At 63.4% G+C, this 48,181-nt stretch carries 43 protein-coding genes and 1 tRNA gene; 23 read left to right on the top strand and 21 right to left on the bottom strand.

The window, feature by feature from the left end; genetic code table 11:
- Nucleotides 1-105: 105 nt before the first annotated feature.
- The 3 genes from GSQ90_RS00925 to folE form a co-directional block, all read right to left on the bottom strand.
- Complete coding sequence (locus GSQ90_RS00925) at nt 106-1,134, bottom strand: patatin-like phospholipase family protein (RefSeq protein ID WP_158812599.1); 1,029 nt, start codon at nt 1,132-1,134, stop codon at nt 106-108.
- Nucleotides 1,135-1,294: 160 nt separating this feature from the next.
- The gene (hisI, locus tag GSQ90_RS00920) at nt 1,295-1,684 is read right to left on the bottom strand and encodes a phosphoribosyl-AMP cyclohydrolase (protein WP_158812598.1); all 390 of its coding nucleotides are present in this window, start codon (nt 1,682-1,684) and stop codon (nt 1,295-1,297) included.
- Between the two features lie 6 nt (nt 1,685-1,690).
- Nucleotides 1,691-2,311: a GTP cyclohydrolase I FolE gene (folE, locus tag GSQ90_RS00915; RefSeq protein ID WP_246731355.1), complete on the bottom strand. Its 621-nt coding sequence runs from the start codon at nt 2,309-2,311 to the stop codon at nt 1,691-1,693.
- A 131-nt stretch (nt 2,312-2,442) separates the two neighbouring features.
- Here folE and GSQ90_RS00910 point away from each other — a divergent pair, with 131 nt between their 5' ends.
- From GSQ90_RS00910 to GSQ90_RS00875, 8 genes are all read left to right on the top strand, one after another.
- Entirely contained in the window at nt 2,443-2,895 is a 453-nt protein-coding gene (locus GSQ90_RS00910) for an iron-sulfur cluster assembly scaffold protein (RefSeq protein WP_158812596.1), read from the top strand.
- Complete coding sequence (yidD, locus tag GSQ90_RS00905; protein ID WP_158812595.1) at nt 2,892-3,191, top strand: membrane protein insertion efficiency factor YidD; 300 nt, start codon at nt 2,892-2,894, stop codon at nt 3,189-3,191. The genes GSQ90_RS00910 and yidD overlap by 4 nt, the downstream gene beginning before the upstream one ends.
- A 71-nt stretch (nt 3,192-3,262) precedes the next feature.
- Nucleotides 3,263-4,183, top strand: a complete 921-nt coding sequence (locus tag GSQ90_RS00900; RefSeq protein ID WP_158812594.1) for a LysR family transcriptional regulator — start codon at nt 3,263-3,265, stop codon at nt 4,181-4,183.
- A 133-nt stretch (nt 4,184-4,316) separates the two neighbouring features.
- Complete coding sequence (locus tag GSQ90_RS00895; RefSeq protein WP_158812593.1) at nt 4,317-4,991, top strand: glutathione S-transferase family protein; 675 nt, start codon at nt 4,317-4,319, stop codon at nt 4,989-4,991.
- Between the two features lie 244 nt (nt 4,992-5,235).
- Nucleotides 5,236-7,218: a threonine--tRNA ligase gene (thrS, locus tag GSQ90_RS00890; RefSeq protein WP_158812592.1), complete on the top strand. Its 1,983-nt coding sequence runs from the start codon at nt 5,236-5,238 to the stop codon at nt 7,216-7,218.
- 6 nt (nt 7,219-7,224) lie between these two features.
- Nucleotides 7,225-8,019 carry a DUF429 domain-containing protein gene (locus tag GSQ90_RS00885; protein WP_158812591.1) on the top strand — a complete coding sequence of 265 codons (795 nt, stop codon included), beginning with the start codon at nt 7,225-7,227 and terminating at the stop codon, nt 8,017-8,019.
- Nucleotides 8,020-8,084: 65 nt separating this feature from the next.
- Nucleotides 8,085-9,086 carry a bile acid:sodium symporter family protein gene (locus tag GSQ90_RS00880; RefSeq protein WP_246731354.1) on the top strand — a complete coding sequence of 334 codons (1,002 nt, stop codon included), beginning with the start codon at nt 8,085-8,087 and terminating at the stop codon, nt 9,084-9,086.
- Nucleotides 9,087-9,218: 132 nt separating this feature from the next.
- Entirely contained in the window at nt 9,219-9,890 is a 672-nt protein-coding gene (locus tag GSQ90_RS00875; RefSeq protein WP_158812590.1) for a hypothetical protein, read from the top strand.
- Nucleotides 9,891-10,067: 177 nt separating this feature from the next.
- Here the strand turns inward: GSQ90_RS00875 and GSQ90_RS00870 are convergent, their stop codons facing one another.
- From GSQ90_RS00870 to GSQ90_RS00860, 3 genes are all read right to left on the bottom strand, one after another.
- On the bottom strand, nt 10,068-10,316 hold the full coding sequence (locus GSQ90_RS00870; RefSeq protein ID WP_158812589.1) for an exodeoxyribonuclease VII small subunit: 249 nt from the start codon (nt 10,314-10,316) through the stop codon (nt 10,068-10,070).
- Between the two features lie 34 nt (nt 10,317-10,350).
- The gene (locus tag GSQ90_RS00865; RefSeq protein WP_158812588.1) at nt 10,351-13,194 is read right to left on the bottom strand and encodes a DUF2339 domain-containing protein; all 2,844 of its coding nucleotides are present in this window, start codon (nt 13,192-13,194) and stop codon (nt 10,351-10,353) included.
- A gap of 100 nt (nt 13,195-13,294) precedes the next feature.
- Nucleotides 13,295-13,762: an Lrp/AsnC family transcriptional regulator gene (locus GSQ90_RS00860; RefSeq protein WP_158812587.1), complete on the bottom strand. Its 468-nt coding sequence runs from the start codon at nt 13,760-13,762 to the stop codon at nt 13,295-13,297.
- A 124-nt stretch (nt 13,763-13,886) separates the two neighbouring features.
- On the opposite strand from GSQ90_RS00860, the gene ald reads away from it, so the two are divergent.
- Complete coding sequence (gene ald, locus GSQ90_RS00855) at nt 13,887-15,002, top strand: alanine dehydrogenase (RefSeq protein ID WP_158812586.1); 1,116 nt, start codon at nt 13,887-13,889, stop codon at nt 15,000-15,002.
- A 28-nt stretch (nt 15,003-15,030) separates the two neighbouring features.
- Here ald and lipB read toward each other — a convergent pair whose 3' ends face one another.
- Nucleotides 15,031-15,747 (bottom strand): lipoyl(octanoyl) transferase LipB, encoded by a 717-nt coding sequence (lipB, locus tag GSQ90_RS00850; protein ID WP_246731353.1) that lies wholly within the window; start codon nt 15,745-15,747, stop codon nt 15,031-15,033.
- A complete protein-coding gene (locus GSQ90_RS00845) occupies nt 15,748-16,236 on the bottom strand; it encodes a DUF2147 domain-containing protein (RefSeq protein WP_158812585.1) in 489 nt (162 codons plus the stop codon).
- 186 nt (nt 16,237-16,422) lie between these two features.
- Here GSQ90_RS00845 and GSQ90_RS00840 point away from each other — a divergent pair.
- A tRNA-Ser gene (locus GSQ90_RS00840) sits at nt 16,423-16,516 on the top strand.
- A gap of 92 nt (nt 16,517-16,608) precedes the next feature.
- Here the strand turns inward: GSQ90_RS00840 and GSQ90_RS00835 are convergent.
- The 5 genes from GSQ90_RS00835 to GSQ90_RS00815 form a co-directional block, all read right to left on the bottom strand.
- A complete protein-coding gene (locus GSQ90_RS00835; protein WP_158812584.1) occupies nt 16,609-17,766 on the bottom strand; it encodes an acyl-CoA dehydrogenase family protein in 1,158 nt (385 codons plus the stop codon).
- 2 nt (nt 17,767-17,768) lie between these two features.
- Nucleotides 17,769-18,539, bottom strand: a complete 771-nt coding sequence (locus GSQ90_RS00830) for an enoyl-CoA hydratase/isomerase family protein (RefSeq protein WP_158812583.1) — start codon at nt 18,537-18,539, stop codon at nt 17,769-17,771.
- 12 nt (nt 18,540-18,551) lie between these two features.
- Complete coding sequence (locus GSQ90_RS00825; protein ID WP_210254788.1) at nt 18,552-19,682, bottom strand: acyl-CoA dehydrogenase family protein; 1,131 nt, start codon at nt 19,680-19,682, stop codon at nt 18,552-18,554.
- Between the two features lie 67 nt (nt 19,683-19,749).
- On the bottom strand, nt 19,750-21,417 hold the full coding sequence (locus GSQ90_RS00820) for a 3-(methylthio)propionyl-CoA ligase (RefSeq protein WP_158812582.1): 1,668 nt from the start codon (nt 21,415-21,417) through the stop codon (nt 19,750-19,752).
- A 134-nt stretch (nt 21,418-21,551) separates the two neighbouring features.
- Nucleotides 21,552-22,328: an IclR family transcriptional regulator gene (locus tag GSQ90_RS00815; RefSeq protein WP_158812581.1), complete on the bottom strand. Its 777-nt coding sequence runs from the start codon at nt 22,326-22,328 to the stop codon at nt 21,552-21,554.
- Nucleotides 22,329-22,478: 150 nt separating this feature from the next.
- Between GSQ90_RS00815 and GSQ90_RS00810 the strand changes: the two genes are divergently transcribed.
- The 8 genes from GSQ90_RS00810 (at nt 22,479) to GSQ90_RS00775 (ending at nt 32,020) form a co-directional block, all read left to right on the top strand.
- Complete coding sequence (locus tag GSQ90_RS00810) at nt 22,479-23,792, top strand: LLM class flavin-dependent oxidoreductase (RefSeq protein WP_158812580.1); 1,314 nt, start codon at nt 22,479-22,481, stop codon at nt 23,790-23,792.
- A 6-nt stretch (nt 23,793-23,798) separates the two neighbouring features.
- Entirely contained in the window at nt 23,799-24,557 is a 759-nt protein-coding gene (locus GSQ90_RS00805; RefSeq protein WP_158812579.1) for an SDR family NAD(P)-dependent oxidoreductase, read from the top strand.
- Nucleotides 24,558-24,637: 80 nt separating this feature from the next.
- Nucleotides 24,638-25,879 (top strand): ABC transporter substrate-binding protein, encoded by a 1,242-nt coding sequence (locus GSQ90_RS00800; RefSeq protein ID WP_246731352.1) that lies wholly within the window; start codon nt 24,638-24,640, stop codon nt 25,877-25,879.
- 97 nt (nt 25,880-25,976) lie between these two features.
- Nucleotides 25,977-26,867, top strand: coding sequence for an SMP-30/gluconolactonase/LRE family protein (locus GSQ90_RS00795; protein ID WP_210254787.1), 891 nt, complete (start codon nt 25,977-25,979; stop codon nt 26,865-26,867).
- Nucleotides 26,864-29,011, top strand: coding sequence for an acetate--CoA ligase family protein (locus tag GSQ90_RS00790; RefSeq protein ID WP_158812577.1), 2,148 nt, complete (start codon nt 26,864-26,866; stop codon nt 29,009-29,011). Before GSQ90_RS00795 ends, GSQ90_RS00790 begins: the two co-directional genes overlap by 4 nt.
- 30 nt (nt 29,012-29,041) lie before the next feature.
- Nucleotides 29,042-29,575: a nuclear transport factor 2 family protein gene (locus GSQ90_RS00785; RefSeq protein ID WP_158812576.1), complete on the top strand. Its 534-nt coding sequence runs from the start codon at nt 29,042-29,044 to the stop codon at nt 29,573-29,575.
- A gap of 43 nt (nt 29,576-29,618) precedes the next feature.
- Entirely contained in the window at nt 29,619-31,184 is a 1,566-nt protein-coding gene (locus tag GSQ90_RS00780) for a glucose 1-dehydrogenase (RefSeq protein ID WP_158812575.1), read from the top strand.
- Between the two features lie 197 nt (nt 31,185-31,381).
- Nucleotides 31,382-32,020, top strand: coding sequence for an NADPH-dependent FMN reductase (locus GSQ90_RS00775; RefSeq protein ID WP_246731351.1), 639 nt, complete (start codon nt 31,382-31,384; stop codon nt 32,018-32,020).
- Between the two features lie 128 nt (nt 32,021-32,148).
- Here GSQ90_RS00775 and GSQ90_RS00770 read toward each other — a convergent pair whose 3' ends face one another.
- The 3 genes from GSQ90_RS00770 to GSQ90_RS00760 all read right to left on the bottom strand — a co-directional run bounded on the left by GSQ90_RS00770 (nt 32,149) and on the right by GSQ90_RS00760 (nt 34,086).
- Nucleotides 32,149-32,940, bottom strand: coding sequence for a SapC family protein (locus GSQ90_RS00770; RefSeq protein WP_158812574.1), 792 nt, complete (start codon nt 32,938-32,940; stop codon nt 32,149-32,151).
- Between the two features lie 154 nt (nt 32,941-33,094).
- Entirely contained in the window at nt 33,095-33,565 is a 471-nt protein-coding gene (locus GSQ90_RS00765; RefSeq protein ID WP_246731350.1) for a hypothetical protein, read from the bottom strand.
- A gap of 62 nt (nt 33,566-33,627) precedes the next feature.
- Nucleotides 33,628-34,086: a PH domain-containing protein gene (locus GSQ90_RS00760; RefSeq protein WP_158812573.1), complete on the bottom strand. Its 459-nt coding sequence runs from the start codon at nt 34,084-34,086 to the stop codon at nt 33,628-33,630.
- A gap of 298 nt (nt 34,087-34,384) precedes the next feature.
- Here GSQ90_RS00760 and GSQ90_RS00755 point away from each other — a divergent pair, with 298 nt between their 5' ends.
- The 4 genes from GSQ90_RS00755 to GSQ90_RS00740 all read left to right on the top strand — a co-directional run bounded on the left by GSQ90_RS00755 (nt 34,385) and on the right by GSQ90_RS00740 (nt 41,250).
- Nucleotides 34,385-36,469 carry a tetratricopeptide repeat protein gene (locus tag GSQ90_RS00755; protein WP_371418317.1) on the top strand — a complete coding sequence of 695 codons (2,085 nt, stop codon included), beginning with the start codon at nt 34,385-34,387 and terminating at the stop codon, nt 36,467-36,469.
- Nucleotides 36,470-37,039: 570 nt separating this feature from the next.
- Nucleotides 37,040-38,467 carry a porin gene (locus tag GSQ90_RS00750; protein ID WP_158812571.1) on the top strand — a complete coding sequence of 476 codons (1,428 nt, stop codon included), beginning with the start codon at nt 37,040-37,042 and terminating at the stop codon, nt 38,465-38,467.
- A 153-nt stretch (nt 38,468-38,620) separates the two neighbouring features.
- The gene (locus GSQ90_RS00745) at nt 38,621-40,819 is read left to right on the top strand and encodes a bifunctional (p)ppGpp synthetase/guanosine-3',5'-bis(diphosphate) 3'-pyrophosphohydrolase (RefSeq protein WP_158812570.1); all 2,199 of its coding nucleotides are present in this window, start codon (nt 38,621-38,623) and stop codon (nt 40,817-40,819) included.
- Nucleotides 40,820-40,827: 8 nt separating this feature from the next.
- Complete coding sequence (locus tag GSQ90_RS00740) at nt 40,828-41,250, top strand: gamma-glutamylcyclotransferase family protein (protein ID WP_158812569.1); 423 nt, start codon at nt 40,828-40,830, stop codon at nt 41,248-41,250.
- Between the two features lie 11 nt (nt 41,251-41,261).
- Here the strand turns inward: GSQ90_RS00740 and GSQ90_RS00735 are convergent, their stop codons facing one another.
- Complete coding sequence (locus GSQ90_RS00735) at nt 41,262-42,290, bottom strand: hydroxyacid dehydrogenase (RefSeq protein WP_158812568.1); 1,029 nt, start codon at nt 42,288-42,290, stop codon at nt 41,262-41,264.
- An 89-nt stretch (nt 42,291-42,379) separates the two neighbouring features.
- Complete coding sequence (locus GSQ90_RS00730) at nt 42,380-42,706, bottom strand: MmcQ/YjbR family DNA-binding protein (protein WP_158812567.1); 327 nt, start codon at nt 42,704-42,706, stop codon at nt 42,380-42,382.
- A gap of 149 nt (nt 42,707-42,855) precedes the next feature.
- Between GSQ90_RS00730 and GSQ90_RS00725 the strand changes: the two genes are divergently transcribed.
- Nucleotides 42,856-43,785, top strand: coding sequence for a glutaminase (locus GSQ90_RS00725; protein WP_158812566.1), 930 nt, complete (start codon nt 42,856-42,858; stop codon nt 43,783-43,785).
- A 188-nt stretch (nt 43,786-43,973) separates the two neighbouring features.
- On the opposite strand, the gene GSQ90_RS00720 is transcribed toward GSQ90_RS00725, so the two are convergent.
- From GSQ90_RS00720 to GSQ90_RS00710, 3 genes are all read right to left on the bottom strand, one after another.
- Nucleotides 43,974-44,348, bottom strand: a complete 375-nt coding sequence (locus GSQ90_RS00720; RefSeq protein ID WP_158812565.1) for a hypothetical protein — start codon at nt 44,346-44,348, stop codon at nt 43,974-43,976.
- A 713-nt stretch (nt 44,349-45,061) separates the two neighbouring features.
- On the bottom strand, nt 45,062-46,372 hold the full coding sequence (locus GSQ90_RS00715; protein WP_158812564.1) for a hypothetical protein: 1,311 nt from the start codon (nt 46,370-46,372) through the stop codon (nt 45,062-45,064).
- Between the two features lie 151 nt (nt 46,373-46,523).
- Nucleotides 46,524-47,831, bottom strand: a complete 1,308-nt coding sequence (locus GSQ90_RS00710) for a hypothetical protein (protein ID WP_158812563.1) — start codon at nt 47,829-47,831, stop codon at nt 46,524-46,526.
- Between the last annotated feature and the right edge of the window lie 350 nt (nt 47,832-48,181).

The raw sequence follows: 48,181 nt of genomic DNA, 5'->3' as shown, positions 1-48,181 counted from the left end.
GAGGGATGGCGACGATTGGCCGACTTGATCGAAGGATATGCAATCGCTCAACGCAAATCACTCGTGTGAATCCCGTAGCGAGAAGCGGGAGAAGGAAAGACTCTCTCAGCGCGCCGCGACCGCCGATGGCGCGGGGAGCGAAGCGCTCGCCGGCGGGTCCAAATCGATGTGTTCGCGGATCTCGTCGATGGCCTTGCGCGCGGCTTCGCGGCCGAGCGCGATCAACTCATCCGCGCGATGAAACTCGAACAGTCCGATCTTGGTCATACGCGCGGTGATGAGAACGTCGGGCGGATCGCCGGCCAGACGCGAGCGCATGATCCGATCCTGTGTGATGTTGAAGGCGTCGGCCATCACCGAGGCGATGCCGGGCACGCCGTCCTCGCCGCCGGCGAACGGACGATGGAACAGCCGCGCGCCGCGGCTCAGGCTCCCCATGATTCCGCTCTTTTTTCCGGCCTCTACTCCGGTTTCCGCTTTTTCGGCGAAATACAGGGGATCCTGGATCGCGGTGCCTCGCGTCAGGACGTCGGAGGATATATTGATGGCGATGACTTTATCGGCGCCGAGCGCGCGCGCGACATTGATCGGCACAGGATTGACGAGCGCGCCGTCCATCAGCCAGCGTCCGCCCCAGCGCACCGGCGCAAATATGCCGGGGAGCGCATAGGAAGCGCAGATCGCGTCGATCAGCGGGCCGTTCTTCAGCCATATCTCATGGCCCGTGCCCACTTCCGTCGCCACCGAAGCGAAGCGGATGGGCAGGTCCTCGATATTGATGCCGCCGAGCGATTCTTCCAGCCGCGTGCGCAGTTTGGCGCCGCCGATCAAACCGCCGCCGCTAAAGGAAACGTCCATCAATCCGAAGACGCGGCGCTTGGTGAGAGAGCGGGTGAAGGCCTCAAGCTGTTCCAAACGGCCCGCCGCGAAACAACCGCCGACCACCGCGCCGGCGGATGCGCCGACTACGATGTTGGGAACGACGCCCATGGCGACGAGTTCTTGAAGCGCCCCGATATGCGACCAGCCGCGCGCGGCGCCGGCGCCAAGGACGATTCCAATGGAGGGGCGGCGGCGCTTCATATTGCCCCCGACCGGATCTTCGGCCGCCTTGCGTGTGGGATAGCCAAACATTGCAATGCCTGACGCAGTTTACAGGTCGCCCGCACGAGGATGCGAGCGAATTTCTGACAAATTAGACCGCTGATATCGCCAGCCCGTTAACGATAGGACCAAAACTGAAAAAGGGTTAAGCCTGTCTAAAGCGGCCAAAATCGGGCCGCTCACGAAATGTTCAGACCGCCGGGACGAGGCTGGGGCCAGCATCGGCGTCCTCCACCCGGCGATAAAAGCAGGAGCGTCGGCCCGTATGGCAGGCGCCGCCATCGCCCCCGACATGGACCCGGGCCAGCAAAGCGTCCTGATCGCAATCGACGCGCAATTCAACGAGGTTCTGAATCTGGCCGGACGTATCGCCCTTGCGCCACAAGGTTCCGCGCGAGCGCGACCAATAGTGCATGATTCCGCTCGCCAGCGTCTTGTCCAACGCCTCCTGGTTCATGTGGGCGAGCATCAGAACGTCGCCCGAGGAAGCGTCGACCGTGATGCAGGCGATCAGCCCGTCGCTGGAAAAACGCGGCGCAAACAGCGCGCCTTCCTCCAGGGTTTTTTTATCGAGACTCATGATCGATCATTGGGCTGCGCGCAAAAGCGTGAGGAAACGGACCTGTTCATTGGCGTCCTGACGAAACACGCCGGAGAATTGGGTCGTCACCGTCGAAACGCCATGCTTTTTCACGCCGCGCATCGACATGCACATGTGCTCGGCTTCGATCATCACGGCGACGCCGCGCGTATGCAGGGCGGCGTCGACCGCCTCGACGATTTGTGCGGACATCGCCTCCTGCGTCTGCAGCCGGCGCGCGAAAGTGTCGACGATGCGCGCCAGCTTGGAAAGGCCGACGACGCCGTGGCTCGGATAATAGCCGATATGTGCTTTGCCGAAGAAGGGCACCATATGGTGCTCGCAATGCGAAAAGAACGGAATGTCGCGAACGACGACAATGTCGGCATAGCCGTCGACCTGTGAGAAAACCCTCGACAGAGCGATGCCGGGATCCTCGCCATAGCCGCTGAACAATTCCTCGTAGGCCTTGACGACCCGCCGGGGCGTGTCGGCCAGGCCCTCGCGCGTAGGGTTGTCGCCCGCCCAGGCGATGAGCGTGCGCACGGCGGCCTCAGCCTCCTCGCGGCTCGGCTTGGCGCGCAGTTCCGCGCCGTCAAGGGCGGGGGGCTTCACAAAGTCATTCATCAATCGCCTCATAGCAGGCCGGCGATTTCAGGGCCATGCCCCCGACCGCGCCCTCTTCATTGCCGTTTCGCCATCCTATATAGGAGCCAAGCGCCCCCGCGCCACCCGGGGGCCTGAGGCCCCGCGTCCCCATGCTGAACGACATCTACAACAAGCGCATTCTGGAATTAGCCGCCGACATCCCCCGTCTTGGCCGGCTGGCGGCGCCCGACGCCAGCGCGAAGGCCCATTCCCGCCTCTGTGGTTCTACGGTTGTGGTCGATCTTTTGTTACAGGACGGCCGCGTCAGCGATTTCGCTCATGATGTGAAAGCCTGCGCGCTGGGGCAGGCTTCGTCGTCCCTGATGGCCCGCCATGTGATCGGCGCGACGCCGGCCGAACTCGTCGCACTGCGCGAGACGATGCACCGCATGTTGAAGGACAACGGCCCGCCGCCGTCAGGGAAATGGGCGGATTTCGCGGCGCTCGAGCCCGTGCGCGACTACAAGCCGCGCCATGCCTCGACGTTGCTCACTTTCGACGCCGTAGCCGATGCGCTCGCCCAGATCGAAGCCGACAGGGCGGCGTTGGCGCCCGCGCGATGAGGGCGCTCGCCCTCGCTCCGCGGCGCGCGGCGCATGGGCTGATCCGGTTCTACCAATTGACGCTCTCGTCTGTCATCGGGCGCCAGTGCCGCTACCTCCCCACCTGCTCGGATTATGTGGACGAGGCGATCGCCCGCCATGGCCTGTGGGCCGGCGGCTGGATGGGGGCCGCCCGGGTCTGCCGCTGCCATCCCTATGGCGGCTCCGGCTACGATCCGCCGCCGGAGAAGAAGCCGGAAGGCGCGTCCTGGACCCAGCCGTGGCGCTATGGGCGCTGGCGGTTCCGGGCGAAGTGAGGAGACGCGTCTTTTTCCTGTAGATTGCGCGCAACAGACGCTTCAATCGGCGGGATCGACGGAGACTGTAATTGTCCCAAGGCTTTTCGGATTTTGACACCAACCTCCTGCTGACGTTGGCCGCCCTTTTCAGAGACCAGAACGTCACACACGCGGCGGCCCGTCTCAACATCACGCAATCGGCTCTTTCCGCGCGGCTGACCCGGCTTCGCCAGCTCCTGAACGATCCGTTGTTCATTCCCGCGGCATCGGGCCGGGGGATGATTCCCACAGCTCATGCAGCCGCTCTTCAGCCGGAGTTGACGAAGTTGATCGAGCGTCTGAACGATTTCGTGCAGACCGCGCATTTCTTCGACCCGCGGACAAGCAAGCGGGTCTTCCGCATCGCCGCGACCGACAATCCCGCGGCGATACTCGCGCCGGAGCTCATCCCGCTGATCAAGTCGCAGGCGCCGAACGTGCGAATCGCCTTTACGCTGCCTGATAAAGCTCAGATCGCCGCGCATCTGGAACAGGGCGACGTCGATTTGTTTGTAGGCGCGGCCGAGGACGGAGCGGGCGGGCTGATCGCCAAAACCCTGTTCAATGAGGAGTTCGTCACCGCGCAGCGCATCGGCCATCCGCGAGGCCAAGCGGCGTTGACGCTCGACGAATTCTGCTTGCTCGATCATCTCTTGATCTCCACGAGCGGCGGCCATTTCAGCGGCATGATCGACAATGCGCTTGCCGAAGTCGGACGGGAGCGCAACGTGTCGGTGTCGATCCAGAGCTATGCTCTGGCCCCGCTGGTGCTGACGGCCACCGACTGCATCTGCACCCTGCCGAGACGCTTCCTGGAACGCTTCACGAACGTTCTCGATCTCTTTGCGCCGCCGTTGTCCTTGGCGCCGTTCCAGATGAACTTGTTCTGGCATCCGCGAATGCGAAGCGACCCCGCGCATGTGTGGCTGCGCAAGCACGTCATCCAGAGCGCCCGCACGCCCCGTTCGTGAGGAAAAGGCGCTGGCGCCTCGAGAGACAGCAAAGAGAGACATGGGTCGCATCGACGAGTCTTGTTAGTCGGCATGGCAGGGATCGCGCATACGTTTTGCGTCAGGTCAATCTGCCATGCCTAAGGACAAGCCAATGCTAAAACTGTATTTTCACGCCACCCCGAATTCGATGAAAGTCGCCGTACTTCTCGAAGAGCTACAGGAGCCGTTCGACGTCGTCGGCGTCGATATCTTCAAAGGCGAGCAGCATGCCGCCGATTTTCGCAAGATCAATCCGAACGCGAAGGTCCCGGCGATCGTCGACGACGGCGTGGCGGTCTTCGATTCCCACGCCATCCTGCTTTACCTCGCCGAAAAGCACGGCAAATTTCTGCCGACGGGCAGGCCCGCGCGGGCCGCGACGCTCTCGTGGCTGGAATTCGTCGCGACGGGCCTGTCGCCCTTCTCGGGGCAGGCGGTTCACTTCCTGCACTACGCGCCGGAAGACATTCCGTACGCCAAAAATCGCTACGTCAAAGAGGTCGAGAGACATTATCGTATTCTCGATGAGCGCTTCGCTGCGTCGCATTTCCTGGCGGGCGACGAATACACGATCGCCGATATGGCGCTGTTCGGTTGGGCGGCCTCCGCCGGTTATATTCTCGGCGCGAAGGGCCTCGACGACTATCCCAACGTGAAGCGGTTCATGGAGACGATGAACGCGCGGCCCGCCGTTTCGCGCGCACTTCAACTCAAGGAGCGGCACACGTTCAAGTCCGAACTCGATGAGCAAGCCCGCCGCGCCATGTTCCCCCAAAACGCCTCATAGAGAGCGGGATGAAGCAGGGCGGTGCGCGGGACCGCCTTCGGAGATTCCAAAGAAGGGAGAAAACCGGTTCAAGACGGATCCCCCGGGGGTCCGTCCTGGATTGCGAGGAGCTTGAGAAGATCGACCGCAAAGCGCGGCCCTGAGGTCCCGCAAACCCATTGCCCTCGCCGCGCGCCGCGTTTATATCGCTCCTCCACACCACGCTTACGCCGATTGGTATCGGCGAGTGAGCAAGGAGGATGCTTTGATCGACGTGACTTTCAAGGATGGCGCGAAGCGCGCCTTTGAGGCGGGGATTTCCGGCCTCGATATCGCCAAATCCATTTCGCCCTCGCTCGCCAAACGCACCGTCGCGATGGTGCTCGACGGGGTCTTGAGCGACCTTTCCGATCCGGTCGACAGGGACGCTACGATCGAGTTCGTCACGCGCGAAGACCCGCGTTCGCTTGAACTCATCCGCCACGATTCCGCGCATGTTCTGGCCGAAGCGGTGCAGTCTTTGTGGCCGGATACGCAGGTGACGATCGGGCCGGTGATCGAGAACGGCTTCTATTACGACTTTTTCCGCGCAACGCCCTTCACGCCCGAAGACTTTCCGGCGATCGAGAAACGCATGCGCGAGATTATCGCGCGCGACAAGCCGTTCACCAAACAGGTATGGAGCCGCGACGAGGCCAAGAATTTCTTCGAGAAGAAGGGCGAGGCGTTCAAGATCGAGCTGATCGACGCGATTCCCGCCGACCAAAGCTTGAAAATCTACGCTCAGGGCGACTGGCTCGACCTCTGCCGCGGCCCGCATATGACCTCGACGGGCAAGATCGGCGACGCGTTTAAGCTGATGAAAGTGGCGGGCGCCTATTGGCGCGGCGATTCCACCAAGCCGATGCTGTCGCGCATCTATGCGACGGCTTTCGCGAGCAAACCCGATCTCGACGCCTATCTCAAGCAGATCGAGGAAGCCGAGAAACGCGACCATCGCAAGCTGGCGCGGGAAATGGACCTGTTCCACTTCCAGGAAGAGGGCCCGGGCGCCATTTTCTGGCATCCGAAGGGCTGGACTTTATTCCAGACGTTGATCGCCTATATGCGGCGGCGCCTTGCTGCCGACTATCAGGAAGTCAACGCGCCGCAGGTGCTCGACAAGCATATGTGGGAAATCTCCGGCCACTGGCAGTGGTACCGCGAGAACATGTTCATGGCGCGGCCGGCCGGCGACGATGCCGAGACCGAGGACGAGCGCATCTATGCGTTGAAACCCATGAACTGCCCGGGCCATGTGCAGATATTCAAAAACGGTTTGCGCTCTTATCGCGAATTGCCGCTGCGCTTCGCAGAATTTGGCATGGTCCATCGCTACGAGCCCTCGGGCGCGCTGCATGGCGTGATGCGGGTGCGCGCCTTCACGCAGGACGACGCGCATATCTTCTGCACCGAAGAACAGCTTGCCGCCGAATGCCATAAGATCAACGAGCTGATCCTGTCGGTCTATCACGATTTCGGCTTCGACAAGATCATCGTGAAGCTTTCGACGCGGCCTGAAAAGCGCGTCGGCACGGATGCGGCGTGGGATCACGCCGAGGCGGTGATGCTGCGCGTTCTTGAGGAGATCAAGGCGCGGCACGGCAATGTCGTGACGACGATGCTCAATCCGGGCGAGGGCGCCTTCTACGGGCCGAAATTCGAATATGTGCTGCGCGACGCGATCGGCCGCGACTGGCAATGCGGCACGACCCAGGTCGACTTCAACCTGCCCGAACGTTTCGGCGCCTTCTACATTTCGGCGGCCAGCGAGAAGACAACGCCGGTGATGGTGCACCGCGCGATCTGCGGCTCGCTGGAGCGCTTCATCGGCATATTGCTTGAGCACCATGCGGGCCTTCTGCCGCTCTGGCTCGCGCCCCTGCAGATCGTCGTCTGCACGATCACGCAGGAAGCCGACGATTACGCGATGGAGATCATCGCCAAAGCGCGCAAGCGTGGCCTGAGAGTCGAGGGCGATCTGCGCAACGAGAAGATCAGCTACAAGGTGCGCGAACATTCGCTGGCCAAGGTTCCGGCGCTGGTCGTCGTCGGCCGCAAGGAGGCGACGGAACGCACCGTCTCGATACGCCGGCTTGGTTCCAACGAGCAGCGCGCATCGACGCTTGATGAGGCGCTTGCGGCGCTGATCGAAGAAGCGATGCCGCCCGACATCAAGGCGGAACAGGCGGCGGATAGGGCGGCTTAAGGCGCCATGGTCGCCGTGCTGGGAATCGACGCGGCGTGGACGAGACACAATCCGAGCGGATTCGCGCTGATCGAAAAGGTCGGCGCGCATTGGCGGCTGGGGGCCGCGGCATCGAATATTCAGGATTTTGCGTGCGCGTCCAGCCTGGAGGCGGCGAAGGAGTCCGGTCTCGATTTCGCCATCGTCTGCGCCGAGCGCATGCTTGGCGGCCGTTTGCCCGATCTCATCGCGGTCGACATGCCGCTGTCGCGCCATCCGATTACAGGCCGCCGCGCTTCGGACATCAAGGTGTCGAGCCGCTTTGGCGCCGCCAAATGCGCGACCCATTCGCCATCGGCGGTTCGCCCGGGCAAAGTGAGCGATCAGCTTCATGAGCATTGCAAGGCCCGGGGCTATCGGCTCAAGACCTTGACGTCTCCGGCTCATCCATGGACGCTCGCGGAAATCTATCCCCATCCGGCTCTGCTGCGACTGATGGCCGTCCCTATGCGCGTCAAATACAAAGTGGCGAAGACAAGTATCTATTGGCGCGGCGCCTCGCCGGGAGAGAGGCTTTCGAACGTCCGCGGCGAGTTGCGAAAGATTGCGCAACGGCTTGACGAGGTCGTCGCAGGCGTTCTCGATACCGTCGATGTCGAACGGCCCGCGACTTTCAGCGCTTTGAAGCCCGTCGAAGATATGATCGACGCGATTGTCGCCGCCTGGGTTGGAACGACAATCCTCGAGAATGCCGCCGAAGCGTTCGGCGACGAGGATTCGGCGATCTGGGTTCCCAAGGAAACTTGGGCGAACGTTCATTGAGCCTCGCAGACGCATCCGAAACGGATCGGATGCAAAGAGCGCGGGCTGGAGATTGAGAGGTTCCTTTGCTGCGTTCGCTTGCGGCGTTTAGGCCGGATAATTTCACGCTCGCCATCGTGGCGACGGTCGTCGTCGCGAGCCTTCTTCCGGCAGTCGGCTCGGCGGCGGCAGCCGTGCATATCCTGACCATTTTCGCGATCGCGCTGCTGTTTTTCCTGCACGGCGCACGTCTATCGCGCGAGGCGGCGCTGGCGGGGGCGCTGCACTGGCGCCTGCATCTAATCGTGCTCGCGGCGACTTTTGTGCTGTTTCCGCTGCTCGGGCTTGGCTTACGCCATGCGCTGGGCGGCGTGCTGCCGGAATCTTTGCTCGTCGGCCTGTTGTTTCTGTGCCTGCTGCCATCGACGGTGCAATCCTCGATCGCCTTCACCTCGATCGCGCATGGCAATGTCGCGGCCGCCGTATGCAGCGCCTCGCTGTCCAATTTCGTCGGCATTTTCCTGACGCCGGCGCTGGTCGCGCTTTTGATGAATCTCAAGGGCGGCGTTTCGCTCGACGCGGTCGGCGCGATCATCCTGCAATTGCTGTTGCCGTTCCTCGCCGGCCACTTCTTGCGCCCTTGGATCGGCGCCTTTGTCGCGCGCCATCGCGCCGCGCTCGGCTTTGTCGATCGCGGCTCGATCCTGCTCGTCGTCTATCTCGCCTTCTCCGAGGCTGTCGCCAACGGGCTGTGGCATGTGCTCGGGGCGGGCGATCTGATCAAACTGCTGATCGTTTGCGCGGTTCTTCTCGCAATCGTCCTGCTGGCGACCGTCATCGTCGCGCGGCGACTCGGCTTCAACCGCGCCGACGAGATCGTCATCGTCTTCTGCGGCTCGAAGAAGAGTCTTGCGAGCGGCGTGCCGATGGCGGGCGTCCTCTTTCCGCTCGCCCAAGTCGGCATGATCGTGCTGCCGCTGATGCTGTTCCATCAGATCCAATTGATGGTCTGCGCTGCGTTGGCGCGGCGGTATGCGACGAGCGATCCCGTACGCTCCACAGACGCGCAGGCGGCTGGCGCCGACTGACGCCGCCGGCGCGGCTATGTCCGGAACGAGGTTTGCAACATCCTGACGTCGACGCCATCGCGCGTCTCAGAATTGGACGGAGAGCCCGGCGGCGCCGGTTTCGACGACCTAAATCGCGACAGGGGTTCTCTCATGCGTCCCATTTACAGACTCGCAGGGATCGGCGCGCTCGCTCTCCTATCTTCTCTGACGCTCGCCATCGACGCCGAGGCCGGTTGGCTCCCCGGCCACGGCCATTCTTACGCCTCGCCCGGCTACGGCCATGGCGGTTACGCCGCCGGCGGCTATCGACGGATGGGCGGCGATTATCGCCCCGTTGGCGGGCTACGCTATTATCATGAACGCGAATCCCGCTATGGTTACAATGGCGCCGGCTATCTCGCCGGGGGAGCGCTCTACGGCGCCGCGACGTCTTATTCCGACAATGGATATGCCGGAGGTTATGAAACGCAGCAGGCCGCGCCGGCTTATTCGGAAGGTTATGCGGCCCCGACCTATGCCGCCGCGCCGCAGACCTATTCCAATGAATCGCAGGCTTATTCCTACGCGCCGCAGACGTATTCCCACACTTATACGGTTCCGACCACTGTCTACCGTCCGGTGACAAGGGAATATACGGTTCCGGTGCGCTCCTACCGCACCGAGGAACAGACCCATTATGTGCCCGTGATGAGCTATCGGGCGGTCACGACCCAGGTCCAGGTTCCGGTGACGACCTATCAGACCTATCAACGGACCGAGCAGGTGCCGACCACGGTCTATCGCCATATTCGCAAGGTCTGCAGTTGCGCATATAGCCAATAAAGCCGCGCGAGTGTGAAAACAGCGCGTCGATCGCGGAGGCGCCGACGCGCGGGGTGACCGGACTGTTCAGGGTCGAGGCGAAGGATGCGTCGCGTGCGAGAATCCGCGTCGGGTGGATTGTGTTGAAAGCAAACGTTCTCGGCCGGCGGAGCATCGCAAAGTCTTCTGGCGTCTCCTCTAGCCCGCATCCAACGGCTCAGTTCCTTTCGGCTTGCCGTCGGCGCTGAGCGTAATCTTTTCGATCCGCATCTCAGCATTCTTCAGCAATTTATCGCAATGGGCTTTCAGCGCTTCGCCGCGCTCATAGATCTTGATCGATTCCTCAAGCGCCACAGCGCCTTTCTCAAGCTTTTCGACGATGGCCTCGAGTTCGGCGAGCGCCGCTTCGAAGGGCAGTTTGGCGATATCGGCGGGCGTGTCGGTCACAGGGCGGCCTTTTACATGGAGTCGCGCCCTCCTATCATATCTCGGCGGGCGGCGCAGCCGTCTTCGCCTCGGCGTCCTCCTCGGGGCGGTGCGCGAAGACGAGCTTCTGGTAAACGAGGCCGATGCCGATCAGCGCGGCGCCAAGGCCGAGGAAGGACAGCGCGCGCAAGACGCCTTCAAGGCCGGCCAGATCGAGCAGGAAGACCTTGACCACCGTCAGCGACACCAGCGCCGCGGAGGCGAGCCGCGCCGGCTTCGAATGGGTGACGATTCCATAGGCGAGCAGGAGGATGCCGAGCCCGAGCCACAGTGCCGAATAGGCGTAGAATTCGCCGTCGCTGGTCGACAAATCATAGCCGATCGCCGGGCCGCCCTGAAACAGCCGCCGCAGCTCCAGATTGACATAGGCGAACAGCAAGAGGATCGCCGCGGCCGCCGCCGCCATGCGCCGCCATTCGGGCGGACGACCGCGCGCGCGGATGGCGAGAATCGCGGCGGCGGCGGCCGGCAGCAAATAACCGAGAACGAGACCGTTGAATACGCCGCCGCCTTCGACCGGTTCGCCCGAAATGTAAGGATTTTGCCACAGCAACAGGCCAGCGAGCGCCTGCGCCAGCGTCAGCGCGCCGAAGCCAAGCGATGCATAGAAATAGAGCGGGTCGGCGCGCCGCGCATTGAGCTCCATCAGGATCGCGGAAAAGAGAATGCCGACGATCGCGAACAGCCCTTGTTCGATCAGGCCGCTGGTCGGCGCGAAGGGATCGCCGCTGTTCAGCGCATGACGGATTTCAAACGAGACCAGCAGCGCGCTGCACAGGATCGACAGAGCCTGCGCGACGCGCATTGGCGCGTCCTCGGCGGAACGACGCATGATCCGCGCGGCCAGTCCGAAGGCGAGGGCGGGAACGCCATAGCCGAACAGCAGCCAATTGAAGATAATCGTCTTGCCGAGCGCGTCGCCGACGATGCGCGGCTCGTAGAGAAAGCGTCCGGCGACGGCGAGCCCGAGGCCCAGCACGCACCAGCGCAAGGCGGGAATGGCGAGCCGATCCGCGACCAGCGCGCAACCTAATGCGGCGAGCGCCAGCGCGACGGTCAGCGTGCCCTCCGACAATTCGAAAACGAAGCCGAGCGACAGCGCCGCGATGGCGCCGGCGGCAAGCGCGCCGAGGCCGAGCTCGATCGCCGGCGACGCGCGCTCGGTTCTGCGCTGCATGAAGATTGCGGCGCCGACCGCCATCGCCGCGGCGATTCCAGCGGCGACGGCGGCGAGCGGCGCGCTCGCCTCGAAATGCGTCAGTCTGAGATAAAGGATCGACACCGCCGCGAGCGGCGTCAGCGCCCCGGCGCCCGCATAGATCGCCGATTTGGCGAAGGACAAGGGCGTCGGGCTGAGCAGCCGCCAGAAGCTCAGCGCGCTGAGGGCGATCGAGGCGATCAGGCCGAAGCTGACGAACAGGCGCTCGGCGTCCATCGTCGGCCATTGCGCGAAGAAGGAATAGGGATCGACGACCAGCCCGCTGTAAGTACCCCAACTCGCCAATGCCGCCAGAATGACGAGGCCGGCGGCGGCGCTAGCGGCGGCGACGGCGGGCAGGCGCGTTCCGGTCAGGCCCAGCATCGCAGCGACAAGCGCGGCGGCGACGATCCAGCCCGGACCGGAGCCGGCATATTGCGACGCGACGCCAAGGACGAGGCACGCAATTGCGGCGCAGCCGAGCATCGCCTCCGAAGCGATCGAGTCGGTGCGCTGTTCGCCTTGCGGGACCATCCAATGCGGCGTGAGCGCGAAAACCACGATGACGAGCGCTGTCTCGATAACCAGATGGGCGAAGCTGGCGAGGGTGAAGTCGATGCTGTTGATCCCGTTGAGATTCAGCAAAAACAGGCCCTGCCAGATCGCCGCGCCGATGGCGGCCGCGATCGCCAGCCAGAGCCAGCGCCGGATGCGCGCCAGGCCATAGGCCGCCGCGCAGACGATGGCGACATAGGGCACGACCGGCCAGGGATTGGGCTCCGTCGACGTCACCAGCAAGGGCGCGCCGAGCGCGCCGATCAGTCCGAGGCCGGCGAGCGCCGGGCCATGCAGCGCCGCTGCGAACATGGTCGCAACGCCGACGACGCCCATCAGCAAGAAGGCGGGGCCGGGGCCGATGAAGCCATAAAGCGCGTGGGCGGCGTAAAGCGAGCCGAAGGCGGCGACTGTGCCGGCGCCCGTCAGCACAGAGGGGATCGGCGCGGCCTGGGCCGCTTCTTCGCCCGGCCGCTCCTTACGGCGCAAATATTCGCCCGCCGCCACTAAGGCGAGGGCCAGCAGAAGTCCGCCGGCGACGCGCAGGCCGGGGCCGAAAAATCCTTGTTCGATCGAATATTTGACCAGCAGCAGAGCGCCAAACGCCAGCGCGACGCCGCCGACGATCACCGCCCAATGCGCGCCAAGCCTTTCCTCGATGCCGATTTTCCTGACCGGCGCCGCGGGAAGCCGCACGGCCTGGTCGACGGGCTCAGAAGCGGCGGGTGCGGGCGTCGTCGCGGCTTCATCGACAGACGCTCCATCTGTAGAGGCCCCCTCTGAAGCCGAAGCCGGCTGCGGGTCACTCTTCGTGAGCGCCAGCCGTATTTGCTCCATCGTCTCGATCGTGCTGTCCGGCTTGGGCGGCAGGGGCAGGGTCGGCGCGAGGGGGACGGCGCCAGCGCTTTCGCGCGAGACTCTATCGCTCTTGACGAGCTCTTGAGCCGGGGCGCGCGCGAGAAGCGTCGCCAATTGGGCTTCGACATTTCTCAGGCGGGAACGGGCGCCGAGCGTCAGGAAGAAGCCGATAGGGCCGAGCAGCAGGAAAACAATGCCGATCAGGCCGAGCAGAATGAAATCGTCCATTTCGGTCTCGTCCCCCAACAACCACGTTGCGCCGGCGCATGGCGCGGCTCATCTTAAGCGCTTGTCGCGCCGCCTGCGCAATCGGTCGCCTGGCGCCGCTTCAAACCGGCAATGCCGTCGTCTTCTTTACGGTCCGCAGCGCCAGCGTCGATTGCACGCGCGAGACGCCGGGGAGCTGGGTCAGGATGTCGGTATGGATGCGCTCGAAATCGCGCGCGTCGCGATAGGCGATGCGCAGGAGGTAATCGGCCGAGCCGGCGAGTAGGTAGCATTCGATGATCTCGGCGTGCCGGCGCACGTCGGCCTCGAAGCGATCGAGCATGGCGCGGCCCTGCTGGTCGAGCGTCACGAACACGAAGGCGGCGCCGGGCAGGCCGGCGGCGGCCGGATCGAGCACCATGACATAGCCGGCGATCAGTCCGCTTTCCTCCAGCATGCGCACGCGGCGCAGACAGGCCGAAGGCGACAGGTGAACGCGCTCGGCGAGCTCGGCATTGGTCAGCCGCCCCTCGCGCATCAATTCGCGCAGGATGGCGCGGTCGCGGTCGTCGATATCTTCTATACGCATAAAATTTCTCTATTTACGTCTTCCGCCGCATAATCTGCCATCCAATGAGGGTTTTGTCTCGAAAATCGTGGGACATTGCGCGTGGAAGCGGGGATTATCGTCATATTCTGTCGTGGAGGCGAAAATGCTGGTCGGGGTTCCCAAGGAAATCAAGGACAATGAGTTTCGCGTCGGCTTGACGCCGTCATCGGCCGCCGAACTCGTGCATCACGGCCATCAGGTTCTCGTCGAAAAGGCGGCGGGAATCGGCTCCGGCCTGTCGGACGCCGAATATGTCCAGGCTGGAGCGACGATCGTCGAAGGCCCCGCCGAAATCTTCTCGCGCGCCGAAATGGTGGTGAAGGTCAAGGAGCCGCTCGCCGCCGAGCGCAAGCAGCTCCGCCCCGGCCAGATCCTGTTCACCTATTTGCATCTCGCGCCCGACCTCGCCCAGACCGAGGATCTCGTCGCTTCGGGCGCGACCTGCATCGCCTATGAGACAGTCACCTCGCCCTATGGCGGCTTGCCGCTGCTGACCCCGATGTCGGAAGTCGCGGGGCGCCTCGCGCCGCAGGTCGGCGCGCATGCGCTGGAGAAGGCGGCGGGCGGGCGAGGCATCCTGCTTGGCGGCGTGCCCGGCGTGCCGGCCGCCGAAGTCATCATCCTGGGCGGCGGCGTCTCGGGCACCCATGCCGCGACGATCGCGCTCGGCATGGGCGCCAATGTCGTGGTGGTCGATCGTTCCGCCGAAGCCTTGCGCCGCCTGTCCGCGCAGTTCGGCACGGGCGTTCGCACGATCTTTTCGACGCGCGCGGCTATCGAGGAATTGGTCAAGCGCGCTGACCTTTTGATCGGCACCGTCCTGGTTCCCGGGGCCGCCGCGCCCAAGCTCGTCACCCGCGCGATGCTGGCGACGATGAAGCCCGGCGCCGTCATCGTCGACGTCGCGATCGATCAGGGCGGCTGCTGTGAGACGTCGAAGGCGACGACCCATTCCAACCCGACTTATGTCGTCGACGGCATCGTGCATTATTGCGTCGCCAACATGCCGGGCGCGGTCGCGCGCACCTCCACCTTCGCGCTCAACAACGCCACTTTGCCTTTCGCGCTGGCTTTGGCCGACAAAGGCTGGAAGCAGGCGCTGAAGGACGATCTTTATCTGCGCGCCGGCCTCAACGTCCACGACGGCAAGATTGCGTGCAAGCCGGTCGCCGATGCGCATGGGCTCGCTTATACGCCGGCGGCGGGGTTCCTGGGCTAAGGGAAGGGCGGCGGCTTTTTCCGTTGCTTCAGCCGGTCGTCTCGCCAAACCGCGCTTCAAAGGTCGCGCGTAAAGCGCGGTCGGCGTCGCTCATTGTCGCCTTCAGCCCGAGATCGCGCAGGCTCGTCACGCCGTAATGGGCCTGCGCGATGCCGCAGGGCACGATGCCGGAAAAATGCGCGAGATCGGGCGCCACATTGAGCGCGACGCCGTGGAAGGACACCCAGCGGCGCACGCGAATGCCCAAAGCGGCGATCTTGTCTTCGGCGGGGGCGCCGTCGATTCCCGCCGGCTTGTCGGGGCGGGGAACCCAGACGCCGACGCGATCCTCGCGCCGCTCGCCCGTTATGTCGAACGCCGCCAGCGTCTCGATCAACCAGGCCTCCAGCGCCGCGACGAAGGCGCGCACATCGGGGCGCCGACGCTTGAGATCGAGCATGACATAGGCGACCCGCTGCCCCGGCCCGTGATAGGTGAATTGTCCGCCGCGCCCGGTGCGATGCACGGGAAAGCGCGCATCGAGAAGATCGCCCTCGCGCGCGCTCGTCCCTGCCGTGTAAAGCGCGGGATGCTCGACGAGCCAGACCCGCTCGGCGGCTTCGCCATCGGCGATCGCCGCCACGCGGGCCTCCATTTCGGCGACCGCTTCCGCATAGCCAACGACCCCGGGCGCGACGATCCATTCGATCGGGCGCGCGCGCCCGGAAGCGTGCATGGAAGTTGAAATCGACGAACGTTCCAGCAATTATTTCCCTTTCAAACGGCCTTCGGGCGGTTCCGTTCGCGTCCAGGTTTCGCTGCCGCAAATGAGCCCGCCAAGAACGCAGCCTTTCACGAATGCGTGTTGCTCGTCGAGAAACCCGATTTCGACATCATAGTCTCTTCCATTCTCGGAATTATAGACGCGCCCGCGCCACTCCTGGCCGTCGGGCGTTAGAGCCGTGAAAATGATCAACCCCATGAGCGGACGCGCGCGTTTGGCTTCATCGCTATTGTTGACATCGGTCTTTGGCTGCCCGCTTGCATCGTTGGGCTCCGCAAGCCACACAATCGTTCCGCATAGAGTCTTTCCGCAGGCGGCGATGCGAATTTTCGCGTCGGCATGCTCCGTCATCCAGACGCCGTTGATGCCCGCGCTCTGGGGCGGAGCGGTGGCCGATGTCGCGGGCGGGATCATTCCAGGGCCGAGCGCCGCTAGGAGACATGTGGTTCGAACGATCTTCGCTGCGCGCATGGCGGCCTCCCAATCTCGCCTTTTCAAGCGAAGGAGCAATCAGATCTCTCCGGCCCCAAATTATGGCGCGACGGACGGCGGGGCAAGGCGATGGCGGATCGTTTATAGGGTGGCGCGCGGCGCGGTCTTGCAAAGGCGCGGCCCGTCGGGCATATGTCGCGCATTGGGCGTTGCTCAAGCGCGCGCGGAGATGTGGCCGAGAGGCTGAAGGCGGCGGTTTGCTAAACCGTTATAGGGTTGTAAAGCCCTATCGAGGGTTCGAATCCCTCCGTCTCCGCCAGTTCTTTTTCCTAAATTATTGAAATGTCACAATTCTTCTGTCTGTGATTCTGTTGCGCATCCGGCTTTCCCCTCAACGCGTCGTCGAGTCCGCTAGCCGGGGAGGCGCAGCACCGCCCTGGCGAGAATATTGCGCTGGATTTCGTTGGACCCGCCAAAAATCGCCGGCGCGCGCGAATCGAGGAATAGATTCATGGCGTCGATCGCCTCGCCGCCGATGACGATGTCTTCGAAGAAGCGCGCTTCGTCGCCGGCGATCCGGATCATCTCCTCGGTGATCCGCTGATAAAGCTCTGTGGCGAAGATTTTGAGCATCGAGACATCGGGGCCGAGTTCGCCGCCCGACCGCACCACATCCGCGAAGCGCTCGAAGGCCGAGGCAAGGTCATAGATGTCCAACCGGAGTTGCGCATAGCGCGCGTCGAAATCGGCTTGGCCGAATGCGCCGAGTTCGCGCGCCAGGGTCTCGAGCCGGCTCAACGCATATTCCGCGCGGGTCGGGGCGCCGAGGAAAATACGCTCGTGGCCGAGGACCGATTTGGCCAGCGTCCAGCCATCGTTGAGCGCCCCCACCAGATTCTCGCGCGGAACCCGCACTTGATCGAAGAAGACTTCGCAAAACTCCTCCTCGCCGCGAATGTTGGGGATCGGGCGCACATGCACGCCGGGCGAGGTCATGTCGACGAGAAGCACGCTGATGCCTTGCTGGCGGGATTTGGCGATCTTGTCGGTCCGTACCAGAACAAAAATCCAGTTCGCGCAATTGGCGAGCGTGGTCCATATTTTCTGCCCGGTCACGACGAAACCGTCCTCGTCGAGCAAAGCCTCCGTGCGCAGGCTGGCGAGATCGGAGCCGGCGTTGGGTTCGGAATAGCCCTGGCACCAGACGTGTTCGCCAGTGAGGATCCGCGGGAGATAGGCGGCCTTCTGTTCGACCGTTCCGAACCGGATCAGTAGCGGCCCGACGAGGCCGACGCCGTGATCGGGAATGCGCGGGCAACCGAGCCGGCCCCATTCCTCGACATAGACCATGTGCTTGGCGGGGGAGAGGCCCATGCCGCCATATTCGCGCGGCCAAGTCGGCGCCAGCCATCCCTTCCGGGACAATGCGAGATACCAGTCCTTCACTTCGTCGAACAGCGGGCGTTGCTTGCGCAGGCGCCGCAACGCCGGCGGACAATTGGCGTCCACCCATGCGACGAACACGCGACGAAATTCCTCGTCGGTGAGATCGTTGAGGTCCTCGGCCATCCCTAGAGGTCCTTGAAGACGGGTTCGCGCTTCTCGACGAAGGCGCGCATCGCCTCCTTGGAATCCTCGTGCTTGGTGATTTCGGCGGTGAGATTCTGTTCGAAGCGATAGCCCTCGCGCAATCCCATCGTCTCCACCGTGTTGATGGCGCGTTTGGCGAGGCGCAAGGCGACCGGGCTCTTGCGCGCCATATTGCGCGCCATCGCCATGGCGGCGTTCATCAGCTCCTCCAGCGGCACGCAGGCCGACACGATGCCGAGACGGTAGAGTTCGGGGCCGGAAATGCGCCGACCCGTCAGGATCATTTCGCGCGCGATGGAATGCGGGAACAGCCGCATGACATGGCGCGCTCCGCCCATCAGGCCGACATCGATTTCGGGAAGGCCGACCGTGGCGTTCTCCGAGGCGATGAGAATGTCCGAGGCGATTGCGAGGCCTAGTCCCGCTCCGAGCGCGGGCCCATTTATCGCCGCGATGACCGGCTTGTTGCATTCCATGATGCTGTTCGACGATTCCCGCACGCGGCGCATGTGGGCGTAAGTGTCGCCGGGATTGGGATGGCCTTGCATCCGCGCCTTGATGTCGGCGCCGGCGGAGAAGATTTTTCCCTTGCCGGTGAGCACGACGACGCGCGCCTCGCGCAGGTCGTTGATCTCGTCAAAGCAGGTCGTCAATTGTTCCATGAAGGGCCGCGATTGGGCGTTGACCGGCGGCGCGTCCATCGTGACGATGGCGACGCCGTCGACGATTTCACGTTTGATGAGCTGTTCCATGGCTTTCCCGATTCAGTGACGCGGATGAGAATTGTTTTCGATGAAAAGGCGGCGCATCGCGTCGGCATTGCCGAGCAGCGCCCCAAGATTGATCGCCCGCTTGAGATAGAGGCCGATGTCGCATTCGTCGGTGTAGCCCATCGCCCCGTGCAGATGGATCGCGTTGCGGCAAATCATCGAGGCGGCGTCGCTGGCGCGCGCCTTGGCCGCCAGAATCGCTGTGCTAGCGGCCGCCGCTTCGCTATTTCCGACGCAGAGCTCGGCCGCATTGCGCACCGCGGCGCTTGCGAGCTCGGCCTGCATCCACATATCGACGAGGCGATGCTGGATGACCTGAAAACTGGCGATCGGTTTGCCGAACTGCACGCGCTGCCGGGTATATTCGACGGTGATTTCGAGGGCTTTGTTCGCGAGCCCGGCAAGCTCGGCGGCGATCGCCAGGCGGGTCCGCGCAAGCGCCTGGTCGAGCAGGGCGCCGGCCGATGGCGCGACGGCAAGCTTCCGATCTTGTCCGATTCTGACATCGTGGAACGCGATGTTGGATAGCGCGCCGCCGTCTACGCCGGCGCGCTGTGTGATTGTGACGCCTGGAGAGGATGGGTCGACGGCGAATAGACAAGTCTGCGCGCCATGCGAGGCGACGACGAGCAAGTCTGTCGCGTCGCCGGCCGCCTCGACGAAAGCTTTCTCGCCGTCGAGGATCCATTCGCCCGAAGCGTCCTCTTTCGCCGTCATTTCACGCCCGCCGCGCCTGTCCTGCCACGCGACCGAGACAAGGCGCTCGCCTGATATCGCGCCCGTGAGCAAAAGCTCCCGCCGCGGCGAGGCTGGGCAAGCACTAAGGACAGCCGGCGCGAAGACGGAGAGCATCGCATAGGGCTCGGGCGCGAGTTCGCCGCCCAGCGACTCTGAAACCACAACCTGCTCCCGGACGGAGAGGCCGGGTCCGCCGGCCTCTTCGGACACGAGAAGCCCGATCCAGCCGGCTTCGGCGATCTTTCGCCAGACGGCTTGGTTCATGCCGCCCTTGCCGCGCAGAAGACGCAGCCGAGCCGGCCCCGGGTTCTGTCTGGCGAAGGCGGCGACGCTATCGCGCAAAATGGCGAGCGCGCCATCCTCGTCACGCAACGCAACCTGGGGCATTCGATCCTCCGAATTCTGTGGCGCGCAGGATGGGCGACCGCGCGGCGCGGCGGCCGCCTATCGCCGCTCAGCCAGTCGCCGTTGCGCGGGTCTGGTCACGCGTTTGCGGCAGGGAATAGTCGGCGAAAAGCTGGCGCAGCTTCATTTTTTGCAGTTTGCCGGTGGCTGTGTGCGGCAATTCGTCGACGAAGACGACATCGTCCGGCATCCACCATTTCGGTATCTTGCCGGCGAGAAAGGCGAGGATCGCCGCTTTGTCGGCTTCGGCGTCTGGCTTGCGAACGACGATCAGCAGCGGGCGTTCCTGCCACTTGTCGTGCTTCATCCCGATGACGGCCGCCTCCGCGACGCCCGGACAGCCGACCGCGACGTTTTCGAGATCGATGGATGAAATCCATTCGCCGCCCGATTTGATGACGTCCTTGGAACGGTCGGTGATGCGAACAAAGCCGTCGCTGTCGATCTTCGCAACATCGCCGGTCGCAAACCATCCGTCCTGATCGAGGATGTCGCCGCCCTCGTCGCGAAAATAGCCGGCGGTCACCCAGGGTCCGCGAACCAGGAGATCGCCGGATTCGGCCTCGTCGTGGGCGAGTTTGGCGCCGCCGGCGTCGACGATCTTGAGTTCGACGCCATAGATCGCGCGCCCCTGCTTGACCTGGATGTCGACGGTTTCAGCCGTCGAGAGATCGCGGTGCCTGGGCAGGAGGTTGCCGATGGTGGCCAGAGGGCTCGTCTCGCTCATGCCCCAGGCATGGATGACGAAGACGCCGAACAGCCTGTGGAATTTTTCGATCACCGCGCGCGGCGCCGCCGAACCGCCGATGACCACCCGATCGAGACGCACGTCGTTCAAAGGCAGGCCCGGCGTTTCCTCGACATAGCGGAAGAAGTTCAACCAGACGGTCGGCACGCCGAGCGAGAAATTGCAGCCCTCGGCGACCATCAGGTCGAACACGCTCTTGCCGTCGAGCGCCTGGCCGGGCAGCACGAGCTTGGCGCCGCACATCGCCGCGGCGTAGGGAATGCCCCAGGCGTTCACATGGAACAGCGGCACGATCAGCATGACGCTGTCGCGGCTCGACAGGCTCAAGCCATCGCGCGCGCAGGCGCAAAAGGCGTGCAGCACGGTCGAGCGGTGGCTGTAGAGAACGCCTTTGGGATTGCCGGTGGTGCCGGATGTGTAGCAAAGCGACGAAGCGGTATTTTCGTCGAAGCTCGGCCATTGATAGATGTCGGACGCGGCTGCGACTAATTCTTCATAGCAGTGGAGCGGGCCAAAAGCGGTCGCCGGCATATGATCGGCGTCCGTGAGCGCCACATAGCCCTTCACACCGCGCAGGTCTGGCGCTAGGCCTTCCAGAAGCGGGGCGAACGAGGGATCGAAGAAGATGACGCTGTCTTCCGCATGGTTGACGATATATTCGATCTGGTCGCCGAACAGGCGCGGATTGATCGTATGCAGAACCGCGCCAATGCCGGAAATCGCGAAATAGAGTTCGAGATGCCGGTGGCCGTTCCAGGCGAGCGTCGCGACCCGGTCGCCGGGCTTCACGCCGAGCCCGATCAGGGCGTTGGCGAGACGGCGCGCCCGCAGGCCGAGCGCGCGATAATCGTAGCGGTGAAGAGCGCCTTCGGCGGTCTGCGAAACGATCTCCGTGTCGGAATGATAGGTCTCCGCATAGGTGAGCAAAGACGAAACCAGAAGCGGCCGTTGCTGCATCAATCCAAGCACGCTTCCTCCCTTTTTTGCTTATCGGCGGGGACATTCCATCGGCAGCCCCGTCGGCGTAAACCCGTGATGGACAATATTTCATATGTGAATTCGTCAGGGCGATTGCGAGGGAGGGCGCGCGAGCCGTCTGCGGCCTAAAATTCGATGTCGAATCCCAACTCGCCCCCGCCGATCCCGCGCAGTTCTCTGGCGCAGCGCTTCAAGGCGGCGAGATAACGCGTGCGGTTGGCGCGGATGCGCTCCAGCGAACCACCTAGGCCCAGCGCAACCGGCTGGCCCTGGATGGTCATGGGCAGCAGCACGCAGAGCGTGGCGCCGCCCAGGAACGGCACGTTCTCCGCTGAAGCGTAACCCTGCCGCCGCGCTTGCGCCACCGTCGCGACCATCGCCGGGACTTTCACTGCCTCCGCTTTGCCCGCTGCGATATTGGCCCTGCGAATGACATTGTCGAGATCGTCGCCCTTCAACGTCGACATCAGCAGCCAACCGACCGCCGACTGGGTCAACGGACGCATCGTACCCTCGCTGACATGGAACCGCAGCGCATGCATCGACTGGATGACCTTGATATATTGAAAATAGATGTCGTTCTTGACGGCGATCGAGACCGTCTCGCCCGTGGCGCTGTGAACGTCGCGCATCGCCTCCAGCGCGCGGCCGTTGCCGAACAAGGCCTGCGGCACCCAGTCGCCGAGCGCCGTGACCTTCAGGGTGGGGAAATAGACGCGCCGCCGGCGATCGTAGTTCAGATAACCCATCACCGTCAGCGTCTTCAACAACACGCTCGTGCTGGACTGGGGATAGCGCAGCATCTCGCAAATGCTCTTCAACGATTTCGGCTCACGCGCCGCGCCGAAACATTCGAGGACCTCGATTGCGCGCGCGGCCGATTTAACCGCCAGAATTCCCATGGACGCCCAACTCCGCCGGTTCGGATTCTTCCGCGAAAGGAATATCCACATACGTGATAATCACATCCATCCATAAAAATTCGTTGCCGCGCAAGTCGCCCGGGTGGCAGTTTCCCTCCGAAACAAGAATGAGACCTCAGAGGAAAACGCATGAAATTGGGCATATTCTACGAGCATCAATTGCCGCAGCCCTGGGGCGAAGGCGCCGAACTCACTTTATTTCAAAACGCCCTCGATCAGGTCGAGCTTGCAGACCGTCTCGGCTTCGACACCGCTTGGGAAGTCGAACATCATTTTCTCGAAGAATATTCGCACTCATCGGCGCCGGAAGTGTTTCTCGGCGCATGTTCGCAGCGCACAAAAAATATTCGGCTCGGTCACGGCATCTGCCTCGCGCCGCCCAATTACAATCATCCCGCTCGCGTCGCCGAACGCATCTCAACGCTCGACCTCGTATCGAACGGCCGCGTCGAATGGGGCACCGGCGAGTCGGGCTCGCTGATCGAAATGCATGGCTTTGGCCTCGAGCCCGAGCAGAAGACGGCGGCGTGGCGCGAGGGCGTCGAACAGGCCGCCAATATGATGACGATGAAGCCTTACCCCGGCTACAAAGGCCAGTTCTTCTCAATGCCGACGCGCAATGTCGTGCCCAAGCCCGTGCAGAAGGCGCATCCGCCGATCTGGATGGCCTGCTCGCGCCGCGAGAGCATTTTGCGCGCGGCGCGCAACGGGGTCGGCGCTCTGGTTTTCGGCTTCGTCGACGCCACGCAGGCGAAGATCTGGCGCGACGAATATTATCAGATCATCAAATCGGCCGAATGCGTCCCCATCGGCCACACCGTCAACGCCAATTTTGCGACGCTGAACGGGATGATGGTTCATCGCGACGGCGACGAGGCGGCGCGCCGCGGTCTCGACGGATTCAAATTCTTCGGGTTCTCGATCGCGCATTACGCCGTCTATGGCGAGCACAGGCCCGGCGCGACCAATCTTTGGCAGCGTTTCCAGGCGATCAAGGGCGACATGAAGGAGACGCCGGGCTCAGGCAGCATCGGCACGCCCAGGAGCGTCTTCGAACATCTCAAGAGCTATGCCGATGTCGGCGTCGACCAGATGATCTTCATCCAGCAATCGGGGATGAATCGTCATGAACATATCTGCGAGGCGATGGAATTGTTCTCGCGCGAGGTCATGCCCGGGCTCAAGGAGCGGGAGGCCGAGCGCGAGAAGAAAAAAGCGGAGGAGCTTGCGCCTTTCGTGGAAGCCGCGCTCGCCCGCAAGACCCGCATGGCCCCGCTGAAAGAGAGCGAGATTCCGAATGTCGAAGCGATCGGCATCGTTCTCGAACGTCGCGCCGGCAAGGATTACGCCTCCGCCGGCGGCGTCTACGCCGATCCGACTCGCGGCGGCGCCATTCCGATGGCCAATCGCGAGACCTTCGCCAAAGCCGCCAAAGTCGGATGACCGGCTGTGGCTGAACGACTGAAAGGGCGCGTGGCGCTGGTCACCGGCGGCGGCCGCGGGATAGGGCGCGCCATCTGCGACGCCTTCGCGCGCGAAGGGGCCCGGGTCGGCGTCCTCGACATCAAGCGCGAGGTCGCGGACCAGGCGGTCGCAGAGATCCGGGAGGCGGGCGGCGACGCCGTCGCGATCGTCGCCAATGTCGGCAAGCGCGCGGAGGTCTTCGCCGCGGCGGAGGCTCTGCGCGCCGCCTATGGCCCAATCGACATTCTCGTCAACAACGCCATGTGGAACCGCTACGGCCCATTGGAGGAAGCGACCGAAGAGATGGTCTCCCGCATGATCGACGTCGGCTTCAAGGGCGTGATCTGGGCCATTCAGGCGATTGCGCCGGACATGCGCGAAAAGGGCGGCGGCTCGATCATCAATATCGGTTCGCCCTCGGCAGTGCTCGCGATGGCGAACGGCGTCATGTATTGCGGCGTTAAGGCTGGCGTATTGGGCGTGACGCGCGCTTCGGCGGCGGAATTTGGTCCGAGCGGCATTCGCGTCAACGCCATCGCGCCCGGACCGACCGCGACCGAGGGCGCCAATCTCGTCGTCAGCGAAGCCGCCTGGGAGAGGCGGCGCGCCCGCACGCCGCTCGGCCGGTTGGGCACTGTCGCCGACATCGCCAACGCCGCGGTTTTCCTCGCCAGCGACGAGAGCTCGTTCGTCACCGGCGACATGATGTTCGTCGATGGAGGCATCACCTACGCATTCTCATGACATGCGGCTGAGCGCGCCGGACATCTCTGATCGACAAAAAGGCGGCGAAGATCTGCCGGAAAATCCTGGAGGAGGAAACAATGAATTTCGACTTTGCAATGCTTCACCGGCGCGGCCTTCTCGCTTTAGGCGGCTCTGCGCTCGTGGCGGCGGCCATGCCCAGGGCCTTGGCGCAGACGGCCTCAAGCGTCGTCAAGATTGGCGTCATCGCCGACCAGTCAGGCCCCTACGCCGACAACGGCGGCCCCGGCTCCGCGCTCGCGGCCCGTATGGCGATCGAGGACCGTGGCGGCGTCGTGCTCGGCAAGGCGATCCAACTGCTGGTGGCTGACGATCAGAACAAGCCTGATATAGGCGTGGCGGCCGCGCGGCGTTGGCTCGACGCGGACGGCGTCGATGTGATCGTCGGCGGCTCGGCCTCTTCCATCGCGCTGGCGACTCAGGATTTGATGAAGCAGCATAGCAAGCCCTACCTGCTCGCGGGAACGGCGAGTTCCGAACTGACGAACAGCGCCTGCTCTCCGATGGGACAGCAATGGGTCATCGACACCTATTCGCTTCCGAAGGCGACGGCGCAGACCTTGGTGAAGCAAGGCAAGGACACGTGGTTCTTCGTCACGGTGGATTACGCTTTCGGCAAGCAATGGGAAGCCGACACGACGCGGTTTATCAGCCAGGCCGGCGGGCGCGTCGTCGGTTCGGTGCGCCATCCGCTCAACACGGCCGATTTCTCGTCCTTTCTGCTCATGGCGCAGAACAGCGGCGCCAAAGTCATCGCGCTCGCCAATTCCGGGGCTGATTTCAACAATGCCGTGAAGCAGGCGCATGAATTCGGGATCACGCAGGGCGGACAGACGCTCGCGCCTCTCGGGCTCTACATCAACCAGGTGCATGCGCTGGGCCTGGATATGGCGAAAGGTCTGACACTGACGACGCCGTTCTATTGGGATCAGAATGAGGGGACGCGCGCTTTCGCCAAGCGCTTCATGGCGGCCTTTAACGGCCGAGTTCCCAACGAGGCGCAGGCGGGGACTTACAGCGCGGTCACGCATTATTTGAAAGCGGTCGAGGCGGCGGGCGGCACGGACGGCCCGGCGGTCGTCGCGAAGATGCATGAATTGCCGATCAACGATTTCTCGATGAAGGACGTGCGCATTCGCGAGGATGGCCAGGTGATGCGGCCGATGTATCTGGCCGAGGTGAAGGCGAAGGAAGATTCAAAATACCCCTACGATTATTACGCGATCAAAAGCACGATCCCGGCCGAAGAGGCCTGGCGGCCGGCGAGTGAAAGCGTCTGCCCATTGCTGAAACGGATTTGAACGAATTCTTCGCCGTGCCGACAGGCGCTTTCTTTCGGGAATGACCGCCTGCACCGGCGACGATCCATCCTCTAGCCAAAACCTCCGGAACACCCACGTGCAGATCAGCAAGCTCGACCTCGGCCCGTCTCTATTGGGCGAAAGCCCGCTATGGGATCCGGACGCCGCGACGCTGTTCTGGGTCGACACGGTGCGGTCGATGGTGCGTTCCTATCACCCGGCGTCGGGAGTCGAGCATTCGTGGTCGACGCCAAGCTGGGTCGGCTCCATCGGCCTTGCTGACAAAGGCCGGCTGATTCTCGCGCTGCGGGACGGCTTTCATCTCCTCGACCTGGCCAGCGCGGAGATCACCCTGCTGTGGCGCGCTGAACCTCCAGACGCGCGCATTCGCTTCAACGACGGCAAGATGGATCGTTCCGGGCGATTCCTCTGCGGCAGCATGGGCCTCCATGCCGAGCCGCTCGGCGTTCTTCATCGCCTCCGCCCGGAGGGCGGGACGGATCGTCTGGTGGAAGGCGTCCGCATCGCCAATAGTCTGTGCTTCAGTCCCGCCGGCGATGTGATGTATTTTGCCGACAGCCTGAGCCGACAGATTCTGGCCTTCGACTATGAGCCCGCCGGCGAACGGGTGGGTCCCCCTCGCGTCTTCCTCGATACGGAGCCGCTCGGATCGGGTCCGGATGGCGCAACCGTCGACGCGGAGGGTTTCCTGTGGGTGGCGCTTGTGCAGGTTGGCCGGTTGGCGCGCGTCTCGCCGCGGGGGACCGTCGAGGCCTTGATCGACCTGCCTGTCGATCTGCCGTCATGCCCGGCCTTTGGCGGCGGCGATCTGGACGTTCTCTATGTCACCTCGATCAAGGATTCCGGCTCAGGGCGCGCAGTCTCGCAAGTCCCGGACGGCGGCGCGCTTCTCGCGATCGAAGGGCTCGGCGTATGCGGATTGCCGGAAGCGCGACTGCGCTTCGCCTCGCTCAAGGAATCGACATGAACGCCCCTTACCCGCGCTCGCCGGCAAGTCTCGACAGTTTCTTTCTGCCGGGCTCCGTGGCGATCGTCGGCGCTTCGGACGATCCGGCGCGGATCGGCGGCCGGCCGCTGCGCTATCTCCGGGAAAGCGGCTTTCGCGGCGCGATCTATCCGGTCAATCCCAACCGCGCCGAAGCGCAGGGGCTGAAGGCCTATGCGAGCGTCAGGGATCTTCCGGAGGCGCCCGACATCGCATTGATCGCCGTGCCCTCCGCCCATGTTCTCGGCGCTTTGCAAGCTTGCGGTGAACGCGGCGCCAAGGCGGCGATCATATTTTCCGCAGGCTTTGCCGAGACGGGCGAAGAGGGAATCGCCTTGCAGAAGCGGCTGTCAGACGTCGCCAGCGGATATGGCGTGCGGCTGCTCGGCCCCAATTGCCTCGGGGCCTTCAATGCGGAGACCGGCTTCTATGGCACGTTCTCGCAAATTCTCGACGGCGGCCTGCCGAAGCCCGGACCGGTGGCGATCGTCTCGCAAAGCGGCGCCTATGGCTCGCATGTCGCGCATCTCGCGGGCGAACGCGGGCTTGGCATCCGCTATTTCCTGACGACCGGCAATGAAGCCGACGTCAATGTCGCGGAAGGCTTGCTCTGGTTGGCCGGGAGGCCCGATGTCAGCGTCATCCTCGCCTATGCCGAAGGGATCAAGCAACCGGCAATCTTTCTCGAAGCGCTGTCGCTCGCGCGGCGGAACCGCAAAGCGGTGATCTTCATGAAAGTCGGCCGCTCGGCGGTCGGCGCCAAGGCGGCGGAGTCGCATACCGCGGCGCTGACGGGCTCGGACAATGTCTATGACGCCGTATTTCGACAGTTCAATGTTTATCGCGCGCGCACGACGGCCGAACAGATCGACATCGCCTATGCCTGCGCGCGAGGCGTCTATCCCAAACACAACCGGCTCGGCATCTTTACGCTTTCGGGAGGTTTCGGCATCCAGATGGCCGACGCCGCCGCCGATGCGGGTCTGGATGTCGCGCCGATGTCTGAGGAAGCGCAGGCGGAGCTGAAAGCGTTGTTGCCCTACGCATCGCCGAGAAACCCGGTCGATGCCACGGCGCAGGCGCTCACCGATCTGAAGCTTATGAGCCGCTATCTCACGATGATGCTGGAAAGGGGCGGCTATGACGCGATCGTCGGCATTTTCGGCAGCACCCCCGCCAGCCCGACATTCTCAGCGCCTCTGCGCGGCGCGCTCGAAGCGGCGATCGCCGGCTTTTCCGATCGTCTTCTCGTCCTCACGATATCGGCGCCCCGCGACGTCGTTCGTTCTTATGAAGAGAAAGGCTTTCTGATCTTCGAGGACGGGCATAGTGCGGTCAACGCCCTCGCCGCGCTCATCCAGATCGGCCAAGGCTTTGATGTCGCTGAGTCCGAATATCCCGTCATCGAACGCGCGGCGGCGAGTCTGCGAGGCCGGCGCTTCGGCGAGAGCGAAGCCAAGATCGTGCTTGCCGAGTCCGGCGTCCCGTTCCCGCGAGAGGCGCTGGCGAAGACGCCCGAGGAAGCGGCTCAATTCGCCAGCGAAATCGGCTGGCCAGTCGCGCTGAAAATCGCCTCCGCCGACATCCCACATAAAACAGAAATCGGCGGCGTGCTGCTCGACCTTGGCGGCGAGGATGAAGTGCGCGCCGGGGCCGTTTTAATTCTCGATCGCGCCAGGCGTGCGCGGCCAGACGCCGTCATCGATGGCGTCCTCGTTGCGCCCATGCTGAAAGACGGCGTCGAAACGATCATCGGGACGAGCCGGGATCCGGTATTCGGCCCGGTGGTGATGTTCGGCCTTGGCGGAATCTTCGTCGAGGCGCTCAAGGACGTCGTCTTCCGCGTCGCCCCATTCGATAAGGCCGAAGCCCATCGCATGATCCGGGACATCAGGGGCTACCGCTTGCTGGAAGGCGTGCGCGGCATGCCGCCATCGGACATTGACGCGCTGGCCGATGCGCTTGCAGCGCTTTCCCGCTTCGCGGCCGCCCATCGCGACGACGTGTTGAGCGTCGATCTCAATCCTGTTCTCGTGCGGTCCCGGGGCGAGGGAGTCGTCGCGCTCGACGCGCTCATTGTGACCGCTCCGCTTGACTCGACGCCCAGCCTTTTGTCCGGCGTGTGAACACTGCTCATTCCTCGAGGGATTATCGACATGACCGATCCTGCCGTTCAAGCCCTTCTCGACAAGGATGCGATACGCGAGTGCCTGTTCCGTTATTGCCGGGGAATCGACCGTCAGGACGAAGAGGCGCTGCGCGCGTCCTATTGGCCTGACGCGACCGACCGGCACGGCCCCTACAGCGGCTCCGCGGAAGGTTTCATCGCCTGGGCGCTGGCGGCGCTGAAGAAGAGCGAACGCAGCGTTCATATGATCGGCAACATCGCAATCGCGCTGTCGGGATCGGTCGCCGCGGTCGAATCCTATTTCTCGGCGTTGCAGCGCGGCCCGGACGCCTCGGGGAGGAACATCGAAGTGTTTCTAGCCGGCCGCTATGTCGACCGATTCGAGAAGCGCGGCGATGAGTGGCGAGTCGCTGCGCGCACCGTCGTCTACGACTGGATTCATGAGTCTGGCGCTCCAAAAAGCGAAGAAAGCGAGCGTTTCGGCGTGCGCAAGCCGCAAGGCGGGGCCAAACCTCACGATCCTTATTACGACTTGCTCGCGCAGATGACCGCCCAGCGCTGAGGCGCGGCGCGGCTTTGCGGCGCGCGCCCGGAAAGGAAATCGAATGCGCATCATCCTTGTGACCGGCGCCGCCGGCGGCATCGGCCGCGCGATTTGCGACGCATTCGCGCGAGCGGGCGATCGCGTCATTGCGATCGATCTTGATCGGGCGGCGGTCGAAGCGCTCGCGTCGGACCTCGGCGACGCCCATCGCGGTCTTGGCTGCGACATTGCGTCGGAAGAAGCGGTCGTCGGGTTGATGGAAAAGGTGACAGCCGAATTTGGCCGCCTGGATGTCGTCGTCAACAATGCCGCGCTGGGGCCGACGATGACCGCGACGGCGGCGATGTCGGCGGCGTTGATCCGCCGGACTCTCGCGGTCAATCTCGGCGGCCCCTTCCTTATGGCGCGCGAGGCGGCCCGCTTCATGACGCGCCATGGCGGCGGAATCATCGTCAACACGGCGTCCCTCGCCGGCATTCTTCCCAATCCGAAGCGCAACGCTTATGCCGCCTCAAAGGCCGGCGTGATTTCGTTGACGCGCGCGCTGGCTGTTGAATGGGCGCGTTTTGGCGTTCGCGTTTGCGCGGTCGCGCCGGGCTATGTCCGCACTCCCATGGTCGCCGATCTCGAGCGCCAAGGACTGGCGGACCTCATGGCGGTGCGCCGCCGAATCCCCATGGGACGCATCGGCCGGCCGGACGAGATCGCCAATGCGATCCGCTTTCTCGCGTCCGATCGCGCACGCTATGTCACCGGCGCGACACTTGTCGTAGACGGCGGTTGGCAGGCTTTCAACGCCGCTGGCGCCGCTTCCGACGCGGCGACAATCCCGCCGGAAGAGTTGGCGCTGCCTTCGCATCGGCCGTTCCGACGCGTGGCGCTCGTGACGGGCGCTGCGCGCGGCATCGGCCGCGCCGTCGCGGCGCGCCTCGCGAAGGAGGGCTATCAGCTCGCCCTGGCGGACCAGGACGCGGCGGGCGTGGCGGCGGCCGCCCGAGATCTGGGCGATGGACACAGGGATTACCAAGTCGACGTCACGGACGAAGCCGCCGTCGTCTCGACCTTCGCGGCGGTTGCGCGGGATTTCGGCGCGATCGATCTCCTCGTCAACAATGCCGCCATCGCCGACAGTTTCAAACCGACGCTCGACCAGAGCAAGGCCGAGTTCGACCGTGTCATCGACGTCAATCTCACAGGCGCGATGCTGTGCGCCCGTGAGGCGGTCAAGGCGATGGCCGGGCGCGGCGGCGTGATCGTCAATCTGGCTTCGATCGCCGGGAGCCTGCCGTTGTCGCCACGCAACGCCTATAGCGCGTCGAAGGCGGCTCTCATCAATCTGACCGGATGCATGGCGGCCGAACTCGCGTCGGACAATATCCGCGTCGTGGCGGTCGCGCCCGGCTATATCAAAACCCCCGGCGTCGCCGCGCTTGAAACCTCGGGCAAGATCGACGCCATCGCGATCCGCAAGCGGATTCCGATGGGCGATTTCGGGCGCCCGGAGGATATTGCGGATGCGATCGCCTTTCTCGCATCGGACGCGGCGTCCTATATCGCGGGGACCACTCTTTTTGTCGATGGCGGATGGACAGCGTTCGGCGCCGTCGGCGACGCCTCGGAAGGATAGTCTTTCCAGGCCCACCCGCCACGAATTTACAGATGTGATAGTTTGCATCACGGATATGCGCGACAATCGATAGCGAATACTCTCTCTCGTCATCGACGCTCGATGGCGAACTTCGATCAAGCGGAAGAGCCACGAAGACCGTTTTGGCGGCTCGCAAGCGATTGAGCCTCATAGTCTTGAGACGAAGGAGAGGGAAAGTGCGCGATCTGTTGATTGTCGGGATCGGCGGCGCCACCCGCCCCGGATCGTCTTCGGAAACCGCCCTGCGGATCGCGTTGGCGGGGGCCGAGGCTCTCGGCGCACGAACGCAAATCTTCGCCGGCCAGAGTCTGCTGCTGCCTCTGTTCGCGCCTGAACGCCCCGAACGCAGCGGGGAAGCTCTCGCCCTCATCGCCAGTCTTCGCAGAGCCGACGGCGTGATCATCAGTTCGCCCGGCTATCACGGTTCGATTTCCGGATTGATCAAGAACGCGTTGGATTACACCGAAGATATGCGCAACGATCCGCAGCCGTATTTTGACGGACGCGCCGTCGGCTGCATCGCCTGCGCGGCGGGTTGGCAAGCGACGGGCTCGACGCTCGCGGCTTTGCGGTCGATCGTGCATGCGTTGCGCGGTTGGCCGACGCCTTTTGGCGTCAGTCTCAATAGTTCGGAAGCGGCATTCGACCAGGGCGTCTGCGTCAATCCCGACCTCAAGGCGCAACTCGCGCTCGTCGGCGCGCAGGTTGTCGCGTTCGCCGAGTCGCGCCGGGCCCTCCAGGTCGTGGCTGACAAGCCGAGCGGCGACGATTATGTCGGTCTGCGCGCCAATTGGCTTCACAGCGCCGAGGCCTGATAAGGCGAGGCAAGGTTCGTAGCCTCACACTTGCGCGCCGCTACTCTATCGCCAGGCTCGAAAGTCCGCGCACGCCTCGACGAGCGTATCTGCAATCAAAAGACGCGCGGGAAATCAGGCGCCGCGCTTCATTGCAGTTGCAGCGCTTTCTTGGGCGCCGGGCTTGCCTTCGCCAGTTCGCCAAGCGCTTTGGCTTCGGCGTCACTGGCGGCGGACGCGCGTTGCAGCCGATCGATGGAGGCAAGACTCAGAAGATGCGCATAGATGGCCGGCAACAGGCCCTCTTTTCGCAGACGCAGGAAATCCTCATCCGACAGGGCGTTGAGCTTGGCCTCATCGATGGTCAGGAAGCCATGCAAAATGGCGCTGGAGCCGAGTTCGGCCTTGGATTCGATGGTCACCTGCCGCATCAACTGCAAGTCATTGAGCGTACGCAGAAACGCATCGGTCCTTTTAGCGGCGGCGAAATAGTCGGTCGTGAGCTTGATGCGCTCCTGCAGAAACGGCGAGTCGCCGCCGTCGTCGCCAAACAGCCGCTCGCCCGTCTTGGCGCCGAACCCGTCATATTTCTCATCGATGCACGCGACAGGGCCGCCTTGCTCCATCTCGCCGAGCATGAACGGATAGCGTCGCGCGAACGCCGGAATATAGCCTTCCGTCCACTTGCCGTCGCCGTCGACGAAAACATTTTGACCGGGGCGCAAACCGACGAGAAAAACGGAGGTTGGCAGCGGCGAGGCCGGCACAAACACGATCGGCAGGTGCCGCGAGGCAGCCGGAAACTCGTCGATCACCGCGGGAATAATATGCGTCTTGGCGGCGAAGGCGAATTGCTGCCCATCGTGCTTCAAGCGTAGGCTGCGGTGCCGTTCGCGATTAAGGGGAACGATGGACTGATAGAAGAGTGGATTGTCGACCATGATGCTAACCTGCCCCAGCAAGGCGCCTTATTGCGACGACAGCGAAACACATCGGTTTTAGCCGGGCGATCCGCTCCCAATTGACAAGAGGTTAGTTCGCACGCTGCCGCCGGGATGTCCAGTAGCGGGCCGCGAGATCGGCGCCGCGCGGGCGCTAGCTTTTGCGGGCGCCGGCGTCGAGAATCCAGGTCCGGTCGCAGAAGGCGACATAGAGGCGTTCCTGCCCCAGCGCGGCGCCAAGCTCGACCGCCAGTTCATTCAGCAGCGCCTCGATTTCCTGATCGGGCAGATGGCCGAGATAGGCATGGACCGCCTCGCCAGTGAAGATGGCCACAGGCTCGCGGTCGGAGCCGACCGAGCCGTCGGAGCGCGGCCACGCATAGGTCACCTCGGCGCGGGTGAACATGCCCGACAGGGCGGGCTGGCTCGCGCCGACCCGGCGACCCATCCAGGCGCGCGCTGTGCGCACTGCCTCTGAAACATCGAAAACCCGCCCCTCGGCGTCCCAACCCTCGCGCAGGCCGACCGTGATCCTGAAATCGCGGCGCGGCCCGCGCGAGCCCTCGACGATCGCGTAATCCTCGCGCCGGGGAGCGCCCGAGCGTCGCGTCATCTCTTGGCTCATCTTGCTCCCTCCAGCGCCACGTAGGGCGCTCCGCGAATTGCGTTCCGCGCCAGGCCTCAACGTCAGCCGGCGGTCACCGTCGTGCGCAGTTTCAGCGGGGCGTCGATCATGTTGAGTTTCTCGAAACTACTGCCCGTGCCGCGGATCGTGACGTTGCCGTAGTTGAACAGCCGCCCGATCAGCGTTTGATCGACGTCGACGCTTTCCACCTTCTGCATATTCATTTCGACCGTGTGCCGGCGGATCAGGCCGCGTTTGAGGATGATGCGGCGATCGGTGACGGCGATTTCCGTCGTCCAGCGGCGAAACCATGCGGGAATGGCCGCGACGATGGCGGCGAGGGCGAAGACGATCGCGGCGAACCAGCCTATATTCACCATATCGGCATAGTTCACGCCAGCGAGCAGCGACGCCAGCGCGCAAATCGCCAGCAGAATCGCCGGCGTATAAATCGTCCAACTGACGGTGGTGTGGTAGCGGACCGTTTCGCCGGGCTCGAGGATGCTGTCGACATAGGTCATCGCGGGCGCTTTCGCAGAGGGTTGAGGGCTCGGTCGGGAGGCGATTGATGAAGCGGGATTGCTTTTAGCTCGGCGAGCGCCAGTTTGCGAAGCCGCAGCCGTGCTTTCGCGCGATAGGCCTTGTGGCTGGAATAGTCGCATGATTGGCGGGATCGTCGCAATCATCGCCTCCGGTTAGGAATTCAGGCCCCGGGATTGGCCAAAGCGGATTGACCGCGAAACGGGCGGCTGTCAGGGGAACGCGAGGCGCGCTTGCGCCGAAATTGGCGGGCCAGTTTGACGTTGAAGAGAGTTTTCTATGTCGAGTGCTGAGGATCAGCGGAAATTGCAAGCGGCGTTCGCCCTGCATCAAAGGGGCGCTTTCAGCCAGGCCGCTCAATCGTACCGTGAGCTCATCGAGAAAAACCCCAACAATTTCCACGCCCTCCATTTTCTAGGGCTGGTCGAGGCAAACGTTGGAAATGTCGCTCAGGCCAAGCTTCTCATGGCGCGCTCGTTGTCGATACGACCTCCCAATATTCAGTTCATGGAAAATTATGCGACAATATTATACCAGACGGGGGACTATAAATCTGCTTTGCATGTGTGTCGCGATGGTCGTAAACTTACAAATAGCAGCGTTTCTTTATCTTATATCAACGCGGTTTCGTTGCTGAGGCTCGATAGATTTCAAGACTCGCTTATAGAGTTTGACAAACTCCTTGTGCTCAAACCCGATTACGTTGTGGCCCATAATGAGCGGGGGTATGTTCTTGCGCAAATGGAGCGATATGACGCCGCGCTGGCGAGTATCGACAAGGCGTTGAGCCTTGACCGCGGATACGTCGACGCGCATCTCAACAAAGGCAATATTTATAGCGCGCTCAGGCGTTATGAAGAGGCTCTCGTCGCCTATGAAAAGGCGCTCGCCATCAAACCTGACCTTGCCAACGCCTGGCTCGGTTGCGGCAATGGCCTTCGCGAACTTGAGCGTTACGACCAAGCGTTCGCCGCTTATGACAAGGCGTTGACGCATAATCCCGGTCTTGCGGAGGCCTGGCTGGGTCGCGGCAATGCGTTTCGGGAATGCGAGCGCTACGAAGAGGCGCTCGCGAGCTACGACAAGGCGCTTGCCCTGAACCCCCGCCTTGCGGAGGCCTGGCTTGGTCGCGGCCATGTCTTTCTCGATCGCACGCGCCCCGACGAGGCGCTAACGAATTATGAGAAGGCGCTCGCGCTCAAACCAGATTTCGCGGAGGCTCATGACCGAAAGGGAAGGGCGCTGTTCGAACTCGGCCGTCTCGACGCTGCGAGCAATGAATTCGAGAAGGCGATCAAGCTCACCCCGCGAAGAATCCGTTTCTACCATAATCTGGCGATGTCGCGGCGGCTGACTCCAGGCGAACCTCATGTCCGGGCGATGGAGGAATTGGCGCGAGACATGCCCTCGCTCGCCGCCGATGAACAGGTCGAGTTGAATTTCGCCCTGGGCAAGGCGTTCGCCGATGCGGGGGATCGCGACATGTCATTTGCGCGCCTGCTTGAAGGCAATTCCTTGAAACGGCGCCAAATCAGCTACGATGAAAAGGCTAGTCTGGACACTTTCGAGCGCATTCGGGCGATTTTCACCGGCGAATTGACGCGCGCGCGCGCCGGGGTGGGCGAGTCTTCCTCCGTTCCGATTTTCATTGTCGGCATGCCGCGGTCCGGCACAACCCTGGCCGAGCAGATCCTGGCCAGCCATCCCAAGGTCTTTGGCGCCGGGGAGATCGACGACTTCGGCAGGGCGGCGACGGCGCTGCTCGGCAATTATCCCGAAGCGGTTCCGCTGATGTCGGGCGATCAATTTCATCAACTCGGCGCGGCCTATCTTGGCCGTATCAGAAGCGGTGCGCCGGCGGTGGCGGAGCGAATCGCCAACAAAATGCCGGATAACTTCCGCCTGGCCGGCCTCATCCACCTGGCGCTGCCGAATGCGCGGATCATCCATACGCGCCGCGATCCCGTCGACACCTGCCTGTCCTGCTTCTCGACCCTGTTCGCGGGAAATCTCGGATACGCCTATGATCTTGCAGAGCTGGGCCGCTATTATCGCGGCTATGAGGCGTTGATGGCGCATTGGCGCGCCGTCCTGCCACAAGGCGTTATGCTTGAAGTGCAATACGAGGAGGTGGTCGCCGATCTTGAAGGGCAGGCCCGCCGGATCGTCGCTCATTGCGGCCTCGAATGGGACGCCCGTTGCCTCGATTTCCATAAAACGGCGCGGCCGGTGCGCACGTCCAGTGCGACCCAGGTGCGCCAGCCCATCTACAACAGTTCCGTGGGGCGTTGGCGCGCCTATGAGCCGTTTCTCGGGCCGTTGCTCGCCGAACTCGGGCCCTCTCCGGCCCCCCGTCATCCCTGATCTCAGATGACGGGATAAAACCGCGCCGCGGCGCGTGAAAAGGGCCCCGCGAAATAGTTCGCCTCCGATCGACGATTGCGGCTAGGCCGACAATAAGGCGGACAAGCCGTGAAACGAGCGCCTTTAAAGGCCGGCGGAGGGGCGCCGGATTGGCGATGTCCGCTATCGGGAAGGCGCATCGTGCTATCGGATATTCATCTGTATTAACAGAGTATTAACGAGCGAGTCGATGGGCGAAAACAACGGTCCTGCCCCCGTCGGTGCGGTCGCTTTCGTGACCTTTATGCAACATGGTTTCGAGAAAGGCGATTTCAGGCGGATTTTGGACATTTGTTGGTTTGTAGCGCGGCCGCTTATGGGTATGGTGATTTGGCGCGAACGGGAGATTCCCGGCCGCGAGTCGGATCGAAGCGCTTCTAGCTGGGGGAAACCGGGGCGGAGCGACGAAGTCCGGATCAACGGGAATAGGGGCGCTAAAAACCAGATTCTGCGGTGGGTCATCGAGGTCCAGCGAGCTTCGGGTGTAAAGTCTAAACCAACTCCCATCGGGTCAATCATTGGAGGTCTATAATGACGCTCATGAAGAGCATTCTGCTCGGTTCTGCCGCCGGTATTGTGGCGGTGGCCAGCGCCCAGGCTGCCGATCTTCCCACAAGGAAGGCCGCTCCTGCCGAATACGTCAAGATTTGCAACGTCGGCGGCATGGCCGGCTTCATCATCCCGGGCAGCGACACCTGCTTGAAGATCGGCGGTTACATCACCGGACAGATCGAAGCGGGCAACACGACCAAGGGTTATACTTGGGCTCCGCTTGCCGTGGGTCCCGCTGGCGGCAGGACCGGCACTGCGCTGGTTTCGACGCCAGCCAGCCTGCGTTCCGACTTCGGCTTCACGACCCGCGCCAACATCTCGTTCGACGCCCGCCAGAATACGGCTTATGGCGTGTTGCGCGGCTATGCGGAACTGCAGTTCGAAAACGGCAACGGCTTCGACACCACCGGTTCGGGCGCTTACATCAACCTTGCCTACGTTCAATGGGCGGGCATCACGGCTGGTAAGGCTCCTTCGTTCTTCTCCTTCTTTGGCGGCGGCGAAGGCTGGGCGAACATTTTCTCGCCCGATCAGCAGGGCTTCAACCAGCCTGACGTGTTGGCCTATACCGCTACGTTCGGCGGCGGATTCTCGGCGACGATCGCCATCCAGAGCGCGGGCGCGAATTCTTTCGCCGCGACCGGTCTTACGAATAACGGCGCCAGCGGCGGCGGCACGAACCTCAACGTCGACACGACCAACTACGGCCAGTCGGCTCCCGATTTCGTCGCCAACGTCCGCGTCGACCAGAGCTGGGGTTCGGCGCAATTGTCGGGCGTCGTCCATCAGGTGCATGTCTACGAAGCGGGCGTTACGCCTGGTCCGGGCGTCGCCACCTTCAGCGAGAACAAGTGGGGCTGGGGTATCGACGGCGGCGTGAAGTTCAACCTTCCGTCGTTTGGCGCGGGCGACAACGTCCAGCTCCAGGGCGTCTATACCAAGAACGCCATCTGGTATTCGGGTATTCCGGACGGCATGTGGGGTGAAAACGGCGCGGTCAATGGCAATGGTCTCGCCATGACGGTCGGCGACACCTATTTCGCCGGCCTCAACGCCGCCGGACAAGCTGTGTGGGCGACGCCGACCGCTTGGTCGATCGGCGCAACTCTCGAGCATCACTTCTCGCCGGTCTTCTCGATCGATCCGCAGGTCTCTTATGCGCAATTGCATTGGAGCGGTTCGCTTGGCGAGCTTTCGTCCAACTCGGAGAGCTGGATCGTCGGCGCCGTGGCGCACTGGGATCCGGTCCCGCTTCTCGATTTCGCTTTCGAGTTGATGTACCAGAACACCCATCAGTCGACCCCCCTCAACTGGGGCACGACCGGAACGATCGATGGCGTCGTTTCGAGCTTCAAGAACAACCAAGACGGCTTCGCCGGCCGCTTCTACATCACCCGCAACTTCTGATCGCGGCTGATTTGAGAAATAAGAACCCCGGGGCTCGCGCCTCGGGGTTTTTTATTGCGCCGGCGACGCCCAGCTTGCGTGGACTTCGCGGAGCCCTGATACTAGGGCGATCGAGGCCGCCTGGCCCGAGCGCCAGCGAGGTCCGCCCAGGATATGATGCGACAATACGAACTTGTCGATCGCGTGCGTCAGTACAATCCGAATGCCGACGAGGATTTGCTCAATCGCGCCTATGTCTATGCGATGAAGGCGCATGGCGCGCAAAAGCGCGCGTCTGGCGATCCTTTCTTCTCGCATCCGCTCGAAGTCGCCGCGATTCTGACCGATCTCAAGCTCGATGACGCGACGATCGTCGCCGCCGTTCTGCACGACACGATCGAGGATACCGCCGCCACGCGCGAGGAGATCGACAACGTCTTCGGTAAGGAGATCGGCGCCCTGGTCGAAGGCCTGACCAAGCTCAAGAAGCTCGATCTCGTCACCAAACCGGCCCAGCAGGCCGAGAATTTCCGCAAATTATTGCTCGCCATCGCCGACGACGTGCGCGTTCTGCTCGTCAAGCTGGCCGATCGGCTGCACAATATGCGCACCTTGAATTTCATGCCGGCCGAAAAGCGGGCGCGCATCGCGCAGGAAACGCTCGATATTTATGGCCCGCTGGCCGGGCGCATGGGCATGCAGGGCCTGCGCGGCGAACTTGAGGAGCTTTCCTTCCGGCACCTGATGCCGGAAGCCCATGCGATGATTCTAGCCAGGCTTGAGGAGCTCAAGGCCAAGAATGGCGCGATCATTGCGCGGATCGAAAAGGAGCTGACCGATCAATTCGCCAAGCGCGGCATCAAGGTTCTGGTCAAGGGGCGGCAAAAGCAGGCCTATTCCGTATGGCGCAAGATGGAGCGCCGCTCGATCGCCTTCGAACAGCTTTCCGACATCTACGGCTTTCGCATCATCGTGGATTCGGTCGAGGATTGTTACGCCGCCGTCGGCGTCGCGCATACGACCTGGCCGTCAGTGCCGGGCCGCTTCAAGGATTATATTTCGACGCCCAAACAGAATGATTATCGCTCGATCCACACCACGGTGATCGGGCCGGGCAGCCAGCGCGTCGAATTGCAGATTCGCACGCAGGAGATGCATGAAATCGCCGAATATGGCATCGCGGCGCATGCGCTCTACAAAGACGTTGCGGGCGCGCCCGATGGCTCACGCACCGGCGAGAGCCGCGCTTATCGCGGATTGCGGCGGACAATCGAGGCGCTGTCGGGCGATGATTCCGAGAAGTTTCTCGAACACACCAAGCTCGAATTGTTTCAGGACCAGGTTTTCTGTTTCACGCCCAAGGGGAGGCTGATCGCTTTGCCGCGCGGGGCGACGGCGATCGATTTCGCCTATGCCGTCCATACGGATGTCGGCAATTCGGCGGTCGGCGCCAAGATCAACGGCCGGATCGCGCCGCTGATCTCAGAGCTGCACAATGGCGACGAGGTTGTGATCGCGCGCTCCGACACGCAGACGCCGCCCGCCGCGTGGGAATCCGTTGTCGTCACCGGACGCGCGCGCGCCGCCATACGCCGCGCGACGCGCGAAGCGGTCAAGGCGCAATATGGGGGCCTCGGGCGCCAGATCATTGAGCGCGCTTTCAAACGCGCCGGGCGCAGTTTTGTCGAGGACAAGCTCAAGGCGGCTTTGCCGCGCCTGGCGCGCGCCTCGCTCGACGATGTGTTCGTGGCGGTGGGCCGCGGCGAAATGTTCTCGGGCGATGTCGTTCGCGCCATCCATCCCGATTTCAAGGAAGAGCGCGCGTCCGGTCCCGCCCCAGCCAAAAGCGAAAGCGGCTGGTTCGGCCTGAACAAGGTGGCGAACCTCATCTTCAAAGTGCCGGGGCCGGGTGATGCGGAAGGCTCGATTCCGATCCGCGGCGCGCGCGGCGATCTGCCTGTGCGCTTTGCTCCCAAGGGGGGCGCCGTGCCGGGCGAGCGCATTATCGGCATCATGACGCCGGGCGAGGGCATTACGATCTATCCCATCCATTCGCCCGCCTTGACCGCCTTTGACGACAGGCCCGAACTCTGGCTCGACGTCCGCTGGGATATCGACAACGCGCGCAAGGAGCTCTACCCCACGCAGATCGTCGTCACCGCGCTCAATGAGCCCGGCGCGCTTGGGATCGTCGCAACGACGATCGGCGAGACCGGCGGCAATATCGACAATATAGCCTTCGTGCCGCATGCGACGGACTTTCGCGAAATGCTGATCGACCTGGAAGTGTGGGACATCAAACATCTCAATGCGATCCTGTCGCAGTTGCGGGCCAAGAGCGTCGTCAGCAAGGTCGAGCGCGTGAGCGAATGAAGTCCTGAATGCCGCTCACCTTCTCCTATGGAGCCAATATGGATGTCGCGGCGATGGCGCTGCGCTGCCCCCGCTCGAAGCCGCTCGGCGTTGCGCGCCTAATGCGCCATCGTCTTGTGGCGATGCGCGAGGGCTGGCTGAATGTCACGCGCGATGCGCGCGCGACGGTGCATGGAATCCTGTGGGACGTGGCGCTCGCCGATGTCGCGGCGCTTGATCGCTTTGAAGGCGTGCGCGAAGGGCTTTATGTCAAGATTCTGCAAGCCGTCGTCACGGAGGCCGGCGCCAAACAAGCCCTCGTCTATTTCGGCGCGAATGTGGGTCCTGGCGTCGTGCGCACAGACTATCTTCAGGCCGTGATTGCGGCCGCGCGCCAATGGGAACTGCCCGCCGAGGCGCTTGCGAGCCTGGCGGCTTTCACGCGCCGATAGGAGGCGCGCCGTCAGCGCGCTTCGATCGGCTTGCTGCGCGAGAGCCCGACCGTCTCGCGCTGCGCGCGCCGGCACGACAGCGGCGGCAGGCCGCGCAGGATCAATTCGGCGTCCGCCACCGTCTGACGGCCGATCTCGAACAGGGAATCGGGGAGCGCGCCGGCGCGATGAGGCGACAGCAGCAGGCCTTCGACCCTGCGCGCGGGATCGTCGGCGGGGGCCGGCTCGATCGGATAGACATCGCTGGCGGCGCGGAAGCGCCCGCTTTCGATCTGGCGCAGGAATTCGGGAAAGTCCACGACGCCGGCCCGGCTCATCAACAGAACGACCGAGCCCGGCTTGATCAGTTCGAACTCGCGCCGGCCAAGAAATCCCTGGTTTTCGCTGGTCACGCCCGCGAAGATGAATATCACGCGCGACGTCGACAGGACCTCGTCGAGCGAGGCTGCGGTCACGCCAAATCCTTTCATGAAATGGTCCGACACCCAGGGGTCGTAAGCCTTGATGGGACAGCCGAACGGGACCGTCAGCGGCGCGAAGGCGCGGGCGAGATCGCCAAAGCCGATCAGGCCGATGGCGGCGCCATAGAGCGAAAAGCATCCCTCGGCGCCGTCCAGCAGCCATTTCTCGGAGCCCGCCCGGAAAGCGCGATCGGCGGTTGTGACGCCGCGGCAAAGATCGATCGCCATGCCGAGCGCGATCTCCGCCACCGGGTGCGCGAAAGCCGAGCTCGGCGCCAGCACATGAATGCCGCGTTGGAAACAGGCTTCATAATCGATGTTCTGCAGAAAGTTGGTCTCGACATTGATGATCGCGCGCAGCTTGCCGGCGCGGTCGAGCCGCTGTTTGGGCATGTCGGTCTGGCCGATCAACAGCGTCATGTCCGGCAGATGGCGCTCGATAAGATCGGCGGGCATCCGTCCCGCGCCGGCATGGACGACGAGTTCGCCGAGCCGTTCGAATCTCGCGCGCGTCGGCGCGTCGAAAATCTCGTTGAGGCCCCTTGGCTGCGGGTCGACGACAATCAGCGGCTTGCTCATCAAAGGCTCTCGTGCAGGGGAACGCGCCATTTGCGCGGATCAATATCGTTCGCAATGGGTAGGGCGGCATGACGGCGAATTCAAGCGGATCATTTCCGTTTGCGCTTGGCGGGCAGCGCGCGGCGCCAAGCGGTCTCCAGCGCCGCGCGCAATTCGTCCTCGCTCAGCGCGGCGAGAATGGCGGTCGTCGCGCCGTTGCGCCCCCAACCGCCGGCGACGGGGCGAAACGCCTCCGGCGCGAGCAGGCATTTGAACTCCTGCTCCTCCGGCGTGAACATGAAATTGGCGGTCTGGCGGTCCGCCGCAAGCGTGGCGTAAATGCGTGCGACCTTGAACGCCGCGCGGTCGAAATGGGGCGCTTCGCTCGTGCCTTCGAGCGAAAGCGCGATGCGCCTCAGATCGTCGCTGCTTGCCACGAGACCCTCCTCCAACGCGCTCCTCAACCCGCTTTCATCCTATCGGCCTGCCTGTTTTATCGCCAGCGCGCCTCGGTGCGAGGACTTCATGCCGCGCCGCCGATGCGATAAGAGGCTGTCGATCCCGTCCCGCGGAAGCGAGAAAAGCTTTGACCGATCTTGACGCCGCCGTGCGCGAAATCGCCGCCGAAATGAAGGCGCGGACCGATCGCGGCGAAGTTGCGAGCTACATACCGGAACTTGCACGTGTCGATGCCGGCGCGTTTGGCATCGCCGTGATCGACGCGGACGGGCGCGCGATCGTCGCCGGCGACGGCGAGGTTCCGTTCTCGATCCAGAGCGTTTCGAAGGTCTTCACGTTGACGCTGGCGCTGGGCATGGTCGGCGACCGGCTCTGGCGGCGCGTCGGGCGCGAACCCTCGGGCAATCCGTTCAACTCGATCGTGCAGCTCGAACGCGAGCGCGGCGTGCCGCGCAATCCTTTCATCAACGCGGGCGCGATCGCGGTGACCGACGTGATCCTTTCCGGCCACCAGCCGCGCGAGGCGATCGGTTCAATCCTGCGCTTCATGCAATTTGTCGCGCAGGACCATTCGATCTTCATCGACGAGGCGGTGGCGCAATCGGAGAAGCGCACGGGCTTTCGCAACGTCGCGCTCGCCAATTACATGCAATCCTTCGGCGTGCTCGACAATCCCGTCGATTTCACGCTCGGCGTTTATTTCCATCAATGCGCCATCGCGATGTCCTGCCGCCAGCTCGCGATGGCCGGGCGCTATCTCGCCTATTCCGGGCGTGATCCGTCGACGGGCCTGTCGGTCGTCTCGGCGCAGCGGGCGCGGCGCATCAACGCGCTGATGCTCACCTGCGGCCATTATGACGGCTCGGGCGAATTCGCCTATCGCGTCGGCCTGCCGGGCAAGAGCGGCGTCGGCGGCGGCATTCTGGCGGTCGCGCCCGGCAAGGCCTCGATCGCCGTCTGGTCGCCCGGCCTCGATTCCAACGGCAATTCGCATCTGGGAAGGATCGCGCTGGAAATGCTGGCCAAACGAATGGGCTGGTCGATCTTTGGGGCGTGAGAGCGCGCTCGGGCGCCTGCCGCGCGATGACGCGGACGGGCTGCGCGGGATTGAGCGGCCGCCCAATCAAGCCACGCTGCTGTCAATCTCGCCCCCATCCAAGCGTACATTTCTTCGATAGTACGTTCTTGTTATGTCCTGTTTTCTGATAGGGGTATTATACCTGACGGGACCAGCCATAAGGGTAGCTAGCGGCTAGGATGAATCCATTGCTTCAATCTGCCAAGGAGAGAAGCGTTCGTTTTTCGCTGTTTCTTCTCTTCAACGTGTTCGTTGGAATCGCCGCTCTCATCGGGAGAGAGGCACGCGTGCAGAAAATACTCTAAAAACGCGGCATCGGTCGCATAGGTAACCGTGAAAGAATCTTCACCAGCATCAACAATATAGTCGTAATAAAGGCCTACTCCCTTGTATGGCCGATAGGAGTTGTTGGGGCCTTTGGTGAACGTGAATGCGGAAGGATCTAGTCCTTGCTCAATCATCGTCTTTTCAAGGGCTGGCAATTGTTCTTGAAAGGTGGCGTCGAAATCGTACCCTTCAGAACATTCCAGTTCTATCGGCATGTTTGACCCCTGTTTCTTGGCCTCAGTTGCCTTTGCGTCGTCTGCTCGTCAGGGCTTTTGGGGAACCGGTTTCTTGATACATGAGAGCCCGGCGAGCTTGCCAGGGTTGAGGCAATCCCATTCCGACCCGAAGCCGTAGTTGATTCTTCGGGATATTTCTGGGCCGAAAATCGAAGCGACAATCACAGCGATTGCTATAATTATCGCGGCGGCTATTCCCGTAACGTCGTTGCGCGTGGGAGGGGGCCATGGCCACCGCCACCGCTTCATTTCTCACCCACAATCGGCTTGGCCGGCTCTGGTCGATGCTGGATGATCTTCTTAAGCGCGCCGTCTAGGATTGCCGGGTCGTTCTCGGCTTCGACCTCGCGAGCTAGCTTGCGCATGTTCTCGGCGCGATGGGCTTCGGTTAACGTGACTGTCTTGGCTGGCACTAATGTTCACTCTAGTGACGGTTCAGCCTTCGCTGTGATATGAACCACTCCGTTTCGCTTATACATCAAATCGAAGACATTCGCGGCGGCTTATAGCCACTTCGCGCGCCCTTCGACGACCCCATTGGTTCCGGGCTCAGGAAGCATCTTAAGCAGCCCTTGAATGAACGGATGACGCTCGGTCGATCTCTCGTTATCAGGCGGGGCGCCCCCAAGAGGTCCAGAACCCCCGCCGCCTCGATGAGACGAAGGCCTTGCGCTATGCGCTCCGCCCAGCCCTCAATCCGGCAGCAATTCGGCGATTCCGTCGAGCGCGCCGACGCGTACGCCGGGGTCGTCGATGGCCTGCGTCGTCCGCAGCGCGTCGGACGCTTTGCCCGCTTTGGCCTGTTGAACGGCGATGGACGCCAACACCTGCGCGCGACTCATCGCGTCGCTGATTGCGAGGGCCAGCTCGGTCGCCTCCGGCGCCGCGCCCGCTTCCGCCAGATTTCTCGTGACGATGGATAGAGCGAGATTGCGCGAACTCTCAAAGTCGACTGCCTTTGCTGCTTGGCGAGCTGTTGTGAATTCTGCGGCCGATTGCTGCGCAAGACCAGCGCCGGCGAGCGCCGTGGCGATGCTCGACAGCGCCCAGGCGCGATCCTGTTGCTCTGGCGCTGTCAACGCGGCTTGATGGGCCTGCTCGAAATCGGCGGCCGCCTCCTTGGCGAGCCCGGCTTTGGCCTGCGCCTCGGCGATGGCGGCCAGAGCGATCGCGCGTGGCCTCACCATTTCAAGGGCGCCTGCGACTTCGAGCGCTTCCGGCAGCCTGCCGGCGCCGGCCAGCGCCTCGGCGACGGCGCCGATCTCGAAATCGCGGTTGGTCGCGTCATCGATCGTGCGCGCGATCCGCAAAGCCCCGTCGATGTCGCCGACGGCGAGCTGCTTATAAGTAACGTCCGCCAGAGCGAGCGCGCGCCCGAATCCGGGTTCTTCGGATTGCGCGATCTGCAACGCCGATTCGAGAGTCGTCCGCGCTTCCTTGGCGAAGCCTTCGTCTGCTTGTTTGCCGGCGATCCGAAGCAAAGCCCAGAGGCGGCGGGTCTCGGGCTCGACCGCCCCCGCCGCGGCGATCGCGGTTGCAAAAGTCTCGGCCGCTTCCTTGACGAGCCCCACTTTTTTCTGTGCCACCGCGGCGGCCGCGAGCGCCAGGCTGCGGTCGCGGGCGCCGTTGATCGACTGCGCGATCTGCAGCGCCTCCGTAGACGCGCCGGCCACTCCATCCGCGAACGCGACGCGGGCCAGCGCCGCCTCGCGATCGCTCTCGTTTTTCACGGATTGGGCCGCCTGCATGGCGAGGCGCCGATTGGTCGCGGACTCGTCCGTCAATCCCGCCCTGAACTCGCCCGCCGCGATGATCACGAGCGCCTCGACGCGAGAATTGTCGCCGTTGATGGTCTGCGCCATGCGCAGCGCTTCGTCGAATATGCAGACGCGCTGCGGCGCTTTCAGACACGCGTCCCAGGCCGCGTCCGCGAACGCCGGCGCGATCGATGCGCCCAGGAGCACGAGGGGCAGCAGAACTGCGCTGACGACAATACGGGTCATGCTGTTCTCCTCGGCGTAACCCCTGCGGCTTACGGGACGAGCGCAACGCCGGCCGGGAGAAACCCTTGCTGCGAAAACTTCTTATACTTCAGGCGATGCGGGATCACGTGTACGATCTTGCACGATGCGCATCGCCGACTCCGCCCAGCCGTCAGTTCGGCAGCGCCTCGGCGATGCGGGCGAGCGCTCCGACGCGAACGCCGACGTCTTCGATGGCCTGTGTCGTCCGCAGCCCTTCGGGCGCCTCGCCCGCCTTGACCTGTGCGAAGCCGATCGTCTCAAGCGCCCGGGCGCGGCCCATCGCATCGCTGATCGACAGCACGAGCTTGGTCGCCTCCGTCACCTCACCCGATTCAGCCAGATTGCCGGAGACCAGAGACAGGGCGAGGTCGCGCAAACTCCCGGGGTCCATCGCCTGCGCGCTTTCGCGCGCCATCGTGAATTCCGCCGCCGATTGTTTTGCAAGGCCAGCGCGCGCCAGCGCCGCGGCGATACGCGACATCGCCCAGGCGCGATCCAGCGGCGTCGGCGCCGCTAGCGCGGCTTGATGGGCTTGCTCCAAATGGCCGGTCGCCTCCTTGGCCGACCCGGCCTTGAACTGCGCCTCGGCGATGGTCGCCAACGCTGTCGCGCGCGGCCTGCCCATTTCAAGAGCGCTTGCGACTTCGAGCGCCTGCGGGAGCCTGCCGGCTCTGGCCAGCGCCTCGGCGACGGCGCCAAGCTCCTGCGCGCGCCTGCGCGCATCATCGATGGCGCCCGCGATCCGCAGAGCCTCGTCGATATCGCCGACGGCAAGTTGCGCGCTGGCGATGTTCGCGAGATCGTTCGGCCGCGCGAATCGCGGTTCCTCGGATTGTGCGATCTGCAACGCGGATTGGAGAGTTGTCCGCGCCTCGTTGGCGAAGCCCCCACGCCCTTGCTCCCGGGCGATCCAAAGCAAGGCCAAGAGGCGATCCGTCTCCGACTCGAGCGACCGCGCCGCCGCGATCGCCATCGCAAAAGTTTCGCCCGCTTCCTTGACGAGCCCCAATTTATTCAGCCCCGCCGCAGCGGCGGCGAGCGCTTCGCTGCGTGCGCGGGCGTCCCTGATCGATTGAGCGATTTGCATCGCCCCCGAAGGCGCGCCGGCGGCCCCCGCCGCCTCCGCGACCCCCGCCAGCGCATCCTCCCGATCGCTCTCGTTTTCCAGCGATCGGGCCGCCTGCGCCGCGCGTTGCCGAACGGCGGCGGCGTCCGCGAAACCCGCGGCGGATTCCCACCGCGCGAGGTTTGCGAGCGCCCCGGCGCGAGGCGCGCCGTCCGCAACTGTCTGCGCCGCGCGTAGCGCTTGGTCGAACACGCAGGCGCGCTTCGGCGCCTTCAGGCACGCGTCCCAAGTGGCGTCTGCGAAGGCCGGCGCGATCGATGCGCCCAGGACGACGAGGGGCAGCAGAATTGCGCTGACGACGACGCAGGCCATGAGTTTCCCCCAGTGCTGGACGCAAGGCTTTACGGGACGAGGCTAAACTGAGACGTCGAAAGCCGCGACGCTTTTCGTCTTTGGCACCGCGTCGATCACCGGACTAGATTAGTTTCCGCTCTGTCCGGGTTCGGACCCGTGTGAGACAAGCGTTGGTCTCAGCGTCGCCTATCCATTGATGGCATGGAGGCGATTATGCGCGAGAGGAAGGTGAACTCAAGGACGGCCCGAAGGGCCGCCGCCGCAGGCGGTCGCCTGAAAGGCGATCCTGTGTGCCGGGCATGGCCGGCGTCTTGGGGGTGAAAGTCCCCTGTGCAACCTGATGGAGGTGAAGCACTAGCGAAGCGCAA

It is taken from the genome of Methylocapsa sp. S129 (assembly GCF_009765995.1).
Taxonomy (GTDB): Bacteria; Pseudomonadota; Alphaproteobacteria; order Rhizobiales; family Beijerinckiaceae; genus Roseiarcus.
This window is presented reverse-complemented; position numbering and strand designations above follow the sequence as displayed.

What these genes read in the sequence shown, in the direction of transcription:
- GSQ90_RS00925 (WP_158812599.1), bottom strand. Translation starts at nt 1,134, where the DNA reads ATGTTTGGCTATCCCACACGCAAGGCGGCCGAAGATCCGGTCGGGGGC.
- hisI (WP_158812598.1), bottom strand. Translation starts at nt 1,684, where the DNA reads ATGAGTCTCGATAAAAAAACCCTGGAGGAAGGCGCGCTGTTTGCGCCG.
- folE (WP_246731355.1), bottom strand. Translation starts at nt 2,311, where the DNA reads ATGAATGACTTTGTGAAGCCCCCCGCCCTTGACGGCGCGGAACTGCGC.
- GSQ90_RS00910 (WP_158812596.1), top strand. Translation starts at nt 2,443, where the DNA reads ATGCTGAACGACATCTACAACAAGCGCATTCTGGAATTAGCCGCCGAC.
- yidD (WP_158812595.1), top strand. Translation starts at nt 2,892, where the DNA reads ATGAGGGCGCTCGCCCTCGCTCCGCGGCGCGCGGCGCATGGGCTGATC.
- GSQ90_RS00895 (WP_158812593.1), top strand. Translation starts at nt 4,317, where the DNA reads ATGCTAAAACTGTATTTTCACGCCACCCCGAATTCGATGAAAGTCGCC.
- GSQ90_RS00885 (WP_158812591.1), top strand. Translation starts at nt 7,225, where the DNA reads ATGGTCGCCGTGCTGGGAATCGACGCGGCGTGGACGAGACACAATCCG.
- GSQ90_RS00875 (WP_158812590.1), top strand. Translation starts at nt 9,219, where the DNA reads ATGCGTCCCATTTACAGACTCGCAGGGATCGGCGCGCTCGCTCTCCTA.
- GSQ90_RS00865 (WP_158812588.1), bottom strand. Translation starts at nt 13,194, where the DNA reads ATGGACGATTTCATTCTGCTCGGCCTGATCGGCATTGTTTTCCTGCTG.
- GSQ90_RS00860 (WP_158812587.1), bottom strand. Translation starts at nt 13,762, where the DNA reads ATGCGTATAGAAGATATCGACGACCGCGACCGCGCCATCCTGCGCGAA.
- ald (WP_158812586.1), top strand. Translation starts at nt 13,887, where the DNA reads ATGCTGGTCGGGGTTCCCAAGGAAATCAAGGACAATGAGTTTCGCGTC.
- GSQ90_RS00845 (WP_158812585.1), bottom strand. Translation starts at nt 16,236, where the DNA reads ATGCGCGCAGCGAAGATCGTTCGAACCACATGTCTCCTAGCGGCGCTC.
- GSQ90_RS00835 (WP_158812584.1), bottom strand. Translation starts at nt 17,766, where the DNA reads ATGGCCGAGGACCTCAACGATCTCACCGACGAGGAATTTCGTCGCGTG.
- GSQ90_RS00830 (WP_158812583.1), bottom strand. Translation starts at nt 18,539, where the DNA reads ATGGAACAGCTCATCAAACGTGAAATCGTCGACGGCGTCGCCATCGTC.
- GSQ90_RS00825 (WP_210254788.1), bottom strand. Translation starts at nt 19,682, where the DNA reads ATGCCCCAGGTTGCGTTGCGTGACGAGGATGGCGCGCTCGCCATTTTG.
- GSQ90_RS00815 (WP_158812581.1), bottom strand. Translation starts at nt 22,328, where the DNA reads ATGGGAATTCTGGCGGTTAAATCGGCCGCGCGCGCAATCGAGGTCCTC.
- GSQ90_RS00810 (WP_158812580.1), top strand. Translation starts at nt 22,479, where the DNA reads ATGAAATTGGGCATATTCTACGAGCATCAATTGCCGCAGCCCTGGGGC.
- GSQ90_RS00800 (WP_246731352.1), top strand. Translation starts at nt 24,638, where the DNA reads ATGAATTTCGACTTTGCAATGCTTCACCGGCGCGGCCTTCTCGCTTTA.
- GSQ90_RS00790 (WP_158812577.1), top strand. Translation starts at nt 26,864, where the DNA reads ATGAACGCCCCTTACCCGCGCTCGCCGGCAAGTCTCGACAGTTTCTTT.
- GSQ90_RS00785 (WP_158812576.1), top strand. Translation starts at nt 29,042, where the DNA reads ATGACCGATCCTGCCGTTCAAGCCCTTCTCGACAAGGATGCGATACGC.
- GSQ90_RS00780 (WP_158812575.1), top strand. Translation starts at nt 29,619, where the DNA reads ATGCGCATCATCCTTGTGACCGGCGCCGCCGGCGGCATCGGCCGCGCG.
- GSQ90_RS00770 (WP_158812574.1), bottom strand. Translation starts at nt 32,940, where the DNA reads ATGGTCGACAATCCACTCTTCTATCAGTCCATCGTTCCCCTTAATCGC.
- GSQ90_RS00765 (WP_246731350.1), bottom strand. Translation starts at nt 33,565, where the DNA reads ATGAGCCAAGAGATGACGCGACGCTCGGGCGCTCCCCGGCGCGAGGAT.
- GSQ90_RS00760 (WP_158812573.1), bottom strand. Translation starts at nt 34,086, where the DNA reads ATGACCTATGTCGACAGCATCCTCGAGCCCGGCGAAACGGTCCGCTAC.
- GSQ90_RS00755 (WP_371418317.1), top strand. Translation starts at nt 34,385, where the DNA reads ATGTCGAGTGCTGAGGATCAGCGGAAATTGCAAGCGGCGTTCGCCCTG.
- GSQ90_RS00750 (WP_158812571.1), top strand. Translation starts at nt 37,040, where the DNA reads ATGACGCTCATGAAGAGCATTCTGCTCGGTTCTGCCGCCGGTATTGTG.
- GSQ90_RS00745 (WP_158812570.1), top strand. Translation starts at nt 38,621, where the DNA reads ATGATGCGACAATACGAACTTGTCGATCGCGTGCGTCAGTACAATCCG.
- GSQ90_RS00740 (WP_158812569.1), top strand. Translation starts at nt 40,828, where the DNA reads ATGCCGCTCACCTTCTCCTATGGAGCCAATATGGATGTCGCGGCGATG.
- GSQ90_RS00735 (WP_158812568.1), bottom strand. Translation starts at nt 42,290, where the DNA reads ATGAGCAAGCCGCTGATTGTCGTCGACCCGCAGCCAAGGGGCCTCAAC.
- GSQ90_RS00720 (WP_158812565.1), bottom strand. Translation starts at nt 44,348, where the DNA reads ATGCCGATAGAACTGGAATGTTCTGAAGGGTACGATTTCGACGCCACC.
- GSQ90_RS00715 (WP_158812564.1), bottom strand. Translation starts at nt 46,372, where the DNA reads ATGACCCGTATTGTCGTCAGCGCAGTTCTGCTGCCCCTCGTGCTCCTG.
- GSQ90_RS00710 (WP_158812563.1), bottom strand. Translation starts at nt 47,831, where the DNA reads ATGGCCTGCGTCGTCGTCAGCGCAATTCTGCTGCCCCTCGTCGTCCTG.